The following is a 57,671-nucleotide window of genomic DNA, read 5'->3' on the forward strand; positions in this document are numbered from 1 at the left end:
CGGTCTTGTGAGTGCCCACACAGATTGTCTGATTATATTGTTAAAGAGCAGTGCCACTTCATCGGTGGCGCGGGCTGCATATACTATGCTAATCCGCTTTAAAGTCAAGTCATTACTGACCGCCTTTGTTGAATCTTTTTCCTGTCACTGCAACTGCGTGTCGCTGTTGCCGTGTCAGTGGAGGCGCATTATAGGGACTTCTCGGCGGCTGACAAGCGCTAAATGCAAAATAATTACCGAGTGGGGATTTTTTCAGCAAAGCGCAGTAAAAGACAGCGTTATGCCGGATTTTTCGCCGCTAATTGGGCGAAATCCTGTGCGAAACGGGCAACCTGCTGCCAGTCCGTATATTCAACCTCTTTAGTGCTATCCGTTTCGCCGCCCGTCATACGCATAATGAGTTGAATCATTACCCGATCGAACCAACGATAACGCGGATAACGCAGAGCACCCGCGAACACACAACACAGATCTGGCTGCCAAGGGGAACTAAGCAGGAATTTACGCGTATAGGCATTGGTTTGTATTGTGCGCTTCTCTGGTTTACGTGCAGTGAGATTCACCGAGAAGAACGCACTAGGCAATTGTTGCAGAGAAGCCAGATGTTTATGGATAAATTGATTTACCGCTGGATGAAAGCGCCCGTACCGAATCGAGGCCCCAATAAGGACCTGGTCGTACTGACCCAGATCGATATCACTCGTATTGAGTACGTTAACAACATCACACTCCAGGGTTCCTTTCAGCGTATTCGCAATAGAGGAGGCAATCGCCCTTGTTTGCCCATCCCGACTCGAAAACACGATCAAAGCTTTCATTGTTCTTTATCCTTATGGGTACTATTCCCGCCAGAAGGTTGGCGTAAACAGCACTAAAAGCGTGAAGACTTCCAAACGACCAAACAGCATTGTCAGTATCAGAATCCATTTCGCCGTATCATTCATCGACGTAAAATTCTCAGCGACGACGCCCAACCCCGGCCCCAGATTATTCAATGTGGCAGCGACCGCAGCAAACGCGGAGAAATCATCAACGCCTGTTGCAATAACGGCCAGCATGCTGACAATGAAAACCAGTGCATACGCGGAAAAGAATCCCCATACCGCTTCAAGGATGCGCTCCGGTAACGCTCGGTGGCCCAACTTAATTGTGTAAACCGCATTCGGATGAACTAAACGCTTAAGCTCGCGCGATCCTTGTAGGAAAAGCAGAAGGATACGAATCACTTTCAAGCCACCGCCGGTTGACCCCGCGCACCCGCCAATAAACGCGGAGCACAGAAGCAGAACCGGCAGAAAAAGTGGCCACGATGCAATGCTATCCGTCGTAAACCCTGCGGTTGTCGCCATGGAGACAACCTGAAAGAATGCCTGATTGATCGTCTGCATCCCGCTGTCATAAACATGGTGGACCCACAGGACAATCGTACACACGGCGACTAGCGACAACTGAACAAAAATGAACATGCGGAATTCCGGGTCACGCCAGTATACCTTCAGGCTGCGGCCGCTCAGCAGAGCAAAGTGCAAGCCAAAGTTACAACCGGAAATCAGCAGGAATATCGCGATAATGGTGTTAATCGTTGGGCTATTGAAGTAGCCAATACTGGCATCGTGGGTAGAGAACCCCCCGACCGATACCGTAGAGAAGCTATGCCCAATAGCATCAAATACCGGCATGCCCGCCAGCCACAGCGCAACGGCACAGGCAATGGTGAGTAAGAGATAAATCAGCCACAGCGTCTTCGCCGTATCGGCAATACGCGGGCGCATTTTGTTTTCCTTCAACGGCCCCGGCATCTCGGCACGATAAAGCTGCATCCCACCGACACCAAGAATCGGCAGGATAGCAACCGCGAGTACGATGATCCCCATCCCACCAAACCATTGCAGCATTTGCCGATAAAACAGGATGGCTTTAGGCAATGAATCCAGCCCGACCAGCGTGGTCGCCCCCGTTGTCGTTAACCCAGAGAACGATTCGAAAAAAGCATCCGTTAAGCCCAAATTAGGGTGTTCAGCAAACAGGAAAGGCAGCGCACCAACGCTTCCCAGCACCGTCCAGAAGAGGACAACGATTAGGAACCCTTCTCGAGACTTCAGCTCATGCTTCTGCTTGCGGTTTGGTAGCCACAGCACGATGCCAATGGCCAGCGCGACAAAAAACGTCTGCGTAAAGGCCCGACCTGCGCCATCGCGGTAAATTAACGCCACCAGTCCAGGAATAACCATCGTCCCGGAAAAAAGGATAACCAACTGGCCGACAATACGGGTTATGGCGCGCAAGTGCATCGCAGGGAATTCCTTAATGATTCATAAAAAAGCGCTGGGATTATTATGGAATCGGCAATAAATGCAACGCACCGCGACTTAAATCACGCAATTTCGTTGCCGCTTCCTCGGTTCCTCTGACAGGTATAGAGAACCGCAATACGACATCCACGCCATACTCACTATGCAAAACTTTTCCGCCAAGCTGAAAGATGAGTGATTCAACCTGGGGTAACAGTGCATAGTCACATTGTAAGCCATACTCTTTTTGCAAGACTTTCTCTTGCAACGATAGCAGCTTCAGCGCTTGCTGGACGCCACCGCCATAAGCCTTTACTAACCCGCCCGTGCCTAGCGGGATTCCGCCATAGTAACGCACCACTACGGCCGTAATCTCGCCGATACCACTTCCCATCAGTTGCGACAGCATCGGTTTACCTGCCGTACCGGACGGTTCACCATCGTCAGAAAAACCAAGCTGTTGGGAATCGTCAGGCGCACCCGCAACAAACGCCCAACAGTGGTGCCCTGCCGAGGCATGTTCTTCCCTGACGTGTTGGATAAACGCTTTTGCCGCATCGATTCCCGGCGTTGCCGTCAGGATCGTAGTAAAGCGGCTTTTCTTGATTTCCTCACTGAAGCTCACGGGCGCAGCAGGGATGGGATACGCTTGCATCAGGCCAGATTCTGGTCGCGCGTCATGTTTTCCACACGTCCTTCATGAATGACAATATTATCCTCGATGCGAATACCACCAAACGGTTTCAGCGCATCGATTTTTTGCCAGTCAAAGTGTTGGCTACATTCACTATCACGCCACGGCGCGAGCAAGGACTCAATGAAATAGATGCCCGGTTCGATCGTCATAACCATGCCAGGCTCAAGCACACGGGTACAACGTAGGTAAGGATGCTGTGCCGGCGCCGCCAGATGTGTACCGCGATCGTCCTGCATAAAACCAGCAACATCATGTACCTGCAAGCCCAGCGGGTGGCCAAGGCCGTGCGGCAGGAAAGGCGATGTAAGCCCCTGCTCTACCATAGCTTCTTCGCTGATATCCCGAACCAGCTGATGTGATTTCAGTAGTTTCGCAATCCGCTGATGCATCTGAATGTGGTAATCGGTATAGCGCACTCCCGCCTGAATGGTCTCAATCAGCGCAAGCATTTCCTGATTGAGATCTTTAATCAGTTGAGCAAAAGTCCCATCGCTCTGCGCAGAATAGGTTCGCGTGAGGTCAGCAGCATATCCGTTATATTCGGCGCCCGCATCAATCAGAAAACTGCGGACATCCGAAGGCGCCTGATGATCCAACTGGGTATAGTGCAACACCGCTGCGTGTTCGTTTATCGCGATGATATTACCGTAAGGTACATCGATATCCCGATGCCCAGTGGCCGTCAGATACGCCAAATTAATATCGAACTCGCTCATGCCGGAAAGAAATGCTTCATGCGCTGCACGATGGCCGATAACCGCCGTCTTCTGTGCTTCACGCATGCAGGCCAGCTCGTAGTCTGTTTTGTAAGCGCGATGATAGTGCAGATAATCCAACACACCCTGAGGATTGATATTGCCCGCTCGAATCCCCAAATCCTGCGCACGTTGTGGTGCATAGCCGATATAGGCAACACGCTCTCGCTGCGCTGGAAGCAGTTGCCCGATATCATTGGCATTCCGTAGCACGGCAATATCAATCTCTTCGGTCCAGAAGCTCTCGGGAGCCGGAGCAACGTTGTGCCAGTAATCAACTGGCGAGTAGAACCACAGCTTCGGCGGATTAACGCCGTCAATCCATAGCCAGCAGTTCGGTACCTGAGTGACTGGCACCCAAGCTTTAAACTGCGGGTTAACTTTAAAAGGATAGTCGTGATCGTCCAGAAAAACGGTCAACAGCTCACCAGAGTGAATCAGTAATGCGTCAAGCTGATGGCGCGCTAAAACCGTCTGAGCACGCGTTTGCAGCGTAGCCAGATGGTGATGGTATAAAGAAGCCAGCTTTTCCATGAGTATCCTTGTACGTCACGACATGATCCCTTCATTTTAACACAGGCATCACCCAAGGGCAGCGTCCGGTGCTTTGTGATCGATTCGGCAAAAAATTAATCTCCCGTTTGCAAAAAATTAACATTATAACCACAATTCAATTATCTGGTCATACCAGATCACTAACACAAACAGCGGAGATAAACATGCTTTATCAAGGTGAATCCCTCTACCTTAATTGGCTTGAGGACGGCATTGCCGAGCTGGTATTTTCTGCCCCAGGCTCCGTTAACACGCTAGATACCCGCACGGTTGCCAGCCTGGGTAAGGCACTGGACGTTCTGGCGGAACAGCCGAACCTGAAGGGATTACTGCTGCGATCAGACAAACCCGCATTTATTGTCGGTGCCGATATCACAGAATTCCTTTCTCTTTTTGCCGCGCCAGCCGAAAAGCTGCATGAGTGGCTTGTCTTCGCCAACTGTATTTTCAACCGTCTTGAGGATTTACCCGTTCCCACGCTGTCCGCGATTAATAGCTATGCGCTAGGAGGCGGCTGCGAATGCGTGCTGGCAACCGATTTTCGCTTAGCAACGCCAGATGCACGAATCGGGTTGCCAGAGACTAAACTAGGGATCATGCCAGGCTTTGGCGGTACAGTCAGGCTACCGCGCCTGCTGGGTGCAGACAGCGCGCTGGAGATTATCGCCGCAGGTAAAGACGTCAGCGCAGCCGATGCTTTAAAAGTGGGGCTGCTGCAGGCTGTTGTCGCCAATGAAAAGTTGATTCCCGCCGCTATCAAGATGCTAAAACAGGCTATAAATGGCGAATTGGACTGGCAGGGTTACCGACGCCCGAAACTTGAGGCGCTGAAACTCAATAAAATTGAAGCTATGATGAGCTTTACCACCGCTAAAGCGATGGTGCTACAAACCGCCGGGAAGCATTATCCAGCACCGATGTTAGCGGTAAAAACCATCGAAGCCGCCGCGACCATGACGCGAGATGATGCATTGCAACTCGAAACGCAGCACTTCGTTCAACTGGCGCGTTCAAATGAAGCTCGCGCACTCGTCGGTATTTTCCTCAACGATCAATATGTGAAAGGCAAAGCGAAGAAGCTGATTGGCGAAACATCCGTGCCTCAGCAGGCCGCCGTGCTGGGTGCGGGCATTATGGGCGGAGGGATTGCCTATCAGTCCGCGTTCAAGGGTGTGCCGATTCGGATGAAGGATATCAACGAGAAGCCCCTCGCGCTGGGGATGAATGAAGCAGCCAAGCTCCTGAATAAACAGATGGAGCGAGGTAAGCTAGACGGAATGAAAATGGCGACGATTTTAGCCAACATTCACCCGACGCTGGATTACGCCGGGTTCGAACGTACCGATATCGTCGTTGAAGCTGTGGTAGAAAACCCGAAAATCAAAGCCAGCGTTTTAGCGGAAACCGAATCGCACGTTAGCGAGCATACGATTCTGGCTTCGAATACCTCAACGATTCCAATTGCGGTGCTGGCTGCGTCGTTAAAGCGACCGCAAAATTTCTGCGGTATGCACTTCTTCAACCCAGTACACCGCATGCCGCTGGTCGAAATTATTCGCGGCCCTAAAACCAGCGACCGTACCATCGCCAGCGTAGTGGCTTATGCCAGCAAGATGGGCAAGACACCAATTGTCGTGAACGACTGCCCTGGATTCTTCGTGAATCGCGTTCTGTTTCCCTACTTTGCAGCATTCAGCTTACTGCTCAGAGACGGTGCCGATTTCCGCGAGATCGATAACGCCATGGAGAAGAAATTCGGTTGGCCGATGGGGCCAGCCTACCTGCTCGATGTTGTCGGCATTGATACCGCTCACCATGCCCAAGCGGTGATGGCAGAAGGCTTTCCACAGCGGATGGCAAAAGATTACCGTGATGCGATTGACGTATTGTTTGAGCATCAGCGCTTTGGGCAGAAAAATGGTCAGGGTTTCTACCGTTATCAAACAGATAGCAAAGGGAAGCTGCGCAAAGAACAGGATGAAACTGTAGATACATTTCTTAAAGACATTAGCCAACCGAAGAAAACGTTCAGCGCAGAAGAGATTATCGCTCGGATGATGATCCCGATGATTAATGAAGTTGCGCGCTGTCTGGAAGAAGGTATTGTCGCCAGCCCTGCCGAAGCGGACATGGCACTGGTATATGGATTAGGTTTCCCTCCCTTCCACGGCGGAGCCTGCCGCTATCTGGATACGTTGGGCAGTGCGCGTTATGTCGAGATGGCGCAACAGCTGGCTCACCTTGGCGCCATCTATCAGGTGCCTGACGGCTTACAGCAAAAAGCCAAAAACAATGAAGGCTATTATCCATCGGTCGCGCCACACGCGGACGTTTCCCACGGTCAACCGGCATGAGGACAGGAAATATGGAAAAGGTAGTGATTGTTGATGCCGTACGCACGCCGATGGGGCGATCCAAAGGCGGAGCCTTCCGGCAGGTGAGAGCCGAAGACCTGTCCGCGCACCTGATGCGTAGCCTATTGAGCCGAAACGCAGCGCTAGACGCCCATGAGATCGACGATATCTATTGGGGATGTGTACAGCAGACGCTGGAGCAAGGTTTCAACGTGGCACGCAATGCCGCTTTACTGGCTGAAATCCCGGTGAGCGTACCCGCCACTACCGTTAACCGACTCTGTGGCTCTTCTATGCAGGCGCTCCACGATGCTGCCCGTGCGATTATGGTGGGCGATGCGAATGTCTGTTTAATCGGCGGCGTGGAGCATATGGGACATGTGCCGATGAATCATGGGGTCGATTTTCATCCAGGACTGAGCCGCACCGTAGCTAAAGCCGCAGGAATGATGGGGCTGACGGCCGAAATGCTCGCGCGTATGCACAACATTAGTCGTGAGATGCAGGATCAATTCGCCGCCCGCTCACACCAGCGAGCTTACAACGCCACCCAATCTGGCGCATTTCGTCATGAAATCGTCCCCACGGCAGGCCATGATGCCGACGGCGCGCTGCAACGTTTCGATTATGATGAAGTGATTCGCCCGGATACTACCATCGATAGTCTTGCCGCTCTCAAACCAGCATTCGATCCGGTTAACGGCACGGTGACAGCTGGGTCATCCTCAGCGTTGTCCGATGGCGCATCGGCCATGTTGATCATGAGCGAATCCCGCGCAGCATCATTAGGTTTACCGGTGCGGGCCCGCATTCGGGCGATGGCCGTGGTGGGCTGCGATCCCTCTATTATGGGCTATGGTCCTGTCCCGGCCACTAAACTGGCGCTGAAGCGAGCAGGCTTGAGTCTGGCCGATATCGGCATCTTTGAACTGAATGAGGCATTCGCCGCCCAAACGCTACCCTGCATTAAAGATCTGGGTCTATTGGAACAGCTCGATGAAAAGGTCAATCTCAACGGCGGAGCCATCGCGCTGGGTCACCCGCTCGGCTGCTCGGGGGCTCGCATCTCTACCACATTGATTAATCTGATGGAAAGCCGAGACGTTCAGTTTGGTGTAGCGACGATGTGCATCGGCTTGGGACAGGGTATTGCGACGGTATTTGAACGCCCCTGAGCGTAGACAAGCTCTGCAAGCAACGCCCGTAGACACAAAAAATCCCACCGCTGTGGGATTTTTACTGTTTATCTCTTACTGTCGCCGACGGCTTTAAATAAACGAAAATGCGTCGCTGAACATATGGGCAGTCAGCGCACCGCGCTCGTTGCAAAAACGTTCACGCGCAATTTTCGCCATTTCAAAGCGCCCGGCAATGTAAATATCTTGTTCAGCCAGTGAACCATAATCCTGCAATACTGCGCTCAGAACGGTACCCGTTCTGCCATCCCACCCTTCTTCTGGCTGTTCGACGACAGGCACCACACGCAGATTCGCGTGGTTGGCTGCAAAACCCTCAAGCTCTGTTAAATCATACAGATGCTGGGATTCACGTCCGCCCCAGTAAATGGAGATATCGCGATCGGGTTGCTGTGCCAGCGCGGTCAGCAGAATAGAGCGCACGTACGAAAATCCAGTTCCACCGGCAATCAATACCAGTGGACGCGTACTTTCTTCCCGCAGCCAGGCTTCACCATGCGGAATATCGACCGTCAGGGTTTTTTCCTTGTGAATGCGTTCCATCACCGCCATCGCGTAAAGATTCAGTTCGGATGCCCCAATGTGCAACTCGATAAAATTTTTATCCATCGGGGTTGATGCCAGTGAGAAAGGACGTTTATCCCGATCGCCCATCACTACCATCAAATACTGACCAGCCCGAAAGGAAAAAGGCGCTTCAGGTAATAAACGAACGCGATAGACCGTATCGGTTATGGCTTCAACCGAAGTCACTTTACAGCTCAATGTTGTCATGCATTCCCTCTATAGGGTCATAAAAGCAAAACTGAGAACAGAGCAGCAGCCGTTAACGCCGGGGCTCTCTGTCACTAAAAATGGCTAGCTCGTCCCATATTTCATCAATGCGGGCACAAACCTGCGGGTCTTTCTTGATGGGGTGTCCCCACTCACGCTGCGTTTCGCCAGGCCATTTATTGGTGGCGTCCAGACCCATTTTGGAGCCCAGACCAGAAACCGGTGAGGCAAAATCAAGATAGTCTATCGGTGTATTTTCCACTAATACCGTATCGCGTGCCGGATCCATGCGCGTAGTGATCGCCCATATCACGTCTTTCCAGTCGCGCGCGTTTACATCATCATCGCAGACAATGACGAATTTCGTATACATGAACTGACGTAAAAAAGACCAGACGCCCATCATGACGCGTTTGGCATGGCCCGCGTACTGTTTCTTCATGGTAACGACCGCCAGACGGTAAGAGCAACCCTCCGGGGGCAAATAAAAATCGACAATCTCAGGAAACTGCTTTTGCAGGATCGGCACGAAAACTTCGTTCAACGCCACGCCCAGCACGGCGGGTTCATCCGGTGGCCGCCCCGTGTAAGTCGAGTGATAAATGGCATTCTGGCGTTGAGTGATATGCGTGACGGTAAAGACAGGGAAGTGATCGACTTCATTATAATAGCCGGTATGGTCGCCATAAGGCCCTTCAGCCGCCATTTCTCCGGGTTCAATATAGCCTTCAAGAACAATTTCCGCGCTGGCGGGGACTTCCAAATCGTTCGACAAACACTTCACAACTTCAGTCTTATGCCCACGCAGTAAACCCGCAAAGGCATATTCCGATAGCGTGTCAGGCACCGGCGTCACTGCACCGAGAATCGTCGCTGGGTCAGCACCCAGCGCAACAGCCACGGGGAAACGTTGCCCCGGATTTTCCTGACACCACTCTTGAAAATCCAGTGCGCCACCGCGATGAGACAGCCAGCGCATAATCAGTTTGTTTTTACCTAGCACCTGCTGGCGATAGATCCCCAGATTCTGCCGCTCTTTGTGCGGCCCACGTGTCACGGTGAGCCCCCAGGTAATGAGCGGCGCAGCGTCTTCAGGCCAGCACTGCATCACCGGAATCCGACGCAGGTCAACATCATCACCCTGCCAAATCTGTTCCTGACACGGTGCCGAAGACAGCCGTTTCGTCGGCATATTCAGTACCTGACGGAACTTCGGCATTTTATCGACCAGATCGCGAAACCCTTTCGGTGGCTCCGGTTCTTTCAAAAATGCCAGCAGTTTGCCCACGTCTCGTAATGCGCTGACCTCTTCCTGTCCCATTCCTAAAGCAACACGTTTCGGCGTGCCAAATAAATTGCACAGCACTGGCATGTCATAGCCTTTTGGGTTCTCAAACAGGAGGGCTGGACCTTCCGCACGCAACGTCCGATCGGCAATTTCCGTCATTTCAAGGTAGGGATCGATGGGCTGAGTAATGCGTTTCAACTCCCCTCTCTCTTCCAGCAGCGAGAGGAACTCGCGTAAGTCACGGTATTTCATGCTATTCATCGGGGGCAGTCTATCGTTGTGGCTATTATAAAGTCTCTTCGCCAACCTGTCGCTTCCCGCAGCGCCTATTTATGGCAAGAATCTAATCACCATCAAGAATCCGATCGCCAAAATGTGGTAACAAAAATATCTGCCGAAAATTTTTTATCCGTGCTTGCTTTTGTTATGCTTGCTTGTCGGAATCATAAGTCTGCGAAATTATGGAAGCCTGGTACTTACTGTATTGTAAACGTGGTCAACTGCTGCGAGCGAAAGAACACCTGGAACGTCAGGAAGTAATCTGCGTGAGCCCGATGATCACGCTGGATAAAATCGTTCGCGGTAAACGAACTGAAGTCTGTGAGCCGCTGTTCCCGAACTACCTGTTTGTGGAATTCGACCCCGAACGTATCCACACCACTACCATCAGCGCCACGCGCGGGGTGAGTAACTTTGTGCGATTTGGCGCACTACCCGCGACTGTTCCACAGCAGGTTATTGATGAGTTGTCACTTCGCCCCATGCAGGTAATCATTGATCCACTGACGCCACAGCCTGGCGATAGCGTGGTCATTACTGACGGTATTTTCTCTGGTCTTCAGGCTATCTACACCGAACCTGACGGCGAAGCCCGCTCGATGTTATTGCTGAATATGTTGAACAAGCAGGTCAAGCAGAGCCTCGATAATCGCGAGTTTCGCAAAGCCTAGTTTGCCCCTTTGCCCCATCCGGTGCGTTTACACCGCACCGGATGAGAACTGGCTTAGCGTTGCATATGCTGATCGTGTAGCCACTGTGCAACACGCTTGGCAAAATAGGTCAGGACACCATCCGCACCCGCACGCTTAAAGCACAGCAGAGACTCCATCACTACCGGTTGCTCCTGCAACCAGCCGTTCTGAATCGCCGCCATGTGCATCGCATACTCGCCAGATACCTGATAAGCAAACGTCGGCACACCGAACGTATCTTTGACGCGGCGAACCACGTCCAGATAAGGCATTCCCGGCTTGACCATCACCATGTCCGCGCCTTCCTGCAAATCCTGCGCAATTTCCTGCAAGGCTTCATCGCTGTTGGCCGGGTCCATCTGGTAGGTTTTCTTGTTGCCACCTTTCAGATTACCCGCTGAGCCCACGGCATCACGGAAAGGTCCGTAATAGCACGATGCATACTTAGCCGAATAGGCCATGATTTGAGTATTGATCAGATTTTGCGCTTCAAGAGTGTCGCGAATAGCGCCGATGCGGCCGTCCATCATATCGCTAGGCGCAATAATTTCTGCTCCGGCTTCAGCATGAGACAGAGCCTGACGCACCAAAATCTCCTTGGTGACGTCATTAATCACATAGCCATCTTCGTCAATAATCCCGTCCTGCCCGTGTGTGGTATAGGGATCGAGCGCCACATCCGTCAGCAAACCCAGCTCTGGAACGGCGTCCTTCAACGCACGGATCGTGCGAGGAACCAGACCATCTGGGTTATAGGCTTCTTCGGCATAGAGCGATTTCTTATCCGCTTCAATAACGGGGAACAGCGACAGTACCGGAACACCGAGCTTAGCGATCTCTTCGGCTTCTTTAAGAAGCACGTCGATAGTCATCCGGTATACCCCCGGCATTGAGGGAACTTCCTGACGATGATTTGTCCCTTCCATCACGAAAACGGGATAAATCAAATCATTTACCGTCAGTTGATTTTCAGCAACAAGGCGACGGCTGAAATCATGGCGGCGAATGCGACGCATACGTCGGCCAGGGAAAGTGCCGGGAAAAGCATTGCTCATGTCATTATTCTCCTGAATCAGGCCAGCCGGAAAACCCGGCGGGCATTTTCATCTGTTGTCTGTCCCAGCCATGTGGCATCTTCTCCACGCCACTCCGCAATCTGGCGAATAATATGGGGCAGATAACAGGGTTCGTTACGGCGGGATGCCGGTTTAGGGCGTAAATCCCGGGGTAACAGATAAGGTGCGTCGGTTTCCACTAACAGCCGATCGGCAGGAATGTGCGGCAATAAGGCGCGTAGCTCAAGCCCGCGACGCTCATCGCAAACCCAGCCAGTGATACCGATCATCAGACCCGCGGACAGACACTCATCCAATTCGTGGCGATTCCCGGTAAAGCAGTGAACCACGGCGGCAGGTAACTGACTCAGCCATGGCGTCAGCAGGGAAATAAAGCGGGGATGTGCGTCACGGCAATGAAGGAAAACGGGCATAGACAGCTCAGCCGCTATCGCTAACTGTGCACTGAATGCGCGTTCCTGCTCATTTGGAGTAGAAAAATTACGGTTGAAATCCAACCCACACTCGCCAATGGCAACCACGGAGGCAGAGTTTGCCATTTGGTGGAGTTGTTCAGCGATAGCGTCATTCCATTGGCTCGCATCATGCGGATGGACACCCGCCGTTGACCAACAGTAATCGGGATAGGTTTGCGCCAGCAACATCGCCTGATGGCTTTCCTGGGCGTTGGTTCCCGTGATCAAGATGCCACTGACACCCGCTTGCTGTGCCCGGATGACGACCTGCTCCCTGTCTTTTTCAAACTGGGAACTGGTTAGATTGACACCGATATCAAACATGACTCTCACTCTGGCGAATAAAAAATAAGACCTCTCAAAGAGAGGTCATTTTACCGTCCTGCCGCAGGAAACCGTGGGTTACTGCGATGGCTCTTCCGTTTCAGTTCGTCGGCCTTTGCCAACATAAAACCGCGCGAAGAACACACCGATTTCAAACAGCAGATACATCGGAATCGCCAGTAGTGTCTGTGAGAAAACATCCGGTGGCGTTAGCAGCATCCCAACAACGAATGCGCCCACCAATATATAAGGCCGCTTTTTCTTCAGATCTTCTGGCGTCACCACTCCACTCCAGCAGAGCAGCACAATGGCAACTGGCACTTCAAACGATACGCCAAACGCCATGAACAGCGCCATAACAAAATCGAGGTAGTTATTGATGTCGGTCGCAATCAACACGCCAACGGGCGCGGTTTTCGCGAAAAAGCCAAATGCCAGCGGGAACACCACAAAGTACGCAAACGCCATGCCTGAATAAAACAGCAGGCTGCTGGATACCAGCAACGGCATCATTAAGCGACGTTCGTGTTTATACAGGGCAGGAGCCACAAACGCCCATACCTGATAGAGCACCAGCGGCGCAGCAACAAACACTGAGACAATCATCGTCAGTTTTATCGGCGTAAAGAAAGGCGAGGCGACATCAGTCGCGATCATGCTGGCACCCACCGGCAATTGCTTGATGAGCGGGGCAGAAACCACTTGATAAATGTCATTGGCAAAGAACACCAGCACAACAAATACGGCCAGCACACAGATAATGCTATTCAGTAGCCGCTTGCGTAGCTCAATCAGGTGGCTAATTAGCGGTTGAGTCTCTTCATCGGCCATAAACTAACGACTATCGCTCGGTTGGCGGGCAGAAACAGCAGAAGACTGGGACTGCTCAGGTTTGACATTATCGTTACCGACAGACACATCACTTGTAGCGGCGTTACGGCCATCATTGTGATTCTCAGCAACAGCACCGTTCTCAGGCTTCTGTTGGCTGTCTAACGGACGTACTGCGGTTTCCGCGTCAATCACCCCGTCGTAGGCCGCTTCAGGATCGTTTAACGGGGTATTACTCTGCGGTTCCGCCGTCGCACTGTGATCGTCTGATTTTTTGGTATCATCCGATTTTTGTGGTGAGGGCGTCTCGGTATAGCCACGTTTCATCGCTTCTGCCGCCTCTTTGAGTTCATCCATTGAGGCTTTCAACTCAGGCGACAGGTTCTGCAAACTGGCTTTTTCGACTTTCTTCAGGCTGTCCTGAAACTCCTGGAGTTTCAGTTCTTGGGATAGCTCATTTTGAACCGTAGACGCCAGTGAACGCAGCGTTCGGATCCAGCTTGCAACCGTTCTGACTGCCACAGGTAAACGCTCCGGCCCGAGGACAATCAGGCCGAGAACCATCACCAATAGCAGTTCACCAAAACCGATATCGAACACAGATTACACCTGCTCTTTATGCTGGCTCTTCGTGTCACCCTGCTTGGCGTCTGACTGGTTGTCAGCGATAGATTTGGTAGAGAAATCAGCATCGGGCTGCGTTTTGTCTGCATTAGTAGACGGCTGATCGTCACCCATCGCTTTTTTAAAGCCTTTGATGGATGCACCCAAGTCTGATCCCAGTGTTCTCAGCTTGTTGGTACCGAACAGCAAGATGACGATAACTGCGATAATCAACAGGTTCCAGAGACTAATACCACCCATAACATTTACCTCTTTTCAAAAAGGGGAACGACAGAATTCTCGTTATAATATCGGGTAATTCTGGCGTGCATCATGATCTGCTTCAACGAGTTCGACGCCAACCGATAATCCAGGCGACAATTCCTGCTGCCATCAACCCCGCAGGAACCATATCGGCTTCGACACGACTGATCAGTAACAACGTACCACTGATTAGCAGTGTTGCGCCAATACCCAAAAGATATCGTGACTGTCCTTGACGGGCCTGCTGCGTTCTCAATTCATATGTCAGCTTATCGACGCTTTGTTTTAACATCTTATGCTGACGAAGTCCGTCATAAAACAGTTCGGGGATTTCCGGCAATTTCTCAGCCCAGAACGGCGCCTTTTCTTTGAGCGCACGGAAGACAGCAGGTAAGCCGACCTGTTGCTTCAGCCAACTCTCCAGAAACGGCTTAGCGGTTTTCCACAGGTCGAGCTGCGGATAAAGTTGCCGACCAACGCCTTCAATATACAGCAACGTTTTTTGCAGCAACACCAGTTGAGGCTGAACTTCCATGTTGAAACGACGCGCCGTATTAAACAAATTCAATAATACGTGGCCGAATGAAATTTCCGCCAACGGCTTCTCAAAAATGGGCTCACAAACCGTACGAATAGCAAACTCAAAATCTGCAACATTGGTGTCCGCAGGTACCCAGCCCGAATCCACATGCAGTTCGGCGACTTTGCGATAATCACGGTTGAAGAAGGCAATAAAATTCTCGGCCAGATAGCGTTTATCTTCTTTATTCAACGAACCGACGATACCACAATCAATCCCGATGTATTGCGGGTCTTCCGGGTGCTCGTAGCTGATAAAGATATTGCCGGGATGCATATCTGCGTGGAAGAAACTGTCGCGAAAGACCTGCGTAAAGAAAACCTGAACGCCACGTTCTGCCAGTAACTTCATATCAGTGCCATTGGCTTTGAGCGCATCGACATCAGAAACCGGAATACCGTAGATACGTTCCATGACCAACATGCTTTCGCTGCAATAATCAGAATAGATTTCCGGCACATACAGCATTGGGCTATTCTCGAAATTACGCCGTAGCTGGATGGCATTTGCCGCTTCTCGCAGCAAGTTCAGCTCATCAAGTAACGTTTTTTCATATTCCAGCACCACTTCACGCGGACGCAAGCGGCGACCATCTGGCAACAGACGAGGTAGCCAGCCTGCCAGCCGTTTCATCAGGCGCATATCTGCCTTGATGACTGGGAGAATATCCGGGCGGATCACCTTGATAACGATCTCTTTTCCTGTGCTTTTCAGGCATGCGGTATGAACTTGCGCAATCGAGGCAGAGGCCAGAGGTTTAATGTCAAAATAGTCAAACCACTCTTCGAGAGGGATTCCCCCCATCGACAGTTCAATTTGCTCACGCGCCAGCTTGCCGTCAAACGGCTCAACCTTATCCTGCAACATTGCGAGCTGATCGGCGATAGCGGGTGGGAACAGATCGCGGCGCGTCGACATCATTTGCCCGAACTTAATCCACACAGGCCCCAGTTCCTGAAGCGCTAAACGCAGACGTTCCCCCAAAGGCATGTTGCGGTGGCGATTAGGTAACCAAAACAGCAGGCGACGACCCACACGCAGCGGAAACGTCAGACGCATCTTAGGAATGAGTTCGTCCAGACCGTAGCTCAGTAGCACGCGCACAATGCTGTAGAGGCGGCGTAATTCACTGGGCGTCATCGTAAAGCCTCCAGCTTCGCCAGCCGTTCGGACAACGTATCGGCGGATTTATCCAGCGCAACAATTTCCTCATGGAACCAGGCGTTTTCCAGTTTTCCCGGTGCCAGGCGCCACTCTTCCGTTAGCGTCTCAGACAAGAAATGTTGCTGCTGATGTAATGAGCGTCTCAGGAAACTCAGGGTTTTCTGTGCTGTTTGAGTAAGCCCCTGAGCAACAATATCGCCCAGATAGGGGGACAACCATTCCGCCGGATCGAACTCCGCCAGATCAACCAGCACGATGAACTGTTGAACGACTTGAATATCGCCTTCAATAACCAGTTCGCCGCTGCGCATCAGCGACGAGAGCTGTTGACGATCGCGTAATTTCATCAGAACCGGAACGCGTGTTTTCAGGCAGCAATCCGCTGGCTCGCCCCATTGGCTGATCACGTCCAGCCGCTGTTCGTTAAACACCAGCACTAAGGGAACATCCAGTTCAGCCAGTTCAATCTGGAGTGTTTTTCCCTGTAAGCGCTGACGGGCAGACTTCATGCTTCGATCACAAGAAACCGTATCGTGAAAAAGCAGCTGATTCAGCGCGGTTTCCAGCGTAGCAGTCAGAAAAGACGTTATCAGCATTGGCGTTTCCAATCAGAATTTAAACCCACGATGCAGCGCAACAATTCCACCGGTGAGGTTGAAATAGTTAACGCTGTCAAAACCGGCATCGCTCATCATCCCTTTCAGCGTTTCCTGATCGGGGTGCATGCGGATGGATTCCGCCAGATAGCGGTAACTTCCGGCATCGCTTGCCACGGCTTCGCCAATCCTCGGCAGGATATGAAATGAATAGGCATCATAAATGGTGCTCAACTGTTTAATCACCGGTTTGGAAAACTCCAACACCAGCAACCGACCTCCGGGCTTCAGAACGCGGTACATGGAGCGCAGCGCTTTGTTTTTGTCCGTCACGTTGCGCAGACCAAAAGAGATAGTAATGCAGTCGAAGAAGTCATCAGGGAACGGCAGCGCCTCTGCATTAGCCTGCACATAGTTGATGTTGTCGATAATGCCTTTGTTGCGCAGTTTCTCGCGGCCTACCTTCAACATGGAGGCATTGATGTCCGCCAGAATGACTTCGCCACCTTCGCCAACCATACGGGAGAACTTGGCGGTTAAATCCCCTGTTCCTCCGGCAAGATCCAGAACACGCTGGTTACGCCTTACACCACTGCATTCGATAGTGAAACGCTTCCAGACTCGGTGGATACCAAAAGACATCAGGTCATTCATCAGGTCATACTTTGCTGCTACAGAATGAAAAACCTCAGCCACCATGACTTCTTTTTCATCCCTGGCGACAGTCCGGAAACCAAAGTCGGCCGTATTCTCCTGCTCACTTGCCATCTTATCCGCCTACTATTTCAGTCAAATTTCGGGTCTACCCATTAATGATGAGAGTGTACCAGACCCGGATAAAAACCCCACTGCACTAATTTCGCATAGCACGAGTGCCAACCCCGCGAAATTCATACCTATTTATGCCGTCATACTTCAAGCGGCTTGTGCGTTGGCTGCCTTTCTTCACCTTCCGTTTTTACGGTCGGAGAGACAGCATCGGGAACGACAGAACCCGGTAGTTCATCGCGCTCAGTCTGCTCATGAGCCGCTGCTTTTTCTGCCAATGACGGGCTGATTGTGCGTTTAATTTCTACACCCAGCGCGCGAAATCCCTCAGCTTGGCCAATAAGGTTACCACGCCCAGACGAAAGTTTATTCATCGCCTGACGATAAGTGCCCTGCGCTTTATCCAGACTCTGACCCAGCGATTCCATGTCATCCACAAACAATCGCAGCTTATCGTACAATCGTGAGGCTTTTTCGGCGATCTGCTGCGCATTGCGGCTCTGTTGTTCATAGCGCCATAGATTGTTGATGGTACGTAATGCCACCAGCAGCGTGGTCGGGCTGACCAGCATAATATTGTTCTTTAGCGCCTCGTTGATCAACTCGGGCTGGCGATCGATAGCGACCAGAAAAGCGGGTTCGACGGGAATAAACATCAGTACGTAGTCTAGAGAACGCAGCCCCGGAAGCTGCTGGTAATCTTTGCTGCTCAACTGCCGAATATGGCTGCGAACCGAGAGTAAATGTTCGTTCAGCGCTGCACTACGTTCTACGTCATCATCACTATTGAAATAGCGCTCGTAGGCCACCAGCGACATCTTGGCATCGATCACAACATCTTTGCCCTGCGGTAAACGCACGATGACATCGGGTTGCAGGCGGCTATTTGCTCCCGTTTGCACGCTGACCTGTGTTTGATATTCATAGCCTTCACGCAGACCGGAGGCTTCCAGCACGCGGCTTAACACCACTTCGCCCCAGTTGCCCTGCGTTTTATTGTCGCCTTTCAGCGCTTTCGTCAGGTTGATGGCCTCGTGTGCCATCTGCGCGTTCAGTTGTTGTAGATTGCGGATCTCATGCGCCAACGTGTGACGCTCGCGCGCTTCCGCACCAAAGCTGTCCTGCACCTGACGGCGAAACCCATCAAGTTGCTCACGCAGCGGCGTCAACAGCGTATCAAGACTCTGCTTATTTTGCTCATCCACCTTGCGGCCACTGTGTTCAAAAATGCGGTTCGCCAGATTCTCAAACTGCGTCGTCAAGCGCTGTTCGCTGCTTGCCAACAGCCGCTGCTTCTCTTCCGCCGCCATCCGGGTTTCTTCCAGCCGAATGGTGACCTCACGCAGTTCGGCTTCCTGCGCACTATTGATTTCACGCAACCCCCGTAGTTCCTGATTTAACTGCACGCACTCAGTGCGGAGTTCGCCAAGCTGTTGCAGCTTTTCATGGCTGGCAGAGAGTTGAGCGTGAACCGTGCGCAGTTCCAGCTCGTTTTGCCGCAGTCGTTGTTCGTCCTGCTGCTTGGCCTGCTGCTGTTCGCTGAGTGACTGTTGAGTCTGTTGCAATGTCTGCGCCAGCAACCGCTGTTCGGTGTCATGCTGCGACAGCTTCTGGTGATGAATCAGGCTGGCAATCAACCACCCGATCAGCAGCCCCACCGCACCACCGCCTAGACCATAAAATATGCTGATATCCACTTTACCTCCGCAGGCCTTTCACGCTGTCGGTCAAGGTAAAATGATACTGTATGGATGTCCAGAAACAATTCAGGAAGGGAGTCGGTTGAGCAGAAAAATGCGAGCCGCATTCCATATGAATATGGGCAGACGATAATGTGCAGAAGAATCAGAGCGGTAACAAAGAAATCCCCCAACGCGAAGCACCAACGTTGAGGGAACTTAAGGTATAGCTTAGGCGTTATTGGTGCAGCCAGTTTGGACTCGGACAGCGCGGAGAAACCGGAGCGTACACGTAGTACGTGAGGATTTCGAGCACTGCCCAGGTTCAAAATGGCAAACAAAATAGCCTAATGGATAGGTTCTTAGGCTAAGCGCTGCTTCGCATCGCTAATAGCTTTGGCGACTTGCTGCGGTGATACGCCACCTTGTGCAGCACGCTTATCCAGACAGGATTGCAACGCCAGAATCGGGTACACGTCATCGCCAATTACGGCGCTGAATTTTTGCAGATCGGCCAGCGGCAGTGCTTCCAACGCTTTGCCCTGACGAATAGCTTCAACTACCGCTTCACCCACGATGTGGTGCGCTTCACGGAACGGAACGCCTTTCGCGACCAGATAGTCAGCCAGCTCTGTCGAGTTAGCGTAACCTTGCTCAGCGGCTTCTTTACAACGCGGACGCTTAACCTGAATGCCTTCCAGCACCAGACCCGCCATCATCAGGCAGTCGTGCCAGGTATCCAGCGCGTCAAACAGCCCTTCTTTGTCTTCCTGCATGTCTTTGTTATACGCCAGCGGCAGGCCTTTCAGCGTCATCATCATGCCGGTCAATGCACCCTGTACGCGACCGCATTTACCGCGAATCAGCTCCAGCGCATCTGGGTTTTTCTTCTGCGGCATCAGGGATGAACCGGATGTCACACGGTCAGACAGCTCGACGAACGCCGCTTCACCGCTGTTGAAGAAGATCAAATCTTCGGCAAAACGCGACAGGTGGATCATGCCGATCGAGGCATCGGACAGCAGTTCCAGCACATGATCGCGATCGGAAACCGTGTCCAGACTGTTGCGCGTAGCGGAGGCAAAACCTAACCAGCCCGCCAACTGCTCACGGTCAATCGGATAAGCCGTTCCCGCCAGCGCGCCGCACCCCAGCGGGCTGACATCCAGACGCTTCAGCGTATCTTCCAGACGGCTTTCATCACGTGCCAGCATTTCATGATAAGCCAGACACCAATGTGCAAACGTCACCGGCTGCGCACGCTGCAAGTGGGTGTAACCCGGCATCACAGCATCCTGATTCGCTTCCGCCGTCGTGACCAGCGCCTGACGCAGCTGGCGTACTGACAGCAGCAGCTCGGCAATCTGCGCCTTGCACCACAGTTTCAGATCGGTCGCGACCTGATCGTTACGGCTGCGACCGGTATGTAATTTCTTACCTAGATCGCCGACTTTCTCAATCAGGCGCAGCTCAACCCAGCTGTGAATGTCTTCTGCATCACTTTGCAGGATCATCTCAGGATCGGCTTGTACCTCAACCAACAGCGCATTCAGCGCCTGTTCCAGTTGTTGCTGTTCCTGCTCGCTGAGCACATTGACCGTCACCAGCGCTTTCGACCAGCCAATCGAACCAACGATGTCCTGTTCCGCCAGACGGTAATCAAACCGCAGTGAGTCATTAAATTGTTTAAAACGCTGATCTGCTGCCTGACTAAACCGACCGCCCCACAAAGCCATAACCCTTACTCCTAAAAATATCATTCATGTTGGTATCGCATCATGCCATACCCAGAAACGACTTACGCCAGAATACGCGTACCAATCGCCACGCCGTTGAACAACGCAGGTAGTTGTTCGGCATGACGCCAGCTAGCGATATCAACCGGACGGCCCAGCGCACGAGCGGCATCCAGCGCAGCGTTGACTTTAACAATCATGCCATCGGTGATGATGCCCTGAGCAATCAGTTGCTCGGCTTTCTCCGCCGTCATTTCAGCAATGCGCTGGCCTTTACCATCCAAAATACCGCTCACGTCAGACAATAGGATTAAATCCGCGCCCAGCGTTTGCGCCAGCGCCGTCGCCGCCTGATCGGCATTGACGTTCATCAGATCGCCCTGCGCCGTAATCCCGATAGAGCTGACGACAGGCAAGTAGCCCGCAGACAGCAGCGTGTTCAGCAGCGCAGGCGATCCGGCTTCCGCTTTACCCACAAAGCCCAGAGATTCATCTAACTGCGTTACCGTCGTACTACCGCCATCACCCAAACACAGGCCGACCGCATTGATGTCATGCTTTCTCGCCCATGACAGCAGCGTTTTGTTGGCGGAACCCGCCAACGCGCCGGTGATGATGTCGATCTGATCGGCAGGCGTGACGCGCAGGCCGTTTTTCTTCACGACTGGCAGCGCCAGCTTCTTCATCAGCTCATCCACCAGACAGCCGCCGCCGTGCACAATCACCAGCGGACGCTGATGTTCCTGACGGTAAGCCACCAGCGCGGTGAACAGACGCTCCAGCGCTTCTTCGCTATCCAGTAAAACGCCACCTAACTTGATAATTAACGGATTCATTATGCTTCGTGCCTCGAAATGTCGGGACCAGTAGTCATTAAATTAACGATTGGGTTTCAGGGAAACCAAAACGAATGTTCATGCATTGCACAGCCTGTGCCGCCGCGCCTTTCAGTAGGTTATCTTCGGTTGCCACCACGATGAGGTGCTCACCGTCGACGGCGAAACCGATATCACAGAACGGCAGGCCAACAACGGATTTCAGCGCCGGAATGCCTTTATCATACAGGCGAACCAGCGGCTTATCGTGATAAGCATTGTGATAGGCTTCAGCGACATCCTGCTGGGTTACGCCCGGTTGCAGGCGACAGGTGATGGTTTCCAGAATGCCACGGGCGAAGTTACCCAAATGCGGCGTGAAGATCACCGGCGTACCGAGGTGCGTTGAAATTTCAGGCTCATGGCGGTGGTTGAAAATGCCGTACGGTTGCAGGCTGACTTCACAGAAGCTGCTGGTCAGTGACGCTTTACGCCCCGCTCCACTCACGCCGCTCACGGCATTAATCACCGGCCACTGGGCTGGGTTCAGCAGTTGCGCATCCAGTAGCGGCTTCAGCGCCAGCTGTGCAGCCGTTGGATAACAGCCCGGCACAGCAATCAGCTGTGCCTGTTTTACACTTTCAGCACGCCATTCCGCCAGCCCGTAAACCGCTTTTGCCAGCCAGTCAGGGTGTTGATGTTCAAAACCATAGTAGCGACGATAAAATTCGGCATCCTGTACGCGGAACGCGCCGGACAAATCAAAAACGGTGCAGCCTGCCGCCAGAAAAACAGGTGCCAGATCGTGGCTGACTTTGTGGTCGGTCGCCAGAAAAACAACATCCACGCCTTTCGCCGCTTCTTCAGCATCGGTCAGCGGTTTTACCGGTACATCAATGATGCCTTTGAGCTGCGGATGTAAATCAGAAATCAATTTTCCTGCATCGACACTTTGCGCAGAAACCATCAAAGCGGTTATGTTCATCTGTGGGTGACGGTTCAGGTAGAGCGCAAGCTCAGCGCCGGTATAACCACTTGCACCAACAATCAGCGTATTCAGCATGGGATCCGTATACCTTCTTATTTATCTATGGAACAGGTAACAGGGCTCACCAGCGTCGGTACGCTGTTCACCCGCGAAACTCAGTGAAAGTGACGAATCGCCATCGCCGTACCTTTGGGTTTCCTTTCGCCGAGCAATATTGTATTTTTATTCAAAATAAATGCATGAATATTGATACTATCCTAACCAGAGGCTGTCAACAGTGAAGATGAATTTACCCCCTTTTATTGAGCTATATCGGGCATTGATCGCCACACCGTCCATCAGTGCCACCGACAGCGCGCTCGATCAAAGTAATCATACCTTAATCAACCTGCTGGCAGGCTGGTTCGGCGATCTCGGCTTCCACGTGGAAGTTCAACCTGTCCCCGGCACCCTCAATAAATTTAATATGCTGGCGCGGATTGGTGAAGGAAAAGGTGGTTTATTGCTGGCAGGGCACACCGACACCGTTCCGTTCGACGACGGCCGCTGGACGCGCGACCCCTTCACGCTAACCGAGCACGACAACAAACTGTACGGTTTGGGCACCGCGGATATGAAAGGATTCTTTGCCTTTATTCTGGATGCCCTGCGTGATATCGATCCAACTAAGCTCACGAAACCACTCTACGTGCTGGCGACGGCGGATGAAGAAACGACAATGGCTGGCGCCAAGTATTTCTCCGAATCCACACAGATTCGCCCGGACTGCGCCATTATCGGCGAACCGACCTCGCTGCAACCCGTTCGCGCCCACAAAGGGCATATGTCCAACGCGATCCGTATTCAGGGACAATCCGGCCATTCCAGCGATCCTTCGCGCGGCGTGAACGCAATTGAATTGATGCACGAGGCGATTTCCCACCTGCTAGTGCTGCGCAATACCTTACAAGAACGCTATCACAACCCGATTTTCCATATTCCTTACCCCACGATGAACCTCGGGCACATTCACGGCGGCGATGCAGCCAACCGTATCTGCGGCTGCTGTGAACTACATATGGATATTCGTCCGCTGCCGGGTATTACGCTTAACGATCTGGACGGACTGCTGTCAGAAGCGCTTGCGCCAGTCAGCCAGCGCTGGCCGGGTCGGTTGACCATCAGCGAACTACACCCGCCGATTCCTGGCTATGAGTGCCCGTCCGACCATCGTCTGATATCAGTCGTGGAGAACCTGCTGGGAACAAAAACGGAAATTGTGAACTACTGTACCGAAGCACCGTTTATTCAGACGCTGTGCCCAACGCTGGTCTTGGGGCCGGGATCGATCGAACAGGCACACCAGCCGGATGAATATATTGATACTGCGTTTATCAAACCGACGCGGGAACTGATTTCGCAGGTTATTCATCACTTCTGCCACCACTGATCCGATGAAAGCGGCCTTCTCAGCTACGCTGGCAAGGCCATTTTGAGACAGCTCATGAAAAAGAAAGATTTCATCGCGCAGGATTTACTGAGCAAAATCTATCAGCACACCGATCCGCTGCCGGAAAAGCTGCCGCCGGAACGCCAGTTGGCGGAAGAATACGGTGTGTCGCGCTTTACTATTCGTCAGGCGCTGGAAAAGCTCGCCAGTATCGGTGCGATCCATATGGTGCAGGGATCGGGTAATTTCATTAATCAGGGCGTACGCAGCAACCCACTGGTTTATAACTCGATTACCGAAAAGAAATTTACTCAGATTTCCTCCCGCCTGCTTAGCCTACATAAACGCCTGCCGAACCGAGAAGAGCAGCAGGTATTTGCTATCAGCAGCAATGCGTTCATCTGGGAATTCAGCCGCTTACGCTATGTCGATAACCGCAAGATGCAGATCGAGATATCGAAAATGCCTGCCGCAGATTTCCCGGATATGAGTCAGAAGATTATTGAAGGCTCTATTCAGCAGTATGTGCTCAGCAAGGGCTATGCGATCTCACACTACCTGACACATTATCAAGCGGTTAACGTCACTAAAGCACAGGCTGAGCTGTTGGGCTGCAAGAAAGGCACGGCGGCGATGCATATTCTTAATCGTGGAATTTTACAGGGCGGTCGCGTGTACGAATCGAGCGATATCATCGATATAGACTACACCTGCACCTACGTCATCCCCTTAAACCTCGACAACCTGGCCTTCCGCCAGTCACCGTAAGCGGCTCAAGGCGTATGCATCGTGCCATCTGGCAGGCGACTCTGCGTCCACTCGTGCGGACGATACACCACAGGGAACTTCCGCGCCGCGTCCAGATCGATACCAACGCCAATACCAGGACGCTCAATCGGGTACAGATAGCCGCTCTCCGGTTCCACCGCCTGCGGGAAGACCTTGCGGGTATTTTCCGGGTAAGCGACAAATTCCTGAATCGCGGCGTTGTGCAGGTGGATATTGAGGTGAATATTGACTGCCGCACCGATGGGCGTCATATCCGGTGGACAGTGCCACGCTAACCGAACGCCAAAGCTCTGGCAGAATGCGCCCAGTTTCAGCGCTGGCGTAATCCCGCCAATCTGTGAGACATGGCAACGAATGAAATCAACCTGACGGTTTATCACCAAGTTTTGCCACTCGGCGGGGTTATTAAACAGCTCTCCCGTAGCCAGCGGCACCGCGCTCTGGCTGCGGATCTGCGCCAGCCACTCGTTTTGCGCAGGCGGCAAAATATCTTCGATAAAATAGGGACGATACACTTCTACTGCTTTGGCGAACTGCACGGCCTGATTCGGGAAAAGACGTTCATGGACATCATGCAGGATGTGAAAACGATCGCCATATTTATCGCGTAAGGCACGGAACATGGCGAGCGTGTTAGCCATGTACTGATCCTGATCGTAATAGGCTCCCTCCGTTGGCTGCCGCGTGCTATGCAACGCATCGGGATTACCGCCATAGAACCCTAACTGGCAGCGGATATGGCGATAGCCCTGCGCATAAAGCCGTTCGACTTCCTGATACAGTCCATCCAGCGTATCGCTGGCAGCATGGCTGTATGCGGCAATCGCATCGCGAGATTTCCCACCAAACAGGTGATAGAGCGGCATATCCGCCAGCTTACCCTTGATGTCCCACAGCGCCATATCGACACCCGCGACCGCATTGTTGATAACCGGCCCGTTACGCCAATAAGCGTTGACCATCATCATGTGCCACAAATCTTCGATATGGTTAGCATCTCTTCCCAATAGCAGCGGTTTGAGGTACTCGTCCACCATCGCCTTTACGGCTAGCGGACGCTGCTGGAAAGTCGCACACCCATAACCTGTAACGTTTTTATTCGTATGCACCACCACCGTCACCAAATTATGGCGGTCAGGACGGGTAACAAGACATTCAATGTCAGTAATGATTGTTGGCAACACAAAAATATCCTCCGGTGCGTTTACCGGAATAGTCACGCCCGGTAAAAACACAGTCTAAAATCAGTTTCTTTTTTTGTTTTCTACTTATTTTTTCTTTTATTGTAAACCTATTCTTTAAAAGAATTATTTTGGTTTGAAAAACCCGCCAAATTAATTAAAAAACCAGACCAATTATAAGTTATCGGTAACAAAGACCCCTTAAAGACTTAATCATGTGATGGGCTTCATGTTTTATTGGTTTGTTTTTTTATTTTTAGTTTCTTATTATCAGCGGGAATGATTTAACCAAAAATAACATAGTGCTATGCAGGGGTTTATTCCATGGGAAAAAATGACGTTATTCAGTCAATCATTAAACTGGTTGGCGGAAACGAGAATATAAATAAAGCCTGGCACTGTATGACACGGCTTCGATTTGATTTAGTTGATGAAAGTAAAGTACAAACCGACGCAATCAAAAACTTGCCTGGGATATTAGGTGCACAACACCAAAGTGAACAATTTCAGATTATTATCGGGCCGCAGGTCAATGAGTATTATGAACTGTTGAACGCGCAGCTTTCTCCTACCGCCACGGCACAGCCAGACGCGCCGAAGCAGAAAAAAGGGCTGATCTCGCTGTTCATGGATACGGTTTCTGGCGTATTTGGTCCCATCGTGCCTGCTATCGCGGGCGCGGGGATGATCAAAGGGCTGCTGGCAGGGCTGATCGCCTTGAAAGTAGTCTCTGCCAAAACCGATACCGTTATCGTCATCGATCTGATCGCCAGCGGCGTGTTCTATTTCCTGCCGTTCTTCCTCGCCATCTCAGCAGCCAGAATATTTAAAACGAACGAATATCTGGCAGCGGCTGTCGCTGCTTGCCTGATGTACCCGTCGCTAATGGAAGCGGCGAAGGCACTAGCCAGCAATAGCCCTAATGCGGTCAGCGCCTTTTACTTCATCGGTGTGCTCCCCATTCCGGTGTTCAACTACGCCGCCAGCGTCATCCCGGTGATTTTCTCCGTGCTGGCACTGAGCTACATCCATCGTTGGGTCGACCGCATCATGCCTTCGGTGCTGAAAACCGTGTTTACCCCGACACTGACGCTGTTTATTGCCGCGCTGGTGTCCCTCACGGTTATCGGGCCATTCGGGATCTATCTCGGCAAACTGCTGGCACTGTTTATTCAGAGCCTGTTCGATGTGTCGTCTATCTTTGCTGGTTTTGTGGTCGGTGCGATTCGACCTGTCGCTATCCTGACTGGGATGCACCACGCGATGACGCCCATTGCACTGCAAAACTTCAGCAATCAGGGTTTTGATATGCTGATGCCAATGATGTGTATGGCTAACATGGCGATTGCGGGTTCCACGTTTGCCATCTACTTCCATGCCAAAACCCGTCAGGACAAATCTGTCGTGCTGTCTGCTGGGGTTTCCGCGCTGCTCGGTATTACCGAACCTGCACTCTTCGGCGTACTGACCAAGTATAAAAAAGCGTTTATCTCCGCAACTATTGCCAGCTCTATCGCCTCGGCGTTTATCGCGTACTTCGGTGTCCGGCTGTATGGCTACATCTTGTCGAGTATTTTCAGCCTGCCAGCCTATATCGGCCCGTACTTTAGCTATGCCGTCTCCGGCATGGCCATCGCCATCGTGCTTTCTTTCACGCTGACTTATATTCTGGTCGTCAGAGCGTCCAAACAGGCGTAACCGCACTCGCGGGGCCTTTGTGCCCCGCTATCCCTCTCCTCTAATTAGCAGTCCTAATATCCGCGCCCCTGTAATTAAATTTCACAAATTGCCAAACCCTCACCAATGCAAGTACAAAGAATAAGGAGAAGAAAGAATCGTCAATTGACGAACTCGCCTTATCGTGGCTAGATGGATGCAGTGCGTCAAAACATGTCAAGTGAAATAAACTTACAAAAATGGTAGGGATGGTCAGGGTAACTATGAACGAACAATATTCCGCAATGCGCAGTAACGTCAGTATGCTCGGCACACTACTCGGCGATACCATCAAGGAAGCACTGGGTGAAAACATCCTTGATAAAGTCGAAACAATCCGCAAGTTGTCAAAGTCATCCCGTGCAGGTAATGAAAAACATCGTCAGGAGTTGCTGACCACACTGCAAAACCTGTCTAACGATGAACTGTTGCCCGTTGCCCGCGCATTCAGCCAGTTCCTTAACCTGACCAATACCGCTGAGCAATATCATACGATTTCACCACATGGTGAAGCAGCGAGTAATCCGGCACAGCTTTCCAACGCTTTTGAGCGCCTGAAAGAAAGTAAAAATCTGAGCGCACGAGATATCCGTGACGCTGTGGAGTCACTGTCGATTGAGCTGGTGCTGACTGCCCACCCCACCGAGATCACCCGTCGGACGCTGATCCACAAACTGGTAGAAGTGAATACCTGCCTCAAACAGCTCGATCACAACGATCTGGCTGATTATGAACGCAATCAGGTCATGCGCCGTCTGCGCCAGTTGATCGCACAGTCCTGGCATACCGATGAGATCCGCAAAATTCGCCCTACCCCGGTAGATGAAGCCAAATGGGGCTTTGCCGTAGTGGAAAATAGCCTGTGGGAAGGCGTACCCGCATTTTTACGTGAACTGGATGAACAGCTGGAACAGGCTTTCGGTTACCGTCTTCCCGTTGACGCCGTACCTGTACGCTTTACCTCATGGATGGGCGGCGACCGCGACGGTAACCCAAATGTCACGGCAGAAGTCACTCGCCATGTGCTGTTACTCAGCCGCTGGAAAGCCGCCGATCTGTTCCTGCGTGATATTCAGGTGCTGGTTTCCGAGCTGTCGATGTCCGAATGTACGCCGGATCTGCTGGAGCGCGCCGGTGGCAGTGAGGTGCAGGAACCGTACCGCGCCATCATGAAGTCACTGCGTTCGCAGTTGAGCAGCACGCTGAGCTATCTGGAAGCACGTCTGACAGGTGAAGAACGTCTGCCACCTAAAGACTTGCTGATTACCAATGAGCAACTGTGGGAACCGCTCCACGCCTGCTACCAATCTCTGAAAACCTGCGGCATGGGCATCATTGCCGACGGTCGCCTGCTGGATACGCTGCGTCGCGTACGCTGCTTCGGTGTGCCATTGGTGCGCATCGACGTTCGTCAGGAAAGCACACGCCACACCGACGCACTGGCTGAAATTACCCGCTATCTGGGTCTGGGCGATTATGAAAGCTGGTCAGAATCCGATAAGCAGGCCTTCCTGATCCGTGAACTCAGTTCCAAACGCCCGCTGCTGCCGCGCTACTGGGAACCGAGTGCGGATACCAAAGAAGTGCTGGATACCTGCCGGGTGATCGCGAAAGCCCCACAGGGTTCTATTGCCGCTTACGTTATTTCAATGGCGCGCACGCCTTCTGACGTGCTAGCCGTTCAACTGCTGCTCAAAGAGGCGGGCTGCCCGTTTGCCCTACCCGTCGCGCCGCTGTTTGAAACGTTGGACGACCTGAACAACGCCGATGATGTCATGACGCAATTGCTAAGCATCGACTGGTATCGCGGCTTTATTCAAGGCAAGCAGATGGTCATGATTGGCTATTCCGACTCGGCGAAAGACGCGGGCGTGATGGCTGCATCCTGGGCGCAATACCGTGCACAGGACGCGCTGATCAAAACCTGTGAGAAAGCGGGCATCGCACTGACACTGTTCCACGGACGCGGCGGTTCCATCGGTCGCGGTGGCGCACCGGCTCATGCTGCACTGTTATCACAACCGCCGGGTAGCCTGAAAGGAGGCCTGCGCGTGACGGAACAAGGCGAGATGATCCGCTTTAAGTACGGCCTGCCGGAAGTCACCATCAGCAGCCTGGCGCTGTATACCGGTGCAATTCTGGAAGCAAACCTGCTGCCGCCGCCGGAACCAAAACAGGAATGGCACGAGGTGATGGATGAGCTGTCCCGCGTGTCCTGCGATATGTACCGTGGCTACGTGCGTGAGAACCCAGATTTCGTCCCTTACTTCCGCGCCGCTACACCGGAGCTGGAGCTGGGTAAACTGCCGTTGGGGTCACGTCCGGCCAAGCGTCGTCCGAACGGTGGCGTGGAAAGCCTGCGCGCTATCCCGTGGATTTTCGCCTGGACGCAGAACCGCCTGATGCTGCCAGCATGGCTGGGCGCAGGTGCCGCGTTGCAAAAAGTCGTGGATGACGGTAAGCAAGAACAGCTGGAAGCCATGTGTCGCGACTGGCCGTTCTTCTCAACGCGTATCGGCATGCTGGAGATGGTGTTCGCCAAAGCCGATCTGTGGCTGGCGGAGTATTACGATCAGCGTCTGGTAGAAGAGAAGCTGTGGCCGTTAGGGAAACAGCTGCGCGAGCAGCTGGCCGCCGATATCAATGTCGTGCTGGCGATCTCCAACGACGATCACCTAATGGCGGATCTGCCGTGGATCGCTGAGTCGATCGCACTGCGTAACGTCTACACCGATCCTCTGAATGTGTTGCAAGCCGAGTTGCTGCATCGTTCACGTCAGCAGGAAAAACCAGATGCCGATCTGGAGCTGGCGCTGATGGTGACGATCGCCGGTGTCGCAGCGGGTATGCGTAATACGGGTTAATCACCCAAGCAGTATAGTTACACAGCAAACAAAGGCCGGTCAGTTGACCGGCCTAAAACAAAAGCCTTACGCCAGATATTTATCCTGCAAATAATTCCTCGCACGATTATCCAGACCGTATTCCACTTCAAGCCAGCTATCGATTGAGCCGTGTCGTTCATAGATCGCCTGCAACGCCGTCACGATGAACTCTTCCTGCACCGACAACACATAAGAGAACTGTCCCAGCGCTTTCTCATTCAGCGTTGCCGACAGATGTGTCAGTAGCTGTTGGCGGAATGGCGTCAGCGTCGTCTCGGTGAGCAGGTAATCTTCCATCACCGTCTGCTCATCTGCCCCCAGCGCAAACATCACCAGCGCCGAACCGATACCCGTACGATCTTTACCGACGGCGCAGTGCTGTACTAGCCCACCCTCATCCGGTCGTAATAACAGCGACACCAGCTGTTTATAGGCAGAATTATTGAAAGGCAGACGGCGGTAAAGCTCCAACATGAATGCGCGGGAATCAAAGGCTGCCAACACATCGGATCCCAATGAATCCAGATTAGCCGTCACTTCATGGCGCAATGGGTTGGCTGGGTAAGCGTGGTAATTAGCCCCCGTCCACAAGATGTCGGGCTTCTGCGCAATTTCATCGGCATCCCGATAATCCACCACGTGAGAAATCGGCACGCCAGCAAGGTGTTCGCAGTCAGCCTGACTCAGCAGATCCAGCGAGCCGGAGCGAAAAAGTTTACCGTGTCGGATAAGCCGCCCATCAGCAGCGCGGTTACCGCCTAAATCGCGGAAATTGATTCCGCCGTCCAGCGGTAATAAAGAGGGATGAAGCAACGTTGGTTCGGTCATACATCTCCTTGCGAGGTTGAAAGGCGAGCAAGGCAACCGTATTACACGCGCTAAGCACGGTGCAGGTTAACCCGATGAACCTGAAGAGGCTATCAGGATACGGGCTGGCATCGACGATAGCCAGCCCCAAATACCATCAGTTTTTGTGCTTATTCAGCGGCTAACAAACGGCGGGTCGCGTCCAGCAGCACTTTGATCACGTTCGTCTCGGCCAGCTTCATCGTTGCTACATCTGGAATTTCCTGCTGGGTACGATTAACAATAATCCCAGCGATCATTCCTGCTTTTAGCCCCTGACTAGCGCACATGGTCAGCAGCGTGGCTGATTCCATTTCATAGTTCAGTACGCCCATGCTCTGCCACTCTTCCATAGAACCGCGGAAACGACGAACAACGCGTCCAGAGAAAGTGTCATAGCGTTCCTGACCGGGATAAAACGTATCTGAAGACGCCGTAATGCCCACATGCAACGCAATACCAGACGCTTTCGCCGCGTCCACCAGCGCAGTGGTGCAGCCAAAATCAGCAACGGCAGGGAACTCCATCGGCGCGAAGTGCAGGCTCGCACCGTCAAGACGTACAGCGGCGGTGGTGACCAGTACATCACCGACATTGATACCAGGTTGAATCGCTCCCGTTGTACCAACGCGTAGGAAAGTACGAATGCCGAGCTGTGCCAGTTCTTCTACCGCGATTGACGTTGACGGCCCGCCAATACCCGTCGAGCAGACAATCACCGCTTTGCCGTCCAGCTCAGCACGCCAGGATGTAAATTCACGGTGTGATGCCAGATGTACCGGGTTATCCATCAGGCGAGCAATTTTTTCAACACGCTCAGGATCGCCGGGCACGATAGCCAGCGTTGCGCCCTGTAAATCGTTCTTAACCAGACCAAGATGGAACACATCAGATGTAGACATAACTGCCTCCCGGGCAATCAGTTGGGTATTCAGAGAGATCGTGCCGAACGCCTCATCTATGCTGCTTGTAGCAGTCTGTAAAGCGTCCATCCAATCAAAGACTCTAGCGCATCATTCCGTTTTTTTAAGTGACAAGAGTCACCTAAGAAAAAGAAACGAACATCAACATACATAAAAAACGTGATATGAATCACTTTTCATCGGATGTAAAATTCATTTTTGCCGATTAATTGTCTTCTAGTGTAGATTCTTTAATCATTGATTGTATTTATCATAGATGTTCTGAAATCCCTCTTTATATGAAAGCCAGCTGGCCAGTAACAGGAGAGCGCGTAATGAAGACTGATGAACAGACGACCATCAAACATCTTCCCCAAGGGTTATCCCCAGCAGTGGAACCGCAGAGCTTCTCCATCATTACGACGGATTCTGTCGGTATCGTTGCCAGTGAAACCACTATTCCTTCTCAGGGTGAGCAGCTACCCGCGTACATCGCCAGACCGGCTAACCATGACGGGCCGCTCCCTATTGTTCTGGTGGTACAGGAGATTTTCGGCGTTCATCAACACATTCAGGATGTCTGCCGCAGGCTCGCCAAACAGGGCTATATGGCGATTGCGCCAGAGCTGTATTTTCGTCAAGGCGACCCCAGCCACTATAACGATATTCAGCAAATCCTGAACGAGCTGGTGCATAAGGTTCCCGATACGCAGGTGCTATCCGACCTCGATCACACCGCCAACTGGGCAATTAAACAGGGCGGCGATGCCAGTAAACTGGCGATAACCGGGTTTTGTTGGGGCGGGCGTATCACATGGCTTTACGCCGCGCACAATCCACAGCTCAAAGCCGCCGTTGCCTGGTACGGCAAATTTACGGGTGAGAAAACGCTGAATAGCCCCAAACATCCCGTCGATATCGCAACAGAATTGGAAGCCCCCGTGCTGGGGTTATACGGAGCAAAAGACGGGAGTATTCCGCTGGAACAAGTGGATATCATGCGGCAGGCGCTGCGTGCCGCCAACGCGACGGCAGACATAATTGTCTACCCCGATGCCGGGCATGCTTTCCATGCCGATTATCGCCCTAGCTACCATGAAGAATCCGCACGTGACGGCTGGCAGCGTATGCTGGCATGGTTTCAGAAAAATGGTGTGTCGTAACACCATCACACACTTCCATCCTTACCGACAATCTAAAACGCCACCGAACAATGGTGGCGTTTGTGTTTCACCCTTTTACAGAGCCGGCTTAGAACGTCGTCCAGTCACCGTCATTGCCCTTATTTTTCGCCGCCGCAGGTGCTAAAGACAGCGTTGGCGTGCGCGTTGGTGATGATGCGTAAGAAGCGGTTTTGCCGTTGCCATACGACAACAGCTTAAATGTGCTCACCGCTTCCGCCAGAACGGAGGCCTGTGCTTGCAGGGAAAGTGCCGCAGAGGCCGACTCTTCAACCAGAGCCGCATTCTGCTGGGTCGTGGTATCAATCTGCCCAACTGCCAGATTCATCTGGTTAATCCCATCGCTCTGTTCACGGCTAGCCTGCGAGATTTCGCTGATGATCTCATTCACATCGCGCACATAGCCCGTTAATCCGCCCATCGTTTCTTCAGCGGTATCCACCAGCGACATGCCTTCCTGAATTTTGCTCACAGAGTCGTCTATCAAATCCTTAATCTCACGCGCGGCGGTCGCACTGCGCTGTGCCAGAGAGCGGACTTCCCCTGCCACCACCGCAAAACCACGCCCTTGCTCGCCCGCACGCGCCGCTTCAACCGCCGCATTGAGCGCCAGAATATTGGTCTGGAACGCAATACCATCAATCACACCAATAATCTCCGCCATGCGCTGGGATGAATCCCGAATGCCGCGCATTTTCTGCGTTACGGAAACCATGACGTCGCCACTTTGCTTCGCAGCACCAGAGGCTTTATTCGCAATGTCTGTTGCCTGCTGCGTATTTTCCGCCGTGTTTTTAATGGTGGAAGTCAGCTGTTCCATTGAAGCCGCCGTTTCTTCCAGCGAGCTGGCCTGCTCTTCGGTGCGGGCGGATAAATCCTGGTTACCCGCCGCAATCTGCGACGCCGCCGTCGAGATCGTTTCCGCCCCGTCGCGCACCTGACCCACAATGGTGCTCAGGCTGGCGTTCATGTGATCCAACGATCGCAGCAGCAGCCCGGTTTCGTCCTTGCTGGTAACCTCAATCTGGGAAGTCAGGTCGCCCTGAGCCACCTTGTCCGCCATTTGCAGAGCCTGCTGTATCGGTTGGGTGACGCTGCGCGTAATCGACCAGGCGATCAGCGCGCCAAGCACGGCGCCCAGCGCCAGAATAAGCAGCAGAATCATGCGGGTATTGTTATACACCTCCGTCATGGTATCGACGGATGCCGACATCAGATCGTCCTGATAGTCCACCAGCGTTGTTACCATATCGCGGTAGCGGATCTGAATGTCATTCATATGGTTATTGAATTCATCGATCGCCGCGTCCCGGTTTCCCGCCATAACCTCGCTGATAACCTTCTCGCCGGACTTCAGAAATTCGGCGCGAATAGCGTGGAGCTGGCGGAGCTGCTCGGCAGAGCGCGCGTCTGTTGTTGTACTTCCCAGCTTATCCAGAAGGATGCCGATCTCCTTACCAAGCTCCCCAATGCGACTCATTAGTTCCTGAGTTTGCTGCCGGTCCGATACCAGCATCAGCCGCTGGTAGATAAGTACGCTGGCGTTGACTCTATCGATCAGGCCGTTGGCATCCACCGTTTGCGGATAGACCTCCTGCACAATATCTCTGGCCCCGTCCTGAAAACCGGATAGCTTAGACAGGGAAAAAATGCTCACGGTAAACAACATCAAAATCAGAATGGCAAACCCGCCACCTAACCGATAGCCAATACGCCAGTTAGATAAATTCATGCCTCACTCCTTTTAGGTAATGTATAACAATGTCAAGCGCGCACAGACGTGGCTTGATGAAACAGCAGGGCGGAGAGTTGCCAGCCACCGGAAGAAAAGGCCTTTCATCCTGATGCGGCAGAGATACCATGAGACAGGCGTTTATTACGCGCGCTCTCGGTACGAGAGGCGCGATCAAGTCAAATAGTTTCCCTCAGGTGTTGAGGTGAAAAAGTAGAAATAAACCAAACAGTGGTATAAATACGATTGATAAGACCTCAGAGACTGTATCAAGGCGAAATGTGACTTCCCTCTCCGTATTCATGCATCCGTAGCCGCTCCTGTGTTATGTACTCTATCGGCATCCTACCCCTTACCTTTATGTCTTGATCGTTTAAATCATTCAAAAATAAAAAATAAATAGCCAATAACTATCAAATAGTTATTTTCGATCGGAAAAAACATGCAAACATCTACAACAAATTAACGAAAATAACGCTTCCATTACATGGGGCGCGACGGCCAGCGCTATTTCATGTGCAAAAAAGAAGGGAGGATGTTCCGATCGGACGAAGGCGGGTTTGCGGCGGCCGCCCGCTATCGTAGCCAGGCCATTGCTGAACGCAAAAAAATCGGGGAGGCCCTCGCCTCCCCGATCAAATCAGAGGTAAAACATTACTGGGCTTCACGCAGACGCTGCGCTGCCTGAACCATATTCGCCAAGGCCTGACGCGTTTCCGGCCAGCCACGTGTTTTCAGGCCACAGTCCGGGTTCACCCACAGGCGTTCAGCGGGAATACGCTGCGCGGCTTTTTTCAGCAGGGCTTCCATCCATTCCACGCTCGGTACGTTCGGGGAGTGGATATCATAAACGCCTGGACCGATTTCATTCGGGTATTCGAACTCTTCAAACGACTCCAGCAGCTCCATATCGGAGCGAGAGGTTTCAATCGTAATCACGTCTGCATCCAGCGCGGCGATAGAACCCATGATGTCGTTAAACTCGCAATAACACATGTGGGTATGGATTTGCGTATCGTCTTTCGCCACAGCGGCATTCAGACGGAAGGCATCCACTGCCCAGGCCAGATAAGCATCCCAATCCGAGCGGTGCAGCGGTAGACCTTCACGCAGCGCCGGTTCGTCAATCTGGATGATACCAATGCCTGCGGCTTCCAAATCAGCGACTTCATCACGCAGCGCCAGCGCAATCTGCTTCGCGATGGTTTCACGTGTGACGTCTTCACGCGGGAAAGACCAGCACAGGATGGTTACCGGCCCCGTCAGCATGCCTTTCATCGGCTTGTCAGTCAGAGACTGTGCGTATTTCGCCCACTCAACGGTGATTGCTTCCGGGCGACTCACATCACCAATGATGACCGGCGGCTTCACACAGCGGGAACCGTAGCTCTGCACCCAACCGTTCTGGGTAAAGACAAAGCCATCCAGATGCTCACCAAAGTATTCCACCATGTCGTTACGTTCAGCTTCACCGTGTACCAGTACGTCCAGCCCCAGGCTTTCCTGCTCAACCACGGCTTGCTTGATGTGCTCGGCAATACCGGTACGGTAGTGATTACCGTCCAAACGACCCTGTTTGAAATCCAGACGCAGGCCGCGAATTTCGGTGGTTTGTGGGAAAGAGCCAATTGTAGTCGTCGGCCATGCTGGCAGATTAAAGCGCTCGCGTTGAGCATCGGCACGCACTGAATATACGTTCTGGCGCTGACTGTCCTGTGCGGTGATGGCCGCCAGACGCTGCGCAACGGCGGCGTTATTCACACGGGTAGAGGTACGGCGAGCACGAATCGGCGCGCTGTAGGCTTCCAGTGCCTGACCATTGCCGCTGTTCAGTGCCTGAGACAGCAGAGACAGCTCCGCACATTTCTGAATCGCAAAGGCAAACCAGCTCTTCACTTCATCATCCAGGCGTACTTCCACGCTCAGATCGATAGGGCTGTGCAGCAATGAGCATGAACTTCCCAACCACAGATCGCGCGTCCCAACCAACGGTTGCAGACGCTCGAACCAACTGCTCAGATCAGCACGCCACACGTTACGACCATTAATCACCCCCAGAGACAGCACCCAGTTAGCTGGCAGTTGGGCGTTCAGCGTAGCAGCGTCATCCTTACCGTGAACCAAGTCGATATGCAGCCCCTGAACCGGTAGCGCTTTGATCGTTGCCAGATTCTGGCTAACGCTATCGAAATAGGTCGTCAGCAACAATTTCACCTGACCTTGCAGTGCATCGTAAGCGGGTTTAAACGCGGCCAGCCACTCTTGCGGTAATTCCAGCGCTAGTGCAGGTTCATCGATCTGCACCCACTCAATATCACGCTTCGCCAACTCAGCCAGCACCTGCTGGTAAACCGGCAGAATGTCCTGCAACAGCGACAGACGGTCAAACTGATCGCCTTTCACTTTGCCCAGCCACAGATAGGTAACCGGGCCTAACAGGACAGGTTTAATTTTATGACCCAGCGCCAGCGCTTCATCGACTTCATCCAGCAGTTGTGTCCAGGTCAGCTTGAACTGCTGCCCTTTGGTGAATTCCGGCACCATATAGTGATAGTTCGTGTTAAACCACTTGGTCATTTCTGCCGCTGCGGCAGGTTGGCCAGTTGGCGCGCGCCCACGACCAATACGGAACAGCGTGTCCAGATCGACCGAGCCGTCTTCATTCTGATGACGTGCAGGTACGTTACCCAGCAGCAGACTCGTCGTCAGCACATGGTCGTACCAGGCGAAATCACCCACTGGCAGCAGCTCAACGCCAGCATCCTTCTGTTGTTGCCAATGACGTGCACGCAGCTCACGTCCAACGGCCAGCAACTCTTCCTGTGTCGCGTTACCTGCCCAATAGCTTTCCTGCGCTTTTTTCAGTTCACGGCGTAGTCCAACGCGCGGAAAACCCAGTGTGTGATTCACAATCGCCATCGTTAATTCCTCATTTAGCCGTCCAGATGTTTACACATCCATAATCCGCAGGTACTGTAGTAAGCACAAGCGCAATTTTTTCACTGTCACTGTGAAGGACTCTCATGATCGAATTTAAACACCTGCGAACGCTGCAAGCACTGCGCAATACCGGATCGTTAGCCGCTGCTGCCGCTGCACTTCACCAAACCCAATCGGCGTTATCCCACCAGTTTAGCGATCTGGAACAGCGCCTTGGGTTCAGGCTATTCGTGCGTAAAAGCCAGCCGCTACGCTTTACGCCTCAGGGAGAAATTCTGTTGCAGTTGGCAGAGCAGGTGCTACCGCAAATCCAGCAGGCGTTGCAGACGTGCCATGAACCGCACCAAACTACGCTGCGTCTGGCCATTGAGTGTCACAGCTGTATTCAGTGGCTAACGCCTGCGTTGGACGAATTTCACCAACACTGGCCACAAGTGGTGATGGATTTTAAATCGGGTGTAACGTTCGATCCGCAGCCTGCACTCCAGCAAGGCGAATTGGATCTGGTTATGACTTCCGACATCATGCCGCGCAGTGGCCTACACTATTCGCCTCTGTTTGATTTTGAAGTCAGGCTGGTGCTGGCTCCCGAGCACCCACTGGCAAAAAAAGAAAAAATCGAACCGGAAGATTTCAGCACCGAGACCTTAATGATCTATCCGGTACAGCGGCAGAGGCTGGACGTCTGGCGTCACTTTCTACAGCCAGCGGGCGTCAGCCCTGCGCTGAAAAGCGTGGATAATACGCTGCTGTTAATTCAGATGGTTGCCGCCCGCATGGGCATCGCCGCATTACCGCACTGGGTGGTGGAAAGTTTTGAACGCCAGGGGCTGATTGTGACCAAATCGCTGGGTGATGGGCTTTGGAGCCGGTTGTACGCCGCCGTCCGCGACGGAGAGCAGCGCCAACCGGTGATTGATGCATTTACTCGTTCGGCGCGTCAGCACGCTTGTGATCATTTGCCGTTCGTAAAGGACGCTTCACGACCCAATGCTGGTGTACCCACAGCGAGGACGTAATGATCGTCGTCCCCACGATAAAGCTCAGCCAGTCTGGCGTTTTGTGCCAGATGGCGAAGTTGACCAGTAAACCGGCTGGCACGTGGAAATTATTCATTATGCTGAGCGTTCCGGCATCCACCTGGGTTGCGCCGTAGTTCCACATAAAATAACCAAGACCAGAAGCGCCAATCCCCAGCCAGACCAATACGCCCCACTGCAAGGTTGTGGTGGGTAATTTATCCATATTGCCGAAAAGCAGCCATGCGGCTATCGTCACGATCGCAGCCCCCAGATAAAACCAGGAAAATGCACAGTGCTGCGGCACAGGATGAATCTCCATCAAACGCTTATAGCCCACCTGACCTGCTGCAAAACATACATTAGCCACTTGCACCAGCAGGAATCCCCACCAAAAGTGCTCACTCACGCCGTGATAGTGGATCACTGCCGCTCCGAATACCGCCAGCAGCGCACTCATCGCGTAACCCCAGCGCAGACGCTGCCGGGCAAGCAAATCGTAAATCAGCGTGACGTACAGCGGCGTCATCACCGTGAAGAGTAAAAACTCAGGTACGGTCAGGTACAGGTAAGCCTGAAACACGAACAGGTACATAATACCCAGTTGGCAAGCACCCACTAACATATACAGGAAAATAACGCGCGCCGCGTAGCCCCGCCAACGTAAGAACGGCAAAAACACCACGGACGCCGCTGTCAGACGGAACATAGCAGAAAACCAGCTATCAACCTGACCCGCCAGATATTCTCCAATCAGGCTGAATGAAAATGCCCACAAAATAGTGGTGATAATAAGTAATGGCACGACAGCATCCACTGAGAAAAAAGTAGCGCCATTGTAGCGGAGATGGCTGAATGAATTTCAGTCAATTTGGTTTACATTGGGTTAAATAATGGACAGGCAGAAAATAAACAATGGAGAGATGTGGCGTGAAATAACCTTTACCGAGATAGTTTTGCGCCATTAAATATATTCTATTACAGGAGAAACAGAGCCTCTTTTTTTGTAAAATAAAAGACGCTCTGTGACCTAAGAATTAAATCTGCCATCTAAACCAGGCAAAGAAAACATTACCGTTATTGTATGTTCCAGGGATGTAGGTCGCCTGGAAAGAGAGCTTGCTATAGCTTATTGATGCCAAAGGCAACAAGACGGGAATGGGAATATAGTTCCAGTTATCACGCATCGTGACACCCGCCGTAAAACCTAGCCCCAGTTGAAAATCCTGATCGCTGGTTGGTCGCCAACGTTTTTCATAGCCGTAACCACCGATAGGCTCCCATTTGTTATAGGAGTCTTTGAACGCCATGATATAAAGCCCGTGCCAATCCCCATCCTTATCCAAACGGGAAACACCGTAACCCGCGCCCCACGGCCTTTCATTATATCTGTCCGTCTTTTCTTTATCGTACGTCCATCGATTATGCCAAGTGATAGCCGGGATATAAATATCGTGGGTCTGCGGCGAAGTCCAGGTAGTCGACAGATTGTTTTTACTTCTCTGCCACCAACTTTCGTCATGCTGATCCGACGCCGAATCATTGGCATCAGCCGCAGCGTGTGCGAGATCTGCTGTGCTACTCGTATTATTTGTCCCTACATTATTTATGCTTTCTGCTGCGTAGCTCAAAAAAGGAACAACGGGTAGTGTAATCAAACTTAACGTGATTAAAATTCGCTTCAAATACATATAAGGTTCTCTGTAACAGCGTCACGATTCCATTCAAACAAAAGTGATCCGAAAAACTATTTTGTAGTTACCAAAATATATAGCTCAGCTTGTGTAATCTGCCTATATAAACGGGAAACCAAGGCTGCCTATTATGAAGGGATAAACAGCAACTTTGGCTAAATAGATGGTGATTTGCGAGATGCTTTCAGACGTTTCTTAGCCGAAAACAAAAAACCACCTTATTTGTCGGTGGTTTATGCCCGTCATACTTCAAGTTGCATGTGCGTTGGCTGCGCTACTCGGCCCATTGGGGTCGCTGCAAGCAGCGTTCAAATCTGCCTATGGCAGATTTGTCACTCACCCGAATCACTTACCTGATCAATCTCAGATTGAATAGCGCGAGTCTCTGACGCAGCAGGATCAGATGCCATCCCCGTATTCAAAGCCGCGATTGATGCCGTTGAAATACTGATCCATATCCATCGCGGGCTTGTCGCTTTCCGGGCGACCGACAATACGAGCAGGAACACCTGCCGCCGTTGTGTGTGGAGGAACAGATTGCAATACGACAGAACCTGCGCCAATTTTCGCGCCACATCCAACTTCAATATTACCTAGAATCTTAGCGCCTGCGCCAATCATCACGCCTTCACGAATTTTAGGGTGACGATCGCCACTGGTTTTACCCGTACCGCCAAGCGTAACGGATTGCAGAATGGATACGTCATTTTCAACCACGGCTGTTTCGCCGATCACAATACCTGTTGCGTGATCGAGCATGATCCCACAACCGATTCTCGCCGCCGGGTGAATATCGACACCGAAAGAAACCGAGATCTGATTCTGAAAATAGACAGCCAATGCTTTACGATCCTGCGACCAAAGCCAGTGACCAATGCGGTAAGCCTGCAATGCATGAAACCCTTTCAGGTAGAGCAGAGGCGTAGAGTATTTATCCACCGCAGGATCGCGCAGGCAGACGGCCTGAATATCACGCGCGGCGGACACAATCATCAGCGGATCGGCGTGGTAGGCTTCTTCGAGCACCTCACGAATGGCGATCGCAGGCATAATCGAATTGGCTAACTTATTCGCCAACATGTAGCTCAGTGCGCTACACAAATTCTCGTGCTTCAGCAATGTGGCATGAAAAAAGCTGGCCAACATCGGTTCACAGTCCGCGAGACTGCGCGCTTCTGCTTTGATATTGGTCCAGACCAGTTCCAGTTCTTCTGTCGACATTGCCTTACTCTCCGAGAGACTACACACCACAACATATCTGTTCCAAACGACAGGCTTATTAGCACCACCGCTCATGTACAAGAAAATGAAGATACTATGAGCCTCCAGGATTAGGAAGCCCAGCATATACTCGTCATACTTCAAGTTTCATGTGCGTTGGCTACGATACTTGGCACATATGCGTGTGCCTCGCCCCGCTGGGGCCGCTGCAAGTAGCGTTCAAATCTGCCAAAGGCAGGTTTGTCACTCACCCAAGTACTTACCTGAATTGGCAGTTTCGTCTTTACGCGTGCGCCCTAACAGGCTTAACGCCGCTTCTCGGGCGTCTTTCCCACAATACAGAACCTGCCAGAGTTGCTCAGTTATCGGCATTTCAACGCCGTAGCGCTGCGCTAATGCCAGAACCTCTTTCGTATTGCGGTACCCTTCAACAACCTGACCAATACTATCCTGCGCACTCTGTACGTCCATTCCTTGCCCCAGCATCATGCCAAAGCGTCGATTGCGGGACTGATTGTCAGTACAGGTCAGCACCAGGTCGCCAAGTCCAGCCATTCCCATGAAGGTAGTAGGATCCGCACCTAGCGCCGCGCCTAGCCGAGTCATTTCAGCCAGCCCACGGGTGATCAGTGCAGTACGTGCATTAGCACCAAACCCAATGCCGTCAGACATCCCAGCACCGATCGCAATGACGTTTTTCACCGCGCCGCCCAACTGCACGCCGATAAAATCCGGGTTGCTGTAAACACGGAAGCTCTTGCCGCAATGCAGTAGCCGTTGCAGATCGTCAGCAAATTCACTGTCCGTTGCTGCAAGAGCAATAGCAGTCGGCATACCCGCGGCTAATTCTTTGGCAAATGTCGGGCCGGATACCACCGCAAGCGGGATGGTTTCACCCAGCGCCTCGCGTGCGACATCTTGCAGCAGACGTCCGGTTTCCGCTTCTAGTCCTTTAGTCGCCCACACGATACGCGCATCAGCACGCAAGTGAGGTTTCAACTGACGTAGAACATCACCGAATACATGGCTAGGCACCACAACCAACACGTCTCTGCTGGCAGCGAGCGCCTGCGCCAGATTCGTTTCCAGTTGGAGTGAATCGGGGAAAGGCACATCCGGCAGGAATGCCTGATTACAGCGAGCGGTCTGTAATGCCTGAATGTGAGTAGGGTTGTGACCCCACAGCACAACTCGATGGCCATTACGCGCCAGCGTAATGGCTAATGCGGTGCCGTATGAACCGGCACCGATGACGGTCATAGAAGCGTCGGACGCGTTCATCAGGCATCCTGATGTTGCGCAGCGCCTTCACCTTCGGTCTGCTGCTGAAGGTAATTCATGAAAAGCGCATCAAAGTTAACCGGTGCCAGGTTCAGTTGCGGGAAGGTACCGCGAGAAACCAGGCTAGTGATGCACTCGCGCGCGTAAGGGAACAGAATGTTCGGGCAGTATGCGCCCAGACAGTGTGCCAGTTGAGTCCCTTCGATACCGCCAACGGTAAAGATACCGCCTTGCTGAACTTCACACAGAAATGCAGTTTCTTCACCCAGAGAAGCCGTTACGGTCACACGCAGTACGACTTCATAGATGTCATCAGCCAGTTGGCTAGAGGCCGTATCCAGATCCAGTTTTACTTCCGGCTGCCATTCCTGCTGGAACACCTGAGGCGCATTAGGCGCTTCAAAAGAGATATCTTTGGTGTAGATACGCTGAATTTGGAAAGCCATTTCTGTGTTGTTTTGTTCAGACATGTTAAGTAGTACCCTTTTGTTAGATTTTCTTGACGTCTTCCGTCGTCATGAGTAGGCGGACGTCAGCACATTTCTGTCATTGTCGTACTGCAATCACTGTAGTACTTACAATCAATTTAGTACTGCAATCAGCCTGTCGGTTATCCTGCGAAATCGTTGCCATTTCGCGGCGTGTGACTTATTGCACATGGCACGATGCGGATAGTTTTACCACAAACCGTTTTATTTGCCGCGGACTAAAGGCAGATTCTCACCGCTCCAGCCAGCCAGGCCGTCTTTCAGTACCTGCACACGCTCAAAACCCGCTTTGTGCAAATTATCGGCCGCTTCGCGTGAAGAGAGGCCGTTGGCGCATACCACGATAATCGGCTGCGACTTATGTTTTTCAAGTTCACCTACGCTGCCGTTTTTAATGTCGATCGGCAACAGGTTAAATGCGTTGGCAATATGGCCACGGCGATAGTCATCACGGTTACGAATATCAACGACGACAGCATCTTCTTTATTAATCAGTCGGATCGCTTCACCACGAACCACTTCTTTCACGTTCGACAGTTTACTCTTCACAGTAAGTACAATTACCGCAACCAACAGCGCAACCCAGGCGATACTCAAAATAGGGTGCTTGCTAACGAATGGCATAATCTCTTGCATGGGGTGTAACGGCTCCCGGATCAGTTAAGCAACAAAAATATAAGGTTCCTGAGTATACCTGCGCGATACCGCAATTACAGCCAGTAAGCCAACATAGCGTATCGAATCTGCGGCGCGCTTTCCATTTATCTCTATATTGATACGCATAGAGACGCGCCTTTGTGCCATGCTTGTCACGTCTGGAAATAGAAATCAGACAAGAGACAACTGGTAAGCCGCTGTTCATCGTGGAATAATTTATCGATATGAGTAAAAACGCGTTATTTGTACAGAGTCGAGTGGTATGTAGCGCAGATCGCCAGTTATCCGCATTACAAAGGCTGCTCACCCGCTGCGCCAGCGCGCTCTGCGTTGGCGTTTTGCTGTTGCCCGCGATCGGCCAGGCGGAAGATAATCAGGCACAGTTGAAGACCCTGCAACAAGATATCGCCGCGAAAGAAAAAAGCGTTCAAGCGCAACAAAAGCAGCGCAGTACATTAGTCCAGCAGTTGAAGAAGCAGGAGCAGTCCATCTCTCAGGCCAGTCGTCAACTGCATGAAACGCGCAATACGCTGTCCACGCTAAATAAAGAATTAGCCAGCCTCAGCGCCTCTATCGCAAAACTGCAATCTCAGCAGGATAAGCAACAAACACTCCTTTCCCGCCAGCTTGATGCCGCCTTCCGACAAGGTGAGCACAGCGCACTACAACTCATGCTGAGCGGAGAAGAAAGCCAGCGTAACGAGCGCATCCTCGCCTACTTCGGCTATCTGAATGAAGCACGACAGAAATCCATCAACGAGTTGCAGCAAACTCGCATAGAACTGGCAAATCAGCGGCGTCAGTTAGAACAAAAACAGACGCAGCAAAAAACGCTGTTAAGTGACCAGCAGCAGCAACAGCAAACACTGGAACAGGCGCAGTCAGCGCGGAAGAAAACGCTGTCGACGCTGGAAAGCTCGCTGGAAAAAGATCAGCAGCAGTTAACGGAACTGCGCCAGAATGAAACCCGATTGCGCGATCAGATCGCCCGTGCCGAGCGAGAAGCGAAAGCCCGTGCGGAACGGGAAGCTCGCGAGGCCGCCAAGGTTCGAGCCAAAGAAGAGCAGGCCAAACGCAGCGGCAGCAGTTATAAACCCACCGAAGGTGAACGTTCATTGATGGCGCGCACAGGCGGTTTAGGGCGACCGTCTGGTCAAGCTATCTGGCCGGTTAATGGCCGTATCGAGCACCGTTTCGGCGAACCACTACAGGGTGAGCTACGCTGGAAAGGCTTGGTGATTAACGCACCAGAAGGGACGGAAGTAAAAGCCATCGCTGACGGTACCGTACTGATGGCCGATTGGCTACAGGGTTATGGTCTGGTTGTTGTTGTGCAGCACGGTAAAGGCGATATGAGCCTGTACGGTTACAACCAGAGCGCATTGGTCTCCGTTGGCGCTCAGGTCAAAGCGGGTCAATCTATTGCACTGGTCGGTACCAGCGGCGGGCAGAGCCAGCCCGGACTGTATTTTGAAATCCGTCGCCAAGGTCAGGCGGTTAATCCACAACCTTGGCTGGGAAGATAGTCTTGTCTTATTTAACCAAAGTACCGTTATTGGCATTGAGTCTGTTCGCACTTTCTCCTTTGGCGCTGGCCGGAAAGCTTTCCATCGTCATCGATGATTTCGGCTATCGCCCACATAATGAAAACCAAATACTGGCGATGCCTACGGCAATTTCCGTCGCAGTATTACCTAACGCGCCGTACGCCCGTCAGATGGCGACCAAAGCTCATCAGCAAGGGCGAGAAGTGCTGATCCATCTTCCGATGGCGCCGATGAGCAAGCAGCCGCTGGAACGTGACACCCTACGCCCAGATATGAGCAACGACGAGATTCAGCGCATCATTCGTCAGTCGGTCAACAACGTGCCTTATGCAGTGGGGTTAAACAACCATATGGGCAGCGCGATGACCGCCAGCCTGCCCGGTATGCAAAAGGTCATGCAGGCGCTCAGCGCCTACCAACTCTACTTCCTCGATAGTATGACCATTGGCAGCAGCCAATCGAGTCAGGCCGCGGCAGGAACAGGCGTCAAAGTCATCAAACGCAAAGTCTTCCTGGATGATTCGCAAAACGAAGCCGAAATTCGTAAACAGTTTACCCGTGCGGTGCAAATCGCCCGCAATAGCGGTTCCGCTATTGCTATCGGGCATCCACATCCTTCAACCATCCGCGTCTTGCAGCAGATGCTGCCCACGCTGGATACCGATATCGTCTTAGTGCGTCCCAGCCAGTTGCTGAATGAGCCGACGCGGCAGTATGAGCCTCAGCCACAACAGCCAGCCAAGCCGCGTAATCCGTTCCGTGGCATACCGCAATGTCAGGTCAAACAGCTGCCGGAACCGGTGAAAAACGATGTGTTCTTCAATCTAGTGAGCAACAGCATTCGGGACAGTGCGCCGGTGCTGTTTATCAAGCACCGCTGGCAAACCTGGATTGCCCCTGCCGAGACGGAAACGCACAAGCAGCCGTAACTTCAGACGCGTGTTCGCACGAGTTATTCACGGCAGGGTTATGTCTCATCCCAGTTGAGAATAACCTTGCCCGACTGACCCGAGCGCATGGCATCGAACCCTTTTTGAAACTCATCGATATGAAAGCGGTGGGTGATAATCGGTGACAAATCCAGCCCGGACTGGATCAGTGCCGACATTTTGTACCAGGTTTCGAACATTTCCCGACCGTAGATACCTTTGATAAACAATCCCTTAAAAATCACCTCGCCCCAGTCAATCGACATCGGTTCATGCGGAATGCCCAGCATGGCGATACGCCCACCGTGGTTCATCGCTTTCAACATCGTGCGAAAGGCCGATGGTGCGCCCGACATCTCTAACCCAATATCAAACCCCTCAGTCATGCCCAGTTCTATTATCACGTCAGCCAGCTTTTCTTCTGCCACATTGACGGCACGCGTTGCCCCCATTTTACTGGCCAACTCCAGACGGTACGCATTCACATCGGTAATCACAACATTCCTTGCGCCAACATGGCGGCACACCGCCGCGGCCATCATGCCTATCGGCCCTGCCCCGGCAATCAACACATCTTCGCCGACTAAATCGAAGGAAAGTGCGGTATGTACGGCGTTACCGAAAGGGTCGAAGATGGCGGCCAACTCGTCAGAGATATTGTCGGGAATGCGAAATGCGTTGTAGGCAGGAATCACCAGATATTCTGCGAACGAACCGGGACGGTTTACCCCGACGCCGATGGCGTTGCGGCATAAGTGGCGTCTCCCAGCACGACAGTTGCGGCAGTAGCCACAGGTAATATGTCCCTCGCCAGAAACCCGATCGCCAATATGAAAACCGTTAACCTCCTGACCAATCGCAACAATTTCACCCACGTACTCATGCCCGACAACCATCGGAACGGGAATGGTCTTCTGTGACCATTCGTCCCAGTTATAGATATGCACATCCGTTCCGCAAATCGCGCTTTTGCGGATTTTAATCATGATGTCGTTATGCCCAAGCTCCGGCGTGGGGGCATCCATCATCCAGATACCTTCTTCCGGCCGCAGTTTTGCCAATGCTTTCATGACAGCTTCCTTAGATGATCACACCCATACGCTTACCCACACGGATAAAAGCCTCGACGGCGAATTGGATTTGCTGCGGTGTGTGAGCTGCCGACATTTGGGTACGAATACGCGCCTGACCAAGAGGAACCACAGGATAGAAAAAGCCCGCGACATAAACGCCTTCCCGCTGTAGTGCCAGCGCAAAATCCTGCGCCAACTGTGCTTCACCCAGCATCACGGGAATAATCGCGTGATCCGCCCCCGCCAGCGTGAATCCTGCGGCCATCATCTTTTCACGAAACAGACGGGCGTTTTCCCACAGCCGCTCACGCCGTTCTCCGCCATGTTCCAGTAGATCCAGCACGCTGAGTGATGCAGTGACAATGGCAGGCGCGAGCGAATTGGAAAACAGATAGGGTCGAGAGCGCTGACGCAGCCAGTCAATCACCTCACGCTTGCCCGCCGTATAGCCACCTGACGCACCACCCAACGCTTTACCTAACGTGCCAGTGATAATATCGACGCGATCCATTACCCCACAGTGTTCATGTGTTCCGCGCCCATGTTCACCGACAAATCCCACCGCATGGGAATCATCGACCATGACGAGCGCATCATAGCGGTCCGCCAGGTCGCAAACCCCCTGTAGGTCTGCAATCACGCCGTCCATAGAGAAAACACCGTCGGTGGCAATCATGATGTGCCTTGCTCCTCCGGCTCTGGCCAGTTGCAGTTGTGCTTCCAACTGGCTCATATCGTTATTGGCGTAACGATAGCGTCGTGCCTTCGATAGCCGAATTCCGTCGATGATCGAGGCGTGGTTAAGCGCATCGGAAATAATCGCATCCTCTGCGCCCATTAACGTTTCAAACAGCCCGCCATTGGCATCAAAACAGGAGGAATAGAGAATCGCGTCCTCCATTCCCAGAAAATCGGCCAGCTTACGCTCCAGCTGTTTGTGGATATCCTGTGTTCCGCAGATGAAGCGCACCGATGCCATGCCGAAGCCGTGGCTATCCAATCCAGCTTTTGCCGCGGCAATCAACTCGGGGCTGTCCGCCAGACCAAGATAATTATTGGCACAGAAATTGAGCAGACGATCGCTGTCCATTACCTCGATCTCAGCCTGCTGCGCAGAGGTGATAATACGCTCTTCCTTGAAAACTCCCTCAGTGCGGGCAGCCATGATTTGTGTAGTAAGTTGTTGATAAAAAGCGGCAGGCATAGCGTCACTCTCCCATAAAAAGATCGCTTTATGGTGTTTAAGCTAGCGGATATGGGCAAAAATGCGGGGTAAACAGTCTGAAAATGTAGGCTTCGTCACGGCCTGAATTATCTTAAAAAAACGGGTGACAATATGGGATAAATTAACCTCTGGCTGCTTGCGGCAAAATGAAATGCTATTATAGCGGTCATAAACAGTGTGGGGCGCGGTGCCTCACCGGCAAGATTAACAAAGGTCGCACCCATGATTATCGTTACTGGCGGTGCCGGTTTTATCGGCAGCAATATCGTAAAATCTCTGAATGACATCGGCTACCGGGACATTCTGGTTGTCGATAACCTGAAAGACGGTACCAAGTTCGCCAATCTGGTCGATCTGGACATCGCAGATTACGTGGATAAGGAAGATTTCATTGCCAGCATCGTTGCAGGCGACGATCTGGGCGATATTGATGCCGTATTCCATGAAGGCGCTTGCTCTTCCACCACCGAGTGGGACGGCAAATACATGATGGATAACAACTATCAGTATTCTAAAGACGTGCTGCACTACTGCCTCGATCGCAGTATTCCGTTCCTGTATGCCTCGTCTGCCGCGACCTACGGCGGTCGCAACGATAACTTCATCGAAGAACGTCAATACGAGCAGCCGCTGAACGTCTATGGTTACTCCAAGTTTCTGTTCGATCAGTACGTGCGTGAGATTCTGCCGGAAGCGGAATCGCAGATCTGCGGTTTCCGCTATTTCAACGTCTACGGACCGCGCGAAGGCCACAAAGGCAGCATGGCAAGCGTGGCGTTCCACCTGAACAACCAGATTAATCAGGGTGAAAATCCGAAACTGTTCTCCGGTAGTGAGAACTTCAAGCGTGACTTCATCTACGTCGGCGATGTCGCGGCGGTCAACCTGTGGTTCTGGCAGAACGGTGTTTCCGGCATCTTCAACTGCGGTACCGGCCGCGCCGAATCCTTCCAGGCTGTCGCCGACGCCACGCTCGCTTTCCATAAAAAAGGCAGCGTGGAATACATCGAATTCCCAGAAAAGCTAAAAGGCCGCTATCAGGCCTATACGCAGGCCGACCTCACTAACTTGCGTGCTGCGGGCTACGATAAGCCGTTCAAAACTGTCGCCGAAGGCGTGGCGGAATACATGGCCTGGCTGAACCGTACCGTTTAATCGGATAAGGATTCATAAGCGGTATGAAAATTTTGGTCATCGGCCCTTCCTGGGTCGGCGATATGATGATGTCGCACAGCCTTTATCGCACGCTAAAGGCTGAACACCCAGAAGCGGTCATTGACGTGATGGCACCAGCCTGGTGCCGTCCGCTGCTGGCACGGATGCCGGAAGTCAATCAGGCGTTAGCTATGCCGCTAGGTCACGGCGCACTTGAACTGGGGGAGCGCCGTCGTCTTGGCGTCTCGCTGCGCGATGCGGGCTATGACCGAGCATACGTGCTGCCCAACTCCTTCAAATCTGCGCTAGTGCCGTTCTTTGCCAACATTCCGCAGCGCACTGGCTGGCGTGGCGAGATGCGTTACAGGCTGCTGAATGACTTACGCGTGCTGGATAAAACCGCATTTCCGCTTATGGTTCAGCGCTACACCGCATTAGCCTATGACCGTAGCCGTATTCGTCGTGCCGAGGACTTACCGCAGCCGTTACTTTGGCCACAGTTACAGGTTAATCAGACTGAAATTGCAGCCATAACGCAGGCCTTTGATCTCAGCGATGAACGCCCCATCATCGGCTTTTGTCCCGGTGCCGAATTTGGCCCTGCCAAACGCTGGCCACATTATCACTATGCTGCATTGGCACAATCACTGATTGAGCGCGGTTACCAGATAGCGCTATTCGGTTCCGCCAATGATCGTTCGGCCTGTGACGATATCCTTCAGGGATTAACGGAAGACGCCCGACAGCACTGCGCCAATCTGGCGGGGGAAACCTCGCTGGAACAAGCCGTTGTCTTGATTGCCGCTTGCCATGCCGTTGTCAGCAATGACTCTGGGCTCATGCACGTCGCAGCGGCACTTCATCGTCCGCTTGTCGCGCTTTATGGCCCGAGCAGCCCTGACTTTACTCCGCCATTGTCTCATCAGGCTGAAGTGATTCGCCTGATTACCGGTTATCACCGGGTGCGCAAAGGGGATGCTGAACAAGGTTATCACCAGAGTTTGATCGATATTCAGCCCGAGCGCGTGCTCAGCGCACTGGATAAGTATCTCGTTCAGGAAGAAAGTCTCATTTCGAAAGGAAGCCCCGTTCTGGAAGAAAATCAGGTGCCGGGAGCGGGCGCATGAGAGTACTGATCGTGAAAACATCGTCGATGGGCGATGTGCTACATACGTTACCCGCCTTAACCGACGCAATGCAGGCTATTCCCGGTATCCAGTTCGACTGGGTCGTTGAAGAAGGTTTCGCACAAATTCCAAGCTGGCACCCCGCAGTTTCCCGGGTCATTCCGGTGGCAATTCGCCGCTGGCGCAAAAGCTGGTTCAGCACCTCAATACGTCAGGAACGTGCAGAATTTAAGCGTCAACTCCATCAATACCGCTACGATGCGGTGATTGATGCGCAGGGACTGATTAAAAGCGCGCTACTGGTTACGCGACTCGCCAACGGTAAGAAACACGGATTAGATTGCAAGAGAGCGCGTGAGCCGCTGGCGAGCTGGTTTTATAACTGCCGCCATCCGATAAGCCGTCGACAACATGCTGTCGAGCGCGTGCGCGAACTGTTTGCCGCCAGTCTGGGTTATCGGAAACCCGCCGAGCGCGGCGATTATGCCATTGCCCAGCGCTTCCTTTCTCAGCCGCCCAAAGACGCCAACCGCTATCTGGTGTTTCTCCACGCCACGACGCGTGATGAAAAACACTGGCCGGAAGGGCACTGGCGCGAGCTGATTGCGCTATTGGCATCAAGTGGACTACACATTAAGCTTCCCTGGGGAGCGGAACATGAGCACCAACGTGCATTACGATTAGCGGAAGGCTTCCCACACGTCGATGTCTTACCGCGTCTGACGTTGCAACAGGTCGCCGAGGTGCTCGTGGGTGCCAAGGCCGTTGTTTCCGTCGATACCGGGCTTAGCCATCTGACGGCGGCACTGGATCGCCCAAATATCACCTTATACGGCCCCACCGACCCTGGGTTGATTGGCGGCTATGGGATGAATCAGGTGGTGGAAATGTCTGAAAACCAGCAAATGGAGACAATTCCTGCTAGTCTCGTCCATCAAAAATTAGAGATGCTGATAGAATTACCTGCATCAGGCGAGTGATATCGCTCCCGACTGTGAACAAATACATGCTCAATGAATTAAGGTACGAACTGGGAAAAACGCCCAGTATAAGTTCGACTGTCGCGCTTACAACAATCTTCCCCGGCTGTTTACTCACATTAGCCATTATGCCATTTAGTAGCATCCTTGCCGGGTGGCTTTTTTATCTCACGGGTTCACTATCTGTCTTCTATGTGGTAACACACTTAAGAGCGGTAATGGCCGCTAAGCGGTTATTACTGATTCCGCTTTGCCTGCTGTCTATCGGCTTAACCAATCTCATTTGGTATCACCAATATTATCAACCTGATAACCCTTTCCCTTATGTGTATAACGCCTATAAAACATCTGCACATGCTGGTATTTTGGGCGCATTTATCCTGCTGACAGCCCTGCATATCTCGCAAAAAAAGCAGCAACAATCGCTCTTCTGCATCATTGGAATATGTGTGTTCACACTGGGTTATGCGTTTTACCAGTCACTGTTCAGTGGAATGCATCGTATTGGGCTGGTATTTGGCACCGCAACCAGCGCAGCCTACTTTCTCACCTTCATTGGCGCGTTAAGCGCACAGGCGCTGCTTAAGCTCGATTCGGCTTATAAGTATTACCTTTATCTGGGGCATTTTCTGTTAGTCACTATCGCTATTTTTCTAACAGAAACGCGAGCTGCTATATTCGTCTACCCTATTGTTGGTGCGACCATTTTATTGTCCGAAGTCAGGCACAATAAGCCGTTATTCATCAAAGCATTCATCGGTTCATCGGCCACTATTCTCCTGTGTTTATTCCTTTTTCAGGAAACAATTCATCAGCGTGTCAACGATCTGATTAGCGACATACACAGTTACAGCATGAATAACAGCAGGACATCGGTTGGTGCACGCATCGCGATGTACCAATCCGGTGCCGAAGCAGGAGAAGAAGCCTTGCTCGGACAATCTGCTGAACAGCGGTCAGAACGCATCATTGCACAAGCAGAACAAAAACCGAGCTTAGCTGGCGCAGTTGAATATCTGAACGTCCATCTACATAACGAAGTGATTGATGCTTTTTCTCTTAAAGGGCTATCAGGAGCGATATTGTTAATCTTGTTCTACGCATCTTTATTTTATTTTTCATTTTTTATTTTGCGTAGTCACCTCTCAGCCGCACTGCTTTTTGCCCTGATCATGTATGGACTTAGCGATGTCATTCTCTATTCACGGGACATGCTTATTACGTGGCTGATGGCTTTTTGCCTCGGTACAACGCTGACCGGAAAATGGCTAAAGAATGAGTCCTGTTATAATTAGCGCGTGGCTGAAGTATTTACCTCTGTGAGAGGGAGATGGGTTTTAGTACCATAGCGGGAAAATTGGCGCACCGACACCGATGTGTCGCCATAGGGGCAAATCAGTCAACTGGTAGCTGTCGAGCCAGGGGCGGTAGCGTGCCTGCAATAAAATAATAACCTTTTGATTACATGAAGGAAAACGAGTGAGTCAACGCATCATATCCTTTCACCGGATTCTCGTGGTAAAGCTCAGATATCATGGCGATATGCTGCTGACCACTCCGCTCATCAGTACGCTGAAAGCCAATTATCCTGACGCTAAAATCGACGTATTATTGTATCAGGATACGATGCCGATTCTCTCCGCCAATCCAGAAATACACCAGCTTTATGGGCTCAAGAGAAAGACAGCAACGTTATCAGAAAAGATCAAAGATTTCGCAGCGATACAGAAAACACTTAAGAAAAACAATTACGATCTGATCGTTAATCTTGCTGACCAGTGGCCTATTGCGTTGTTAGTTAAATCATTAGGTGGACGTAGCATTACGCTCGATCGCGGGAATAGTTTTAAAGGCAAAATATGGCGTTTATTTTTCAGTGATTGCGTCAGTCCACAAGGACTACACATCATTGAGCAAAATCGATCGATACTTTCCCCACTCGGCCTTTCTGATGCCCAGCCCAAAGATCGCATGTCGCTCTATTATGGTATGGCGGATGCTGAACACGTGTTCAGCATTGCTCCACAACTACGTGAACAGCCTTACATCGTCATCCAACCGACCGCAAGGCAGGGCTTCAAGTGCTGGGACAACGATAAATTTGCGGTCGTCATTGATTATTTGAAAGAGAAAGGGTTAGACGTTGTCCTAACCTGTGGCCCCTCTCAGGAAGATCTTCATGTTGTGCAGGATATTCACGCCCAATGCACCTATAAGCCGAATACCTTATTAGCGGGTAAAACCAGCTTTTTAGAACTGGCGGCGCTGATCGATAACGCCGCACTTTACATCGGCGTCGATTCTGCACCAATGCACATGGCCGCTGCGCTCGATACACCGCTAGTATGCTTATTTGGGCCGACAGATCATAAGAAATGGCGACCATGGTCTGACAATAGTGTCGTTCTTTGGGCCGGAGACTATGAACCGATGCCGGAAAGAAAAAATCTCAATAGAAATCAAAAATATCTTTCCTGTATCCCTGCACAAGATGTCATTCAAGCGGTAAATAGCCTATTGGCAGGTCGTTCTACAAACGAGGAAGCGCAATGAATATTGCCATCTGCCTGTATAAATATTTCCCTTTCGGCGGACTGCAACGCGACTTTTACAGTATTGCTCAGGCTTGCATAAAGCTGGGGCACCGTGTCCGCGTTTATGTCTTGTCATGGCAAGGTGAACAGCCAGATAACCTTGAGATTATTTTCGTACCCGCATCAGGTATGAGCAATAACCTACGCAATCAGCGCTATAGTGAATGGGTTCAACATCACCTCCAACAACACCCTGTCGACCGCGTGGTGGGTTTTAATAAAATGCCAGGGCTGGATTTCTACTATGCTGCCGACGTGTGTTACGCGGAAAAAGTCGAACGGGAGAAAGGTTTTTTTTATCGCCTGACACCACGATATAAGCACTATGCCGCCTTTGAAAAAGCCGTATTCAAGCGCGATAGCTCTACAAAAATGCTCATGTTAACGCAGCGCCAAATCGCGGATTTCAAAAAGCATTACGGCACACAAGACGAGCGTTTCTACATCCTACCACCGGGCATCGCCCTCGACAGAAAATACGACCGCCAAGCACCTGACGTTCGACAAACCTTTCGCCATGCACAAGGCATCAACGACAATGCCATCGTCCTGCTTCAGGTAGGTTCCGATTTTAAACGCAAGGGTGTGGAACGCAGTATTATAGCCATTGCCAACTTGCCACAGAGCTTACGTGAAAATCTGGTTTTTCTGGTGGTTGGTCAGGATAAACCAGGGTATTTCCAATCCGCGGCTGAAAAGTTGGGTATAGGTAAACAGGTGCGATTTTTCTCTGGTCGCGATGATATTCCCGGCTTTATGGCCGCAGCAGATCTGTTGATGCACCCAGCCCATCAGGAAGCGGCAGGCATTGTCTTACTTGAATCCATTGCCGCAGGATTGCCAGCGATCGTGACCGATATCTGCGGTTACGCTTTCTACATCGATAAAGCGCAGGCCGGGCGTGTTATCCCAACGCCATTCAGCCAAGACACTTTGAATACCGCCTTAAGAGAAGCGTTAAGTGAGCCGAATACCGTCTCTAGCTGGGCACAACATGCACGTCTATTTGCCGATAGCGAAGATATTTACAGCTTGCCGGAGAAAGCCGCCGCACTAATAACGGGTGAGCAGCCATGATTGAATTACACGAACCTTTCGCATCGTTATGGAAACACAAAGATCCATTTCTCGAAGTGGAAAAGCTAGACGGCGAAGTTTTCCGCGCATTGGAAAGCCGTCGGACACTACGTTTTACGCTGAAAGAACGTTCATATTTTATCAAGATACATCGCGGTACTGCGCTTAAAGAAGCGCTAAAAAATTTAGTGTCATTCAGACTGCCGGTGCTCGGCGCCGATCGGGAATGGAACGCGATCCATCGTCTGGCTGAACGGGGGGTCGATACCATGCAAGGCGTCGGCTTTGGCCAGCGCGGATTAAATCCGCTGCGCCGCCACTCCTTCATCATTACAGAAGATCTCAATCCGACGATCAGTCTGGAAGATTACAGCGCAACCTGGTTGGATAAGCCCCCGACTCTGCAAGAAAAACGCCGACTAATCTGCCGTGTAGCAGAGATGGTGCGGGACATGCACGCAGGTGGCATCAATCACCGTGATTGTTATATTTGTCATTTTTTACTGCATCTTCCTTATCAGCCAACGGATGCACAGTTTAAAATTTCAGTGATTGACCTACACCGGGCACAGCTTCGCGATCGTGTTCCTCTGCGCTGGCGGAATAAAGATCTTATCGGCCTCTATTTTTCATCGCTCGATATTGGGCTGACGAAAAACGATCTGCTGAGGTTTTTAACGATCTATTTTGATCATCAACCATTGCGTACCACACTGCGTCAGGAACAAGTGCTCTTTCACGAAGCACTTATCAAAGCAAAAAAGATTCGCGAGAGAACGGAGCGTAAGGCACTTTAACCCGAGCCCTGATTATCATTATGAATATACTTTTCGTCGGTGAAGCCACATCTGGTTTCGGTGGTATTGAAACCGTACTCAAAAAAGTGACCAGCTTTCTGGAAAACGATTGCGAAACCAAAAATACCTATACCTTGTATTTTTTATGTCGTGATGACCGCATGGATAAAGCATGGCTGGCAGGAAAGCGGTTTGTTTGCCATCGCTCTAGCATCAAGATCTCGTTTCTGCGTCGAATGAGTCATGCCTGTGTGCTCGCTCGTTTCATTAAGCAAAACCAACCCGATGCCGTTATTGCTTTTGATGCACCATCCTGTCGGGTTGCAGCACACGCTCTCCGTTATAGTAAGAAAAGGTTGCCGTTGATTTCATGGCTACATTACTCTCTCGATCATAAAAAACACGCCGAGCAGGCACTGGTGGCAGATCACCACTTGGCCATCAGC

Annotated in this window: 50 protein-coding genes (1 of these 50 running past the window's edge); 19 read left to right on the forward strand and 31 right to left on the reverse strand. The window is 52.0% G+C overall.

Features of this window, described 5'->3' with window-relative positions; all coding sequences use genetic code 11:
* Nucleotides 1–278 precede the first annotated feature (278 nt).
* The 4 genes from hemG to pepQ are packed head-to-tail and all read right to left on the reverse strand — an operon-like array spanning nucleotide 279 to nucleotide 4,277.
* Nucleotides 279–818: a menaquinone-dependent protoporphyrinogen IX dehydrogenase gene (gene hemG, locus KP22_RS17045; RefSeq protein ID WP_039307241.1), complete on the reverse strand. Its 540-nt coding sequence runs from the start codon at nucleotides 816–818 to the stop codon at nucleotides 279–281.
* Between the two features lie 21 nt (nucleotides 819–839).
* Nucleotides 840–2,291 carry a Trk system potassium transporter TrkH gene (gene trkH, locus KP22_RS17050; RefSeq protein ID WP_039307243.1) on the reverse strand — a complete coding sequence of 484 codons (1,452 nt, stop codon included), beginning with the start codon at nucleotides 2,289–2,291 and terminating at the stop codon, nucleotides 840–842.
* 43 nt (nucleotides 2,292–2,334) lie between these two features.
* The gene (locus tag KP22_RS17055; RefSeq protein ID WP_039307247.1) at nucleotides 2,335–2,946 is read right to left on the reverse strand and encodes an IMPACT family protein; all 612 of its coding nucleotides are present in this window, start codon (nucleotides 2,944–2,946) and stop codon (nucleotides 2,335–2,337) included.
* Nucleotides 2,946–4,277: a Xaa-Pro dipeptidase gene (gene pepQ, locus KP22_RS17060; protein ID WP_039325372.1), complete on the reverse strand. Its 1,332-nt coding sequence runs from the start codon at nucleotides 4,275–4,277 to the stop codon at nucleotides 2,946–2,948. Before pepQ ends, KP22_RS17055 begins: the two co-directional genes overlap by 1 nt.
* 185 nt (nucleotides 4,278–4,462) lie before the next feature.
* On the opposite strand from pepQ, the gene fadB reads away from it, so the two are divergent.
* Nucleotides 4,463–6,652: a fatty acid oxidation complex subunit alpha FadB gene (fadB, locus tag KP22_RS17065; protein ID WP_039325374.1), complete on the forward strand. Its 2,190-nt coding sequence runs from the start codon at nucleotides 4,463–4,465 to the stop codon at nucleotides 6,650–6,652.
* Between the two features lie 11 nt (nucleotides 6,653–6,663).
* The gene (fadA, locus tag KP22_RS17070; protein WP_039307252.1) at nucleotides 6,664–7,827 is read left to right on the forward strand and encodes an acetyl-CoA C-acyltransferase FadA; all 1,164 of its coding nucleotides are present in this window, start codon (nucleotides 6,664–6,666) and stop codon (nucleotides 7,825–7,827) included.
* A 93-nt stretch (nucleotides 7,828–7,920) separates the two neighbouring features.
* Here the strand turns inward: fadA and fre are convergent, their stop codons facing one another.
* Both fre and ubiD read right to left on the reverse strand, forming a co-directional pair.
* The gene (fre, locus tag KP22_RS17075) at nucleotides 7,921–8,622 is read right to left on the reverse strand and encodes an NAD(P)H-flavin reductase (RefSeq protein ID WP_039307254.1); all 702 of its coding nucleotides are present in this window, start codon (nucleotides 8,620–8,622) and stop codon (nucleotides 7,921–7,923) included.
* A gap of 52 nt (nucleotides 8,623–8,674) precedes the next feature.
* On the reverse strand, nucleotides 8,675–10,171 hold the full coding sequence (gene ubiD / locus KP22_RS17080; RefSeq protein ID WP_039307256.1) for a 4-hydroxy-3-polyprenylbenzoate decarboxylase: 1,497 nt from the start codon (nucleotides 10,169–10,171) through the stop codon (nucleotides 8,675–8,677).
* A gap of 200 nt (nucleotides 10,172–10,371) precedes the next feature.
* Between ubiD and rfaH the strand changes: the two genes are divergently transcribed.
* Entirely contained in the window at nucleotides 10,372–10,860 is a 489-nt protein-coding gene (gene rfaH, locus KP22_RS17085) for a transcription/translation regulatory transformer protein RfaH (protein WP_039325377.1), read from the forward strand.
* Nucleotides 10,861–10,913: 53 nt separating this feature from the next.
* Here the strand turns inward: rfaH and hemB are convergent, their stop codons facing one another.
* The 12 genes from hemB to argC all read right to left on the reverse strand — a co-directional run bounded on the left by hemB (nucleotide 10,914) and on the right by argC (nucleotide 22,835).
* Nucleotides 10,914–11,936, reverse strand: a complete 1,023-nt coding sequence (hemB, locus tag KP22_RS17090) for a porphobilinogen synthase (RefSeq protein ID WP_039307260.1) — start codon at nucleotides 11,934–11,936, stop codon at nucleotides 10,914–10,916.
* Nucleotides 11,937–11,953: 17 nt separating this feature from the next.
* A complete protein-coding gene (tatD, locus tag KP22_RS17095) occupies nucleotides 11,954–12,736 on the reverse strand; it encodes a 3'-5' ssDNA/RNA exonuclease TatD (protein ID WP_039307262.1) in 783 nt (260 codons plus the stop codon).
* Nucleotides 12,737–12,814: 78 nt separating this feature from the next.
* Nucleotides 12,815–13,567: a Sec-independent protein translocase subunit TatC gene (gene tatC, locus KP22_RS17100; protein WP_039307266.1), complete on the reverse strand. Its 753-nt coding sequence runs from the start codon at nucleotides 13,565–13,567 to the stop codon at nucleotides 12,815–12,817.
* A gap of 3 nt (nucleotides 13,568–13,570) precedes the next feature.
* The gene (gene tatB, locus KP22_RS17105; protein WP_039307267.1) at nucleotides 13,571–14,167 is read right to left on the reverse strand and encodes a Sec-independent protein translocase protein TatB; all 597 of its coding nucleotides are present in this window, start codon (nucleotides 14,165–14,167) and stop codon (nucleotides 13,571–13,573) included.
* 3 nt (nucleotides 14,168–14,170) lie between these two features.
* Nucleotides 14,171–14,431, reverse strand: a complete 261-nt coding sequence (gene tatA, locus KP22_RS17110) for a Sec-independent protein translocase subunit TatA (RefSeq protein ID WP_039325379.1) — start codon at nucleotides 14,429–14,431, stop codon at nucleotides 14,171–14,173.
* 82 nt (nucleotides 14,432–14,513) lie between these two features.
* Complete coding sequence (gene ubiB, locus KP22_RS17115) at nucleotides 14,514–16,154, reverse strand: ubiquinone biosynthesis regulatory protein kinase UbiB (protein WP_039325381.1); 1,641 nt, start codon at nucleotides 16,152–16,154, stop codon at nucleotides 14,514–14,516.
* Nucleotides 16,151–16,774: a ubiquinone biosynthesis protein UbiJ gene (ubiJ, locus tag KP22_RS17120; protein WP_039307271.1), complete on the reverse strand. Its 624-nt coding sequence runs from the start codon at nucleotides 16,772–16,774 to the stop codon at nucleotides 16,151–16,153. The genes ubiB and ubiJ overlap by 4 nt, the downstream gene beginning before the upstream one ends.
* Before the next feature lie 12 nt (nucleotides 16,775–16,786).
* A complete protein-coding gene (gene ubiE / locus KP22_RS17125; RefSeq protein ID WP_039307272.1) occupies nucleotides 16,787–17,542 on the reverse strand; it encodes a bifunctional demethylmenaquinone methyltransferase/2-methoxy-6-polyprenyl-1,4-benzoquinol methylase UbiE in 756 nt (251 codons plus the stop codon).
* 140 nt (nucleotides 17,543–17,682) lie between these two features.
* Nucleotides 17,683–19,239, reverse strand: a complete 1,557-nt coding sequence (rmuC, locus tag KP22_RS17130) for a DNA recombination protein RmuC (protein WP_039325383.1) — start codon at nucleotides 19,237–19,239, stop codon at nucleotides 17,683–17,685.
* Between the two features lie 344 nt (nucleotides 19,240–19,583).
* Nucleotides 19,584–20,957 (reverse strand): argininosuccinate lyase, encoded by a 1,374-nt coding sequence (argH, locus tag KP22_RS17135; protein WP_039307274.1) that lies wholly within the window; start codon nucleotides 20,955–20,957, stop codon nucleotides 19,584–19,586.
* Nucleotides 20,958–21,019: 62 nt separating this feature from the next.
* Nucleotides 21,020–21,793: an acetylglutamate kinase gene (argB, locus tag KP22_RS17140; protein ID WP_039307275.1), complete on the reverse strand. Its 774-nt coding sequence runs from the start codon at nucleotides 21,791–21,793 to the stop codon at nucleotides 21,020–21,022.
* Between the two features lie 37 nt (nucleotides 21,794–21,830).
* Nucleotides 21,831–22,835, reverse strand: coding sequence for an N-acetyl-gamma-glutamyl-phosphate reductase (argC, locus tag KP22_RS17145; RefSeq protein ID WP_039307277.1), 1,005 nt, complete (start codon nucleotides 22,833–22,835; stop codon nucleotides 21,831–21,833).
* 202 nt (nucleotides 22,836–23,037) lie between these two features.
* On the opposite strand from argC, the gene argE reads away from it, so the two are divergent.
* Together argE and KP22_RS17155 are read left to right on the forward strand one after the other, a co-directional pair.
* A complete protein-coding gene (gene argE / locus KP22_RS17150) occupies nucleotides 23,038–24,189 on the forward strand; it encodes an acetylornithine deacetylase (protein WP_156107283.1) in 1,152 nt (383 codons plus the stop codon).
* A 54-nt stretch (nucleotides 24,190–24,243) separates the two neighbouring features.
* Nucleotides 24,244–24,957, forward strand: a complete 714-nt coding sequence (locus KP22_RS17155) for a GntR family transcriptional regulator (protein WP_039307281.1) — start codon at nucleotides 24,244–24,246, stop codon at nucleotides 24,955–24,957.
* Between the two features lie 5 nt (nucleotides 24,958–24,962).
* Here the strand turns inward: KP22_RS17155 and KP22_RS17160 are convergent, their stop codons facing one another.
* Complete coding sequence (locus KP22_RS17160; RefSeq protein WP_039307392.1) at nucleotides 24,963–26,162, reverse strand: starvation-sensing protein RspA; 1,200 nt, start codon at nucleotides 26,160–26,162, stop codon at nucleotides 24,963–24,965.
* A 321-nt stretch (nucleotides 26,163–26,483) separates the two neighbouring features.
* Here KP22_RS17160 and KP22_RS17165 point away from each other — a divergent pair, with 321 nt between their 5' ends.
* Nucleotides 26,484–27,857: a PTS transporter subunit EIIC gene (locus KP22_RS17165; RefSeq protein WP_039325387.1), complete on the forward strand. Its 1,374-nt coding sequence runs from the start codon at nucleotides 26,484–26,486 to the stop codon at nucleotides 27,855–27,857.
* Between the two features lie 242 nt (nucleotides 27,858–28,099).
* Nucleotides 28,100–30,739 carry a phosphoenolpyruvate carboxylase gene (ppc, locus tag KP22_RS17170; protein ID WP_039307285.1) on the forward strand — a complete coding sequence of 880 codons (2,640 nt, stop codon included), beginning with the start codon at nucleotides 28,100–28,102 and terminating at the stop codon, nucleotides 30,737–30,739.
* 66 nt (nucleotides 30,740–30,805) lie between these two features.
* On the opposite strand, the gene KP22_RS17175 is transcribed toward ppc, so the two are convergent.
* Together KP22_RS17175 and udp are read right to left on the reverse strand one after the other, a co-directional pair.
* On the reverse strand, nucleotides 30,806–31,588 hold the full coding sequence (locus KP22_RS17175; RefSeq protein WP_039307287.1) for a tyrosine-protein phosphatase: 783 nt from the start codon (nucleotides 31,586–31,588) through the stop codon (nucleotides 30,806–30,808).
* 149 nt (nucleotides 31,589–31,737) lie between these two features.
* On the reverse strand, nucleotides 31,738–32,508 hold the full coding sequence (udp, locus tag KP22_RS17180; RefSeq protein ID WP_011091824.1) for a uridine phosphorylase: 771 nt from the start codon (nucleotides 32,506–32,508) through the stop codon (nucleotides 31,738–31,740).
* 335 nt (nucleotides 32,509–32,843) lie between these two features.
* Here udp and KP22_RS17185 point away from each other — a divergent pair, with 335 nt between their 5' ends.
* Nucleotides 32,844–33,671: a dienelactone hydrolase family protein gene (locus tag KP22_RS17185; protein ID WP_039307291.1), complete on the forward strand. Its 828-nt coding sequence runs from the start codon at nucleotides 32,844–32,846 to the stop codon at nucleotides 33,669–33,671.
* An 88-nt stretch (nucleotides 33,672–33,759) separates the two neighbouring features.
* On the opposite strand, the gene KP22_RS17190 is transcribed toward KP22_RS17185, so the two are convergent.
* Together KP22_RS17190 and metE are read right to left on the reverse strand one after the other, a co-directional pair.
* On the reverse strand, nucleotides 33,760–35,421 hold the full coding sequence (locus KP22_RS17190) for a methyl-accepting chemotaxis protein (protein WP_039307292.1): 1,662 nt from the start codon (nucleotides 35,419–35,421) through the stop codon (nucleotides 33,760–33,762).
* Between the two features lie 654 nt (nucleotides 35,422–36,075).
* Nucleotides 36,076–38,340 carry a 5-methyltetrahydropteroyltriglutamate--homocysteine S-methyltransferase gene (gene metE, locus KP22_RS17195; protein WP_039325389.1) on the reverse strand — a complete coding sequence of 755 codons (2,265 nt, stop codon included), beginning with the start codon at nucleotides 38,338–38,340 and terminating at the stop codon, nucleotides 36,076–36,078.
* 104 nt (nucleotides 38,341–38,444) lie between these two features.
* Between metE and metR the strand changes: the two genes are divergently transcribed.
* The gene (metR, locus tag KP22_RS17200) at nucleotides 38,445–39,380 is read left to right on the forward strand and encodes an HTH-type transcriptional regulator MetR (protein WP_039307296.1); all 936 of its coding nucleotides are present in this window, start codon (nucleotides 38,445–38,447) and stop codon (nucleotides 39,378–39,380) included.
* Here the strand turns inward: metR and KP22_RS17205 are convergent.
* From KP22_RS17205 to KP22_RS17230, 6 genes are all read right to left on the reverse strand, one after another.
* Nucleotides 39,286–40,185 carry a carboxylate/amino acid/amine transporter gene (locus KP22_RS17205; RefSeq protein WP_039325392.1) on the reverse strand — a complete coding sequence of 300 codons (900 nt, stop codon included), beginning with the start codon at nucleotides 40,183–40,185 and terminating at the stop codon, nucleotides 39,286–39,288. The genes metR and KP22_RS17205 overlap by 95 nt on opposite strands.
* 232 nt (nucleotides 40,186–40,417) lie before the next feature.
* Nucleotides 40,418–41,071, reverse strand: a complete 654-nt coding sequence (gene pagP, locus KP22_RS17210; RefSeq protein ID WP_039325394.1) for a lipid IV(A) palmitoyltransferase PagP — start codon at nucleotides 41,069–41,071, stop codon at nucleotides 40,418–40,420.
* 402 nt (nucleotides 41,072–41,473) lie between these two features.
* Entirely contained in the window at nucleotides 41,474–42,295 is an 822-nt protein-coding gene (gene cysE / locus KP22_RS17215) for a serine O-acetyltransferase (protein WP_039307300.1), read from the reverse strand.
* A gap of 243 nt (nucleotides 42,296–42,538) precedes the next feature.
* Nucleotides 42,539–43,576: an NAD(P)H-dependent glycerol-3-phosphate dehydrogenase gene (gene gpsA / locus KP22_RS17220; RefSeq protein ID WP_039325396.1), complete on the reverse strand. Its 1,038-nt coding sequence runs from the start codon at nucleotides 43,574–43,576 to the stop codon at nucleotides 42,539–42,541.
* Nucleotides 43,576–44,046, reverse strand: coding sequence for a protein-export chaperone SecB (gene secB / locus KP22_RS17225; RefSeq protein WP_014913761.1), 471 nt, complete (start codon nucleotides 44,044–44,046; stop codon nucleotides 43,576–43,578). Before secB ends, gpsA begins: the two co-directional genes overlap by 1 nt.
* Before the next feature lie 222 nt (nucleotides 44,047–44,268).
* Nucleotides 44,269–44,700, reverse strand: a complete 432-nt coding sequence (locus tag KP22_RS17230; RefSeq protein WP_039307305.1) for a rhodanese-like domain-containing protein — start codon at nucleotides 44,698–44,700, stop codon at nucleotides 44,269–44,271.
* A gap of 245 nt (nucleotides 44,701–44,945) precedes the next feature.
* On the opposite strand from KP22_RS17230, the gene envC reads away from it, so the two are divergent.
* Entirely contained in the window at nucleotides 44,946–46,247 is a 1,302-nt protein-coding gene (gene envC, locus KP22_RS17235) for a murein hydrolase activator EnvC (RefSeq protein WP_039325397.1), read from the forward strand.
* 2 nt (nucleotides 46,248–46,249) lie between these two features.
* On the forward strand, nucleotides 46,250–47,197 hold the full coding sequence (locus tag KP22_RS17240; RefSeq protein WP_039325398.1) for a divergent polysaccharide deacetylase family protein: 948 nt from the start codon (nucleotides 46,250–46,252) through the stop codon (nucleotides 47,195–47,197).
* A gap of 38 nt (nucleotides 47,198–47,235) precedes the next feature.
* Here the strand turns inward: KP22_RS17240 and tdh are convergent, their stop codons facing one another.
* Both tdh and KP22_RS17250 read right to left on the reverse strand, forming a co-directional pair.
* On the reverse strand, nucleotides 47,236–48,267 hold the full coding sequence (gene tdh / locus KP22_RS17245) for an L-threonine 3-dehydrogenase (RefSeq protein ID WP_039325399.1): 1,032 nt from the start codon (nucleotides 48,265–48,267) through the stop codon (nucleotides 47,236–47,238).
* A gap of 10 nt (nucleotides 48,268–48,277) precedes the next feature.
* Nucleotides 48,278–49,474, reverse strand: coding sequence for a glycine C-acetyltransferase (locus KP22_RS17250; RefSeq protein WP_039307313.1), 1,197 nt, complete (start codon nucleotides 49,472–49,474; stop codon nucleotides 48,278–48,280).
* 243 nt (nucleotides 49,475–49,717) lie between these two features.
* On the opposite strand from KP22_RS17250, the gene rfaD reads away from it, so the two are divergent.
* The 8 genes from rfaD to waaB form a co-directional block, all read left to right on the forward strand.
* The gene (rfaD, locus tag KP22_RS17255; RefSeq protein WP_039307316.1) at nucleotides 49,718–50,650 is read left to right on the forward strand and encodes an ADP-glyceromanno-heptose 6-epimerase; all 933 of its coding nucleotides are present in this window, start codon (nucleotides 49,718–49,720) and stop codon (nucleotides 50,648–50,650) included.
* Between the two features lie 23 nt (nucleotides 50,651–50,673).
* A complete protein-coding gene (rfaF, locus tag KP22_RS17260) occupies nucleotides 50,674–51,777 on the forward strand; it encodes an ADP-heptose--LPS heptosyltransferase RfaF (RefSeq protein ID WP_039325400.1) in 1,104 nt (367 codons plus the stop codon).
* Entirely contained in the window at nucleotides 51,774–52,757 is a 984-nt protein-coding gene (rfaC, locus tag KP22_RS17265; RefSeq protein ID WP_039325401.1) for a lipopolysaccharide heptosyltransferase RfaC, read from the forward strand. Before rfaF ends, rfaC begins: the two co-directional genes overlap by 4 nt.
* Before the next feature lie 26 nt (nucleotides 52,758–52,783).
* Nucleotides 52,784–54,052: an O-antigen ligase family protein gene (locus KP22_RS17270; RefSeq protein WP_231566890.1), complete on the forward strand. Its 1,269-nt coding sequence runs from the start codon at nucleotides 52,784–52,786 to the stop codon at nucleotides 54,050–54,052.
* Between the two features lie 184 nt (nucleotides 54,053–54,236).
* Nucleotides 54,237–55,310: a lipopolysaccharide core heptosyltransferase RfaQ gene (gene rfaQ, locus KP22_RS17275; RefSeq protein WP_039325402.1), complete on the forward strand. Its 1,074-nt coding sequence runs from the start codon at nucleotides 54,237–54,239 to the stop codon at nucleotides 55,308–55,310.
* On the forward strand, nucleotides 55,307–56,428 hold the full coding sequence (locus KP22_RS17280; RefSeq protein WP_039325403.1) for a glycosyltransferase family 4 protein: 1,122 nt from the start codon (nucleotides 55,307–55,309) through the stop codon (nucleotides 56,426–56,428). Before rfaQ ends, KP22_RS17280 begins: the two co-directional genes overlap by 4 nt.
* Complete coding sequence (gene rfaP, locus KP22_RS17285; RefSeq protein ID WP_039325405.1) at nucleotides 56,425–57,225, forward strand: lipopolysaccharide core heptose(I) kinase RfaP; 801 nt, start codon at nucleotides 56,425–56,427, stop codon at nucleotides 57,223–57,225. Before KP22_RS17280 ends, rfaP begins: the two co-directional genes overlap by 4 nt.
* A 20-nt stretch (nucleotides 57,226–57,245) precedes the next feature.
* Nucleotides 57,246–57,671: the start of a lipopolysaccharide 1,6-galactosyltransferase gene (gene waaB, locus KP22_RS17290; RefSeq protein ID WP_039307334.1), read on the forward strand. The gene runs 663 nt beyond the window's last position; only the first 426 of its 1,089 coding nucleotides appear in the window; it begins with the start codon at nucleotides 57,246–57,248; its stop codon lies beyond the right edge, outside the window.

Origin of the sequence: Pectobacterium betavasculorum, from assembly GCF_000749845.1 — a bacterium.
GTDB classification, from domain to species: Bacteria; Pseudomonadota; Gammaproteobacteria; order Enterobacterales; family Enterobacteriaceae; genus Pectobacterium; species Pectobacterium betavasculorum.

What these genes read in the sequence shown, in the direction of transcription:
- hemG (WP_039307241.1), bottom strand. Translation starts at nt 818, where the DNA reads ATGAAAGCTTTGATCGTGTTTTCGAGTCGGGATGGGCAAACAAGGGCG.
- trkH (WP_039307243.1), bottom strand. Translation starts at nt 2,291, where the DNA reads ATGCACTTGCGCGCCATAACCCGTATTGTCGGCCAGTTGGTTATCCTT.
- KP22_RS17055 (WP_039307247.1), bottom strand. Translation starts at nt 2,946, where the DNA reads ATGCAAGCGTATCCCATCCCTGCTGCGCCCGTGAGCTTCAGTGAGGAA.
- pepQ (WP_039325372.1), bottom strand. Translation starts at nt 4,277, where the DNA reads ATGGAAAAGCTGGCTTCTTTATACCATCACCATCTGGCTACGCTGCAA.
- fadB (WP_039325374.1), top strand. Translation starts at nt 4,463, where the DNA reads ATGCTTTATCAAGGTGAATCCCTCTACCTTAATTGGCTTGAGGACGGC.
- fadA (WP_039307252.1), top strand. Translation starts at nt 6,664, where the DNA reads ATGGAAAAGGTAGTGATTGTTGATGCCGTACGCACGCCGATGGGGCGA.
- fre (WP_039307254.1), bottom strand. Translation starts at nt 8,622, where the DNA reads ATGACAACATTGAGCTGTAAAGTGACTTCGGTTGAAGCCATAACCGAT.
- ubiD (WP_039307256.1), bottom strand. Translation starts at nt 10,171, where the DNA reads ATGAATAGCATGAAATACCGTGACTTACGCGAGTTCCTCTCGCTGCTG.
- rfaH (WP_039325377.1), top strand. Translation starts at nt 10,372, where the DNA reads ATGGAAGCCTGGTACTTACTGTATTGTAAACGTGGTCAACTGCTGCGA.
- hemB (WP_039307260.1), bottom strand. Translation starts at nt 11,936, where the DNA reads ATGAGCAATGCTTTTCCCGGCACTTTCCCTGGCCGACGTATGCGTCGC.
- tatD (WP_039307262.1), bottom strand. Translation starts at nt 12,736, where the DNA reads ATGTTTGATATCGGTGTCAATCTAACCAGTTCCCAGTTTGAAAAAGAC.
- tatC (WP_039307266.1), bottom strand. Translation starts at nt 13,567, where the DNA reads ATGGCCGATGAAGAGACTCAACCGCTAATTAGCCACCTGATTGAGCTA.
- tatA (WP_039325379.1), bottom strand. Translation starts at nt 14,431, where the DNA reads ATGGGTGGTATTAGTCTCTGGAACCTGTTGATTATCGCAGTTATCGTC.
- ubiB (WP_039325381.1), bottom strand. Translation starts at nt 16,154, where the DNA reads ATGACGCCCAGTGAATTACGCCGCCTCTACAGCATTGTGCGCGTGCTA.
- ubiJ (WP_039307271.1), bottom strand. Translation starts at nt 16,774, where the DNA reads ATGCTGATAACGTCTTTTCTGACTGCTACGCTGGAAACCGCGCTGAAT.
- ubiE (WP_039307272.1), bottom strand. Translation starts at nt 17,542, where the DNA reads ATGGCAAGTGAGCAGGAGAATACGGCCGACTTTGGTTTCCGGACTGTC.
- argH (WP_039307274.1), bottom strand. Translation starts at nt 20,957, where the DNA reads ATGGCTTTGTGGGGCGGTCGGTTTAGTCAGGCAGCAGATCAGCGTTTT.
- argB (WP_039307275.1), bottom strand. Translation starts at nt 21,793, where the DNA reads ATGAATCCGTTAATTATCAAGTTAGGTGGCGTTTTACTGGATAGCGAA.
- argC (WP_039307277.1), bottom strand. Translation starts at nt 22,835, where the DNA reads ATGCTGAATACGCTGATTGTTGGTGCAAGTGGTTATACCGGCGCTGAG.
- KP22_RS17155 (WP_039307281.1), top strand. Translation starts at nt 24,244, where the DNA reads ATGAAAAAGAAAGATTTCATCGCGCAGGATTTACTGAGCAAAATCTAT.
- KP22_RS17165 (WP_039325387.1), top strand. Translation starts at nt 26,484, where the DNA reads ATGGGAAAAAATGACGTTATTCAGTCAATCATTAAACTGGTTGGCGGA.
- ppc (WP_039307285.1), top strand. Translation starts at nt 28,100, where the DNA reads ATGAACGAACAATATTCCGCAATGCGCAGTAACGTCAGTATGCTCGGC.
- KP22_RS17175 (WP_039307287.1), bottom strand. Translation starts at nt 31,588, where the DNA reads ATGACCGAACCAACGTTGCTTCATCCCTCTTTATTACCGCTGGACGGC.
- udp (WP_011091824.1), bottom strand. Translation starts at nt 32,508, where the DNA reads ATGTCTACATCTGATGTGTTCCATCTTGGTCTGGTTAAGAACGATTTA.
- KP22_RS17185 (WP_039307291.1), top strand. Translation starts at nt 32,844, where the DNA reads ATGAAGACTGATGAACAGACGACCATCAAACATCTTCCCCAAGGGTTA.
- KP22_RS17190 (WP_039307292.1), bottom strand. Translation starts at nt 35,421, where the DNA reads ATGAATTTATCTAACTGGCGTATTGGCTATCGGTTAGGTGGCGGGTTT.
- metE (WP_039325389.1), bottom strand. Translation starts at nt 38,340, where the DNA reads ATGGCGATTGTGAATCACACACTGGGTTTTCCGCGCGTTGGACTACGC.
- metR (WP_039307296.1), top strand. Translation starts at nt 38,445, where the DNA reads ATGATCGAATTTAAACACCTGCGAACGCTGCAAGCACTGCGCAATACC.
- pagP (WP_039325394.1), bottom strand. Translation starts at nt 41,071, where the DNA reads ATGTATTTGAAGCGAATTTTAATCACGTTAAGTTTGATTACACTACCC.
- cysE (WP_039307300.1), bottom strand. Translation starts at nt 42,295, where the DNA reads ATGTCGACAGAAGAACTGGAACTGGTCTGGACCAATATCAAAGCAGAA.
- gpsA (WP_039325396.1), bottom strand. Translation starts at nt 43,576, where the DNA reads ATGAACGCGTCCGACGCTTCTATGACCGTCATCGGTGCCGGTTCATAC.
- secB (WP_014913761.1), bottom strand. Translation starts at nt 44,046, where the DNA reads ATGTCTGAACAAAACAACACAGAAATGGCTTTCCAAATTCAGCGTATC.
- KP22_RS17230 (WP_039307305.1), bottom strand. Translation starts at nt 44,700, where the DNA reads ATGCAAGAGATTATGCCATTCGTTAGCAAGCACCCTATTTTGAGTATC.
- envC (WP_039325397.1), top strand. Translation starts at nt 44,946, where the DNA reads ATGAGTAAAAACGCGTTATTTGTACAGAGTCGAGTGGTATGTAGCGCA.
- tdh (WP_039325399.1), bottom strand. Translation starts at nt 48,267, where the DNA reads ATGAAAGCATTGGCAAAACTGCGGCCGGAAGAAGGTATCTGGATGATG.
- KP22_RS17250 (WP_039307313.1), bottom strand. Translation starts at nt 49,474, where the DNA reads ATGCCTGCCGCTTTTTATCAACAACTTACTACACAAATCATGGCTGCC.
- rfaD (WP_039307316.1), top strand. Translation starts at nt 49,718, where the DNA reads ATGATTATCGTTACTGGCGGTGCCGGTTTTATCGGCAGCAATATCGTA.
- rfaF (WP_039325400.1), top strand. Translation starts at nt 50,674, where the DNA reads ATGAAAATTTTGGTCATCGGCCCTTCCTGGGTCGGCGATATGATGATG.
- rfaC (WP_039325401.1), top strand. Translation starts at nt 51,774, where the DNA reads ATGAGAGTACTGATCGTGAAAACATCGTCGATGGGCGATGTGCTACAT.
- KP22_RS17270 (WP_231566890.1), top strand. Translation starts at nt 52,784, where the DNA reads ATGCTCAATGAATTAAGGTACGAACTGGGAAAAACGCCCAGTATAAGT.
- KP22_RS17280 (WP_039325403.1), top strand. Translation starts at nt 55,307, where the DNA reads ATGAATATTGCCATCTGCCTGTATAAATATTTCCCTTTCGGCGGACTG.
- rfaP (WP_039325405.1), top strand. Translation starts at nt 56,425, where the DNA reads ATGATTGAATTACACGAACCTTTCGCATCGTTATGGAAACACAAAGAT.